The following is a 54,443-nucleotide window of genomic DNA, read 5'->3' on the forward strand; positions in this document are numbered from 1 at the left end:
CAACCTCCTCGTCGAGGAGGACCCGGCCGCGGTCTGAGCCTCACCGCTCACCTCGTAGTCGGCAGGGCCCCACACCTCCTGGTGTGGGGCCCTTCCCCTTTTCCCGGGTGGCTGGGTTACCGTGCGGTCACGGGGAGAACGCACAGGGGCGGTGGGGCGGATGAAGCGGGCGGGGATCTGGGCGGCGGCGGTGGCGGTACTGCTGGGCACGGTCGCCTGCACGTCGTCCGCCGACGGCTCCGGCGACGGCACCGGCGACGGCACCCGGACCCGGGCGGCGGCGGCCCGGCCCCTGGCGGCGCTGCGCAGCGCCGAACGCGCCACCCGGGAGGCGCACTCCGCGCGGGTCGAGTCGAGCACCGTGATGGGCAAGCTGATGTCCCTCACCGCCGAGGGAGCCGTCTCCTGGGCCGGCGGCCTGACCGGCACGCTGGTCCTCACCTACACCGGCGGCAGCGTCGCGGAGACGATGCGCGCGGCCGGCACCCCCGCCACCGAGGCCCGCTACCTCCCGGACGCCTACTACGCCCGCCTGGGCGCCGCCCTCGCCGAACAGGCCGGAGGACGGCACTGGGTGCGGTACGGGTACGACGACCTGGAGCGGCTCGCGGGCGGCACGGGCGCCTACATCCAGGACCAGCTCCGGCACACGGCCCCGAGCCGCCCGGTCGAGCTGCTGCTCGCCTCGGGGGACGTGCGCGAGGTCGGCCGGGAGACGGTGCGGGGGCGCCGTACGACGCACTACTCGGGGAGTGTGGACTCGGACGCGTCGAACGTGACGACCGAGCGGGTGGACGTGTGGGTGGACGAGCGGAACCTGCTGGTGAAGAAGGTGGAGAAGGGCGTCACCGCGGACGGGGCGTACAGCCAGACCGCGTACTACGGCGAGTACGGCACGGAGGTGGCCGCGCGGCGGCCGGCGGCGGCGGACACCGCGGACTTCTCGGAGCTGGTGCGGGAACTGTCGGGCAGCTGAAAACGTCAGGGACAGTAAAGGGAGCCTCGGGCTAAGGTTCGGCACAGGTAAATCACATGTGGGGGGAGCCTGGGGAGGCTCCTGGGATCTGGGGGGACTCATGAACGTCCGGAAGAAGACCGCCACCGCCGTCGTGACCGCCGCGCTGCTGACCGGCGCCGTGGGCTGCGGGACCGCCTCGGACACCGTGGAGCGGACGGCCGCCCAGGTGCTGACGGCGTCGTTCAAGAAGACGGCGGAGGCGAAGTCCGCCAAGGTCAGCATGACGATGACCGCGCCGAAGAGCGCCGGAGCAGGCGGCGACATGACGATGACCGGCGTCATGGGCTGGGACCCGACCGTGATGGACATGACGATGAAGGGTTCCGGGCTCGCTCTCCAGGAGGGCGCTCCGGAGAGCGTCCGCATGATCATGCGCGACAACATCATGTACATGGACATGGGCGCGTCGGCCGCCGCCGAGATGGACGGCAAGCGGTGGATGAAGCTCGACATGAAGGCCGCCGCCGCGGCCTCCGGCGACAAGGCGCTGGAGAAGGAGGTCACCTCCGGTCTGGACGAGATGGACCAGGACCCCCGCCAGCAGCTCGCCCTGCTCCTCGACTCGCCGAACCTGAAGCACATCGGCAGCGAGAAGATCGACGGCACCGAGGCGGACCACTACAAGGGCACGCTGACGGTCAAGGAGGCCCTGGCGGCCGACAACTCGCTCGACGTCATGGACTCCGCCGAGCGCAAGGAGATGCTGGACGCCATCGAGAAGTCCGGCATCAAGGGCTACGACATCGACGTCTGGGTCAACAAGGACGACCTGCCGGTCCGCATGGACATGGTCATGGATTCCCCCGAGGGCGCCGTCAAGATCGGCATGAAGTACTCGGACTACGGCGCGAAGGCCGAGGTCACGGCGCCGCCCGCGGCCGAGACCTTCGACCTGGCGGAGATGTTCAAGGGGCTCGGTGACAGCCTGGAGGGCCTCGACAAGGAGCTGGAGGGCCTCGACGCCGGCGACCTCGACCTCCAGGGCCTGGAGGACCTCCCGGCCGCCTGAGCCAGGGCGCCGCCGACCGTCGTACGACCGGATTTGCCCCGCGCCGATCCGGTCGCGTACTCTCCTTGAGAAGCCAAAGACCGCTGGTCGTTGCCGTGTGTCCGTCAGGATGTACGGCAGCCGAAGGATTCGCTGATTGCGGACGACCCGCGCAGGTGACTGTGGAAGTGCTCCTGGATTCGGTCCGCCCACGGATCTGGTCCGGTAGAGCTACGCCCCGTGCGCCTGCGCCGGGGCGTTTCGTTTTCCCGAGCCCCTTCCGAGCGGTCCTCATCACCCGGAAGGAGGCCACGCTTATGGCAAGGCCCGACAAGGCTGCCGCGGTAGCCGAGCTCGCGGACCAGTTCCGCAGCTCGAACGCCGCCGTGCTGACCGAGTACCGGGGTCTCACCGTGGCGCAGCTCAAGACGCTGCGCCGTTCGCTCGGTGAAGACGCCCAGTACGCCGTGGTGAAGAACACGCTGACCAAGATCGCGGCCAACGAGGCCGGGATCTCGACGCTCGACGACCTGTTCAACGGTCCGACGGCGGTCGCCTTCATCACCGGTGACCCGGTGACGTCGGCGAAGGGTCTTCGTGACTTCGCCAAGGACAACCCGAACCTCGTCATCAAGGGCGGTGTCCTTGACGGCAAGGCGCTGTCCGCCGACGAGATCAAGAAGCTTGCGGACCTCGAGTCCCGCGAGGTTCTGCTCTCCAAGCTGGCCGGTGCCATGAAGGGCAAGCAGACGCAGGCTGCGCAGCTCTTCCAGGCGCTGCCGACGAAGCTCGTCCGCACCGTGGACGCGCTGCGCGCCAAGCAGGACGAGCAGGGCGGTGCCGAGTAACTCGGCTCGCATCATGACCGCCGCGTGAGGCTTCCCGCCGCAGCGCATCGGTCGTAGCGGGCCGAACGCCCGCCAGACACATACATCCGGCACCTGCCGATCTAGAAGTGGAAGGAGCAGCCATCATGGCGCTCACCAAGGACGAACTGCTCGCCGAGTTCGAGAACATGACCCTCATCCAGCTCGCCGAGTTCGTCTCCGCGTTCGAGGAGAAGTTCGACGTCACCGCCGCCGCGGCCGCCCCGGTCGTCGTCGCCGGTGGTGCGGCCGGCGGTGCCGCCGAGGCCGTCGAGGAGAAGGACGAGTTCGACGTCATCCTCACCGGCGCCGGCGACAAGAAGATCCAGGTCATCAAGGTCGTGCGTGAGCTGACCTCCCTGGGCCTCAAGGAGGCCAAGGACCTGGTCGACGGTGCGCCGAAGGCCGTCGTCGAGAAGGTCGCCAAGGACGCCGCCGAGAAGGCCGCCGAGGCCCTCAAGGGCGCCGGCGCCTCGGTCGAGGTCAAGTAAGACCTTCCGAGTCTCGGAAACAGTCTCGAAAACAGCCCCGTAGGGCTGTAACGCGAGCACCGCGAAGAGCGATCATCCATCCGGGTGGTCGCTCTTCGGCGTTCCTGGGAGCGCGGCCACGGTTGCCTTGAACCCCTGTTCACGGGGGGTATGGTGATCTTCGTCGTGTCTGCGGACACCCTCTGTTCGGGCGGGGGGCTCTTGACGAACAGCACGCAGCGCGCAATTCTCAGGACGCGTCGTCACAACGATCCGAATCCGAGGCATGGATCGACGGCGAAGAGGGCAGGATGACCGTGCGTTGAAGGCAAGCGCGCCGAGGACTGTGAGTGACGACGAGGGCTGTTGAAAATCGGGGCTGGACATCAGTGTGCCGGATGGCTACACTGTCCCTTTGCGCTGCCTGTTAGCTATCCCCTGCCCGTCACCAGGGGCATGCCCTCACTTGAGCATCAGCGACTGAAACGGCCCTGAGCTGGGACTTTCGTCGTTTGGTGCGCCGGGGAGGGGCCGGGAAGCGCGTAGTGAGTCCGAGCCCTCGGAAGGACCCCCTCTTGGCCGCCTCGCGCACCGCCTCGACCGCGAATACGAACAACGCCGCCAGCACTGCCCCGCTGCGCATCTCCTTTGCAAAGATCAAGGAGCCTCTCGAGGTTCCGAACCTGCTCGCGCTCCAGACCGAGAGCTTCGACTGGCTGCTCGGCAACACCGCCTGGCAGAGCCGCGTCGAGGCGGCTCTGGAGTCGGGTCAGGACGTCCCCACCAAGTCCGGTCTGGAGGAGATCTTCGAGGAGATCTCCCCGATCGAGGACTTCTCCGGGTCGATGTCGCTGACCTTCCGCGACCACCGCTTCGAGCCGCCGAAGAACAGCATCGACGAGTGCAAGGAGCGCGACTTCACGTTCGCCGCGCCGCTCTTCGTCACCGCCGAGTTCACCAACAACGAGACCGGCGAGATCAAGTCCCAGACGGTCTTCATGGGCGACTTCCCGCTCATGACCAACAAGGGCACCTTCGTCATCAACGGCACCGAGCGTGTCGTCGTGTCGCAGCTCGTGCGCTCGCCCGGTGTCTACTTCGACTCCTCCATCGACAAGACGTCCGACAAGGACATCTTCTCCGCCAAGATCATCCCGTCCCGGGGTGCCTGGCTGGAGATGGAGATCGACAAGCGCGACATGGTCGGTGTCCGCATCGACCGCAAGCGCAAGCAGTCCGTGACCGTCCTCCTCAAGGCCCTCGGCTACACCACCGAGCAGATCCTGGAGGAGTTCGGCGAGTACGAGTCCATGCGCGCCACCCTGGAGAAGGACCACACCCAGGGCCAGGACGACGCGCTGCTCGACATCTACCGCAAGCTGCGTCCGGGCGAGCCGCCGACCCGTGAGGCCGCGCAGACGCTGCTGGAGAACCTCTACTTCAACCCGAAGCGCTACGACCTCGCGAAGGTCGGCCGCTACAAGGTGAACAAGAAGCTCGCCGCGGACGCGCCGCTCGACGCCGGTGTGCTGACCGTCGAGGACGTCATCGCGACGATCAAGTACCTCGTCAAGCTGCACGCGGGCGAGACCGAGACGGTCGGCGACAGCGGTCAGACGATCGTCGTCGAGACCGACGACATCGACCACTTCGGCAACCGCCGTCTGCGATCGGTCGGCGAGCTGATCCAGAACCAGGTCCGTACGGGTCTCGCCCGTATGGAGCGCGTCGTGCGCGAGCGCATGACCACCCAGGACGTCGAGGCGATCACGCCGCAGACCCTGATCAACATCCGGCCGGTCGTCGCCTCCATCAAGGAGTTCTTCGGCACCAGCCAGCTGTCGCAGTTCATGGACCAGAACAACCCGCTGTCGGGTCTCACCCACAAGCGCCGCCTCTCGGCGCTCGGTCCGGGTGGTCTCTCCCGTGAGCGGGCCGGCTTCGAGGTCCGTGACGTGCACCCCTCGCACTACGGCCGCATGTGCCCGATCGAGACCCCCGAAGGCCCGAACATCGGTCTGATCGGCTCGCTCGCCTCCTACGGCCGTGTCAACGCGTTCGGTTTCGTCGAGACCCCGTACCGCAAGGTCGTCGAGGGTGTCGTCACCGACGAGGTCGACTACCTGACCGCCGACGAGGAGGACCGCTTCGTCATCGCGCAGGCCAACGCCACGCTCGACGAAGACCTGCGCTTCACCGAGAACCGCGTGCTGGTCCGCCGCCGCGGCGGCGAGGTCGACTACGTCCCCGGTGACGAGGTCGACTACATGGACGTCTCGCCGCGCCAGATGGTGTCGGTCGCGACCGCCATGATCCCGTTCCTTGAGCACGACGACGCCAACCGTGCCCTCATGGGCGCGAACATGATGCGTCAGGCCGTTCCGCTCATCAAGAGCGAGGCCCCGCTCGTCGGCACCGGCATGGAGTACCGCTCCGCCGTCGACGCCGGTGACGTCGTCAAGGCCGAGAAGCCCGGTGTGGTCCAGGAGGTCTCCGCGGACTACATCACCACCGCGAACGACGACGGCACGTACATCACGTACCGCCTGCACAAGTTCTCGCGCTCCAACCAGGGCACCTCGGTCAACCAGAAGGTCATCGTCGACGAGGGCGACCGGATCATCACCGGCCAGGTCCTGGCCGACGGTCCGGCCACCGAGAACGGCGAGATGGCGCTCGGCAAGAACCTGCTCGTCGCGTTCATGCCGTGGGAGGGCCACAACTACGAGGACGCGATCATCCTGTCGCAGCGCCTCGTCCAGGACGACGTCCTCTCCTCGATCCACATCGAGGAGCACGAGGTCGACGCCCGTGACACCAAGCTGGGCCCCGAGGAGATCACCCGGGACATCCCGAACGTCTCCGAGGAGGTCCTCGCCGACCTCGACGAGCGCGGCATCATCCGCATCGGTGCCGAGGTCGTCGCCGGTGACATCCTGGTCGGCAAGGTCACGCCCAAGGGTGAGACCGAGCTGACGCCGGAGGAGCGGCTGCTGCGCGCGATCTTCGGTGAGAAGGCGCGCGAGGTCCGTGACACCTCGCTGAAGGTGCCGCACGGCGAGATCGGCAAGATCATCGGCGTCCGCGTCTTCGACCGCGAGGAGGGGGACGAGCTTCCCCCCGGTGTGAACCAGCTGGTGCGCGTGTACGTCGCGCAGAAGCGGAAGATCACCGACGGTGACAAGCTCGCCGGCCGGCACGGCAACAAGGGTGTCATCTCCAAGATCCTGCCGATCGAGGACATGCCGTTCCTGGAGGACGGCACCCCGGTCGACATCATCCTCAACCCGCTGGGTGTGCCGTCCCGAATGAACCCGGGACAGGTCCTGGAGATCCACCTCGGCTGGCTCGCCAGCCGCGGCTGGGACGTCTCCGGGCTCGGCGAGGACTGGGCGAAGCGGCTCCAGGTGATCGGCGCCGACCAGGTCGCCCCCGGCACCAACGTCGCCACCCCGGTGTTCGACGGTGCCCGTGAGGACGAGCTCGCGGGTCTGCTGAACCACACCATCCCGAACCGCGACGGCGACCGCATGGTGCAGCCGACCGGCAAGGCGCGGCTGTTCGACGGCCGCAGCGGTGAGCCGTTCCCGGACCCGGTGTCCATCGGCTACATGTACATCCTCAAGCTCCACCACCTGGTCGACGACAAGCTGCACGCCCGCTCGACCGGTCCGTACTCGATGATCACCCAGCAGCCGCTGGGTGGTAAGGCCCAGTTCGGTGGCCAGCGATTCGGCGAGATGGAGGTGTGGGCGCTGGAGGCTTACGGCGCCGCGTACGCCCTCCAGGAGCTGCTGACCATCAAGTCCGACGACGTCACCGGCCGCGTGAAGGTCTACGAGGCCATCGTCAAGGGCGAGAACATCCCCGAGCCCGGCATCCCCGAGTCCTTCAAGGTGCTCATCAAGGAGATGCAGTCCCTGTGCCTCAACGTGGAGGTGCTGTCCTCGGACGGCATGTCCATCGAGATGCGCGACACCGACGAGGACGTCTTCCGCGCTGCGGAAGAGCTCGGCATCGACCTGTCCCGGCGCGAGCCGAGCAGCGTCGAAGAGGTCTGACGGGAGTCCGGCCGGACTCAGCCCGAGTCCGGCCGGCCCCAGGACCCCCGTATCAGACCCCATGACTTACAACCCTGAGAGGGATTGACGCATAGTGCTCGACGTCAACTTCTTCGACGAGCTTCGGATCGGCCTGGCCACCGCGGACGACATCCGTCAGTGGAGCCACGGCGAGGTCAAGAAGCCCGAGACGATCAACTACCGCACCCTGAAGCCGGAAAAGGACGGGCTCTTCTGCGAGAAGATCTTCGGCCCCACCCGGGACTGGGAGTGCTACTGCGGCAAGTACAAGCGTGTCCGCTTCAAGGGCATCATCTGTGAGCGCTGTGGCGTCGAGGTCACCCGCGCCAAGGTGCGCCGTGAGCGGATGGGCCACATCGAGCTGGCCGCTCCCGTCACCCACATCTGGTACTTCAAGGGCGTTCCGTCGCGCCTCGGCTACCTGCTCGACCTCGCCCCGAAGGACCTGGAGAAGGTCATCTACTTCGCGGCGTACATGATCACGTACGTCGACGACGAGCGCCGTACCCGTGACCTGCCCTCCCTGGAGGCGCACGTCTCGGTCGAGCGCCAGCAGATCGAGAACCGCCGCGACTCCGACCTGGAGGCCCGCGCCAAGAAGCTGGAAGGCGACCTGGCCGAGCTGGAGGCCGAGGGCGCCAAGTCCGACGTGCGCCGCAAGGTGCGCGAAGGCGCCGAGCGCGAGATGAAGCAGCTGCGCGACCGCTCGCAGCGCGAGATCGACCGCCTCGACGAGGTCTGGACCCGGTTCAAGAACCTCAAGGTCCAGGACCTCGAAGGCGACGAGCTGCTCTACCGCGAGCTGCGCGACCGCTTCGGCACCTACTTCGACGGCTCGATGGGCGCCGCCGCGCTCCAGAAGCGCCTGGAGTCCTTCGACCTCGAAGAGGAGGCCGAGCGCCTCCGCGAGATCATCCGCACCGGCAAGGGCCAGAAGAAGACCCGCGCGCTCAAGCGCCTCAAGGTCGTCTCCGCGTTCCTCCAGACCAGCAACAGCCCCAAGGGCATGGTGCTGGACTGTGTGCCGGTCATCCCGCCGGACCTGCGTCCGATGGTGCAGCTGGACGGTGGCCGCTTCGCGACCTCCGACCTGAACGACCTGTACCGCCGCGTCATCAACCGCAACAACCGCCTGAAGCGGCTTCTCGACCTCGGCGCGCCCGAGATCATCGTGAACAACGAGAAGCGCATGCTCCAGGAGGCCGTGGACGCCCTCTTCGACAACGGTCGTCGTGGTCGCCCGGTCACGGGCCCCGGCAACCGCCCGCTGAAGTCCCTGAGCGACATGCTCAAGGGCAAGCAGGGCCGTTTCCGTCAGAACCTCCTCGGCAAGCGTGTGGACTACTCCGCGCGTTCCGTGATCGTCGTCGGTCCGCAGCTCAAGCTGCACCAGTGCGGTCTGCCGAAGGCGATGGCCCTGGAGCTCTTCAAGCCGTTCGTCATGAAGCGGCTCGTGGACCTCAACCACGCGCAGAACATCAAGTCCGCGAAGCGGATGGTCGAGCGTGGCCGCACCGTCGTGTACGACGTCCTCGAAGAGGTCATCGCCGAGCACCCGGTGCTGCTGAACCGTGCGCCCACCCTGCACCGCCTCGGTATCCAGGCGTTCGAGCCGCAGCTCGTCGAGGGCAAGGCCATCCAGATCCACCCGCTCGTCTGCACCGCGTTCAACGCGGACTTCGACGGTGACCAGATGGCCGTCCACCTGCCGCTCTCCGCGGAGGCGCAGGCCGAGGCGCGCATCCTGATGCTGTCCTCGAACAACATCCTCAAGCCCGCCGACGGCCGGCCGGTGACGATGCCGACCCAGGACATGGTCCTCGGTCTGTTCTTCCTCACCACCGACGGCGAGCTGCGCGACACCAAGGGCGAGGAGCGTTCCTTCTCCTCGGTCGCCGAGGCGATCATGGCGTTCGACGCCGGGGAGCTCGCTCTCCAGTCGCCGGTCGACATCCGCTTCCCGGTGGGCACCATCCCGCCGCGCGGCTGGACCCCGCCGGTGCGCGAGGAGGACGAGCCGGAGTGGCAGCAGGGTGACAGCTTCCGGCTGCGCACCACGCTGGGCCGCGCGCTCTTCAACGAGCTGCTGCCCGAGGACTACCCGTTCGTCGACTACTCGGTGGGCAAGAAGCAGCTCTCCGAGATCGTCAACGACCTCGCCGAGCGCTACCCCAAGGTGATCGTCGCCGCGACGCTGGACAACCTGAAGGCGGCCGGCTTCCACTGGGCGACCCGTTCCGGTGTCACCGTCGCCATCTCCGACGTCGTCGTCCCCGAGGCGAAGAAGGAGATCGTCGCCGGGTACGAGGCCAAGGACGAGAAGGTCCAGAAGCAGTACGAGCGCGGTCTGATCACCAAGGAAGAGCGCACGCAGGAGCTCATCCAGATCTGGACCCAGGCGACCAACGAGGTCGCCGAGGCGATGAACGAGAACTTCCCCAAGACGAACCCCATCTTCATGATGGTTGACTCGGGTGCCCGAGGAAACATGATGCAGATGCGGCAGATCGCCGGTATGCGTGGTCTGGTGTCGAACGCGAAGAACGAGACCATCCCGCGGCCCATCAAGGCGTCGTTCCGTGAGGGTCTCTCCGTGCTGGAGTACTTCATCTCCACCCACGGTGCCCGTAAGGGTCTCGCGGACACCGCCCTGCGTACCGCCGACTCGGGTTACCTGACCCGTCGTCTGGTGGACGTCTCGCAGGACGTCATCATCCGCGAGGAGGACTGCGGCACCGACCGCGGCCTCAAGCTCGCCATCGCCGAGCGCGGCGAGGACGGCGTGCTGCGCAAGACGGAGAACGTCGAGACGTCCGTCTACGCCCGGATGCTCGCCGAGGACATCACGGTCGACGGCCGTGTGCTGGCCCCGGCCAACACCGACCTCGGTGACGTCCTGATCGACGAGCTCGTCCGGCACGGCATCGAGGAGGTCAAGACCCGCTCGATCCTGACCTGCGAGTCGCACGTCGGCACCTGTGCCATGTGCTACGGCCGCTCCCTGGCCACCGGCAAGCTGGTCGACATCGGTGAGGCGGTCGGCATCATCGCCGCCCAGTCCATCGGTGAGCCCGGTACCCAGCTGACGATGCGTACCTTCCACACCGGTGGTGTGGCCGGTGACGACATCACCCAGGGTCTGCCCCGTGTCGTCGAGCTCTTCGAAGCCCGTACGCCGAAGGGTGTCGCCCCGATCTCCGAGGCCCAGGGCCGCGTGCGGATCGAGGAGACCGAGAAGACCAAGAAGATCGTCATCACGCCGGACGACGGCAGCGACGAGACGGCGTTCCCGATCTCGAAGCGTGCCCGTCTGCTGGTCAGTGAGGGTGAGCACGTCGAGGTGGGCCAGAAGCTCACGGTCGGCGCGACGAACCCGCACGACGTGCTGCGCATCCTCGGTCAGCGCGCGGTCCAGGTCCACCTGGTCGGCGAGGTCCAGAAGGTGTACAACTCGCAGGGCGTGTCGATCCACGACAAGCACATCGAGATCATCATCCGGCAGATGCTGCGCCGCGTGACGATCATCGAGTCCGGCGACGCGGAACTCCTGCCGGGCGAGCTGGTCGAGCGGTCCAAGTTCGAGACCGAGAACCGTCGGGTCGTGCAGGAGGGCGGTCACCCCGCCTCCGGTCGTCCGCAGCTCATGGGTATCACCAAGGCCTCGCTGGCCACGGAGTCCTGGCTGTCGGCCGCCTCCTTCCAGGAGACGACGAGGGTCCTGACGGACGCGGCGATCAACGCCAAGTCCGACAGCCTCATCGGCCTCAAGGAGAACGTCATCATCGGTAAGCTCATCCCGGCCGGTACGGGGCTCTCCCGCTACCGCAACATCCGGGTCGAGCCGACCGAGGAGGCCAAGGCCGCGATGTACTCGGCGGTCGGGTACGACGACATCGACTACTCGCCGTTCGGCACGGGGTCGGGTCAGGCTGTTCCGCTGGAGGACTACGACTACGGGCCGTACAACCAGTAGGGCCTAGTTGCTGGAAGGGCGGTCACCTCTTCGGGGGTGGCCGCCCTTCGGCGTGTGCGGGGTCGGTCAGCGCGGCGGTCGCAGGTAGGGCCGCAGATGGTGCAGCCGGGTGTGGTAGTCCGGGTGGGACGAGAGCAGCCTGCTGAGCATGCCGCCCTCCAGCCGTACACTCCCGTTCGCCGCGGCGAGCGCCGCCCGCTCCTGCTCCTCGTGCAGTTTCTCCAGGACGGCGGCCAGCATCGGGGCGAAGCCCAGTCCGGCGGCGTGTCTGTCGGCCTGGAGTTCGGAACGCCGGCTGACAGCCGCGAGCGCGTACGGCACGGCCAGTACGAGCAGAGGCAGTCCGTACAGACTGCGGATCGTCGCCAGGGCGATGCTGCCGACGACCAGCAGGGTGATGAGGAAACCGACGCCGCCGAAGGCGCGCGACGCCTTGAACACGAGGCCGGAGACCGCTTTCAGGGCACGCCAGGCGAGCCGTCCCGGCAGCGCGTACCAGTAGCCGAGCAGTCCGGACCAGGCGTGGCCGCCGACATGGTGGCCCAGTTCGTGCGCCAGGACGGCCGCGAGTTCGCCGTTGGGCAGTTCGTCCATGGCGAAGCGGGTGACGCCGACTATGTGACCGGCCGCGGCGACCGCGTTCAGGCTGTCGCTGTCCTCCACCCACAACTCGTAGGCGCGGCCCTCCACACCCGCGCGGGCCGTGACCTCGTGCCAGACCGGTTCGAGTCTGGCGAGCTCCTGCGGAGTGGGACGGCGCAGGTGGAGCAGATAGCGGGCGAGGGCGCTTTCGGTGGGCCGGTGGAACACGAGCGCGCCGCCGGCGAGCCAGGCCAGCACCAGGACGATGGCGGCATCGCCGAAGAGCATCGAGACGAGGAGGACGACGAACAGGCTGGCCAGGAAGTTCGGCAGATGAAGCAGCAGACTGCCGATGGCGGTGGCATCGGTGCGGCGCTGCTTTCTGCGGATGTGAACGCGACCGTGATCGGTGCCGATGTGGTGGGGGTGGACGGAGGGCGAGGGCGGCGGGGGCGGGGGTGTCTGTGCGTACTGGGGGGCCTGTGGGTACTGCGGTGGCTGTGGGTACTCCGGTGGTTGCTGGGGCATGAGGGTGTTCCTGTCGGTTGCTTCGGGCGGGGACGGTGTGCGGTGGGTCAGCCGATCAGCAGCGACGCGGGCAACAGGACCGTGCCGAGGCAGAAAGAGGTCAGGCCGATGCGAATCCACTGGTGCTTGCGGGCCGCGATGCGGCTCGACTCGGCGAGGGCCGCGGTCAGGGCGGCGACCGGGTCGCGCTCCGTATCGGCCAGCGCGGGCTCCAGCCGGTCGTGACGGACGGCCTGCCGTATGTCGCCGAAGTACGTCAGGGGCAGACCCGGCGCCCACGACCTGGTGCGGTAGCGCGGGAGTACGGCGAGCAGCAGGGCGAAGAGAGAGCCGACGAGGAACCCGGTCCCCGACCACCACAGCGTGGTACCCGGGGCGGACAGCGCGGCCGGGGTCCAGTTCCGTCCGGCGAGCAGCCCGGTGCACAGGCCGGCCGTCACACCGAGCGCGGCTACCAGCACGGCGGCCTTGTTGTCGGCGCGCGCGATCTCGGTGTGGAGATCGGCCAGGAGGCGTTCACACAGGCGTATGCGCTCGCGGGAGCCGGTGTGGGCGGGAGGACGGAACGGCGCCGGGTCGGTGGCTGTCATGTGCCGTCTGCCTGCCGGGAGCCGTCCGGGTCCGACCGCGTTGCGCGGTCCGCCGGACCGCTGGTTCCGGTCGGCGTCTGTGCGGGCAGCGTGGGGATGTCGCCGTAACCGGGCGGGGGCTGCCAGGACGGAGCCTGTGGTGGCACGGGCGGCGGGGCGGGAACGCTGGAGTCCGGAACCCGCTGTTTCTCCGGAGGCGGAGCCTGCTCACCCGGCATGCCCTGGAGTCCGGGCGGTGGGATCAGAGGAGGTGACTGGGGGACGCCCGGAAGCCGTTGGTTCAGGATGTCGCTCACCGTGCGCAGCGCGAGCTTCTTCGGGCCCTCCAGTTCGTAGCTCTCTGGCGTACCGTCGTTCAGCAGCTGCTTCACGAGATCCATCTGGGCCTGGATCATGCGGAGTTGGTCCTCGCGCATGCTGGACATGACCAGGTGGGAGTCCTCGGGGTGCTGGGCGAGGTGCAGCGCCCATGCCTGGACGCCGCCCTGGGACAGGTGCCACTGATAGAAGTTGATCTTCTCGGTCTCGAAACGCTGGAGTTCCAGCATGTGCTGCCCCTGCTGCATCGCCAGTTCGTGCTGCTGGGCGCCGTGGGCCAGGCTCCGTTCGAGCTGGAGCCGGTCCTGCTGCCGGTTCCGGCGGTCCGTCTCGACGTCGACCCGCATTCCGAGCTCCGCCGCGTGGATCTGCTCCGAGGAGGAGTGGTCGATGGCCTGGAGACGACGCTGGTGGTCGAGGTTCTCCTGGTCGCGGCGGAGCCGCAGCATCCAGTCGACCCGCAGGCCCGCGGCCGAGCCGAGCGGACCGAGCGCGGTGACCGTCCGCAGCAGTTCACGTTCGGCTTCGGCGCTGTCGGCGATCGTGAACCGCCGGGTCACCGACCGGACCGCGTGGTGCAGTTCGCCCAGGACCAGGCTCGGTACGTCCCGGTGCCCGCAGGCCACGAACCGGGCCGGGTCGAGGACCTGCCAGGACAGATCGACGGCCGCCGTGAACTCGAACGCGTCGTTGTCGCTGGGCAACGGCAGTTCGGCCGTGAACGGGTGCACGCCCATGTCCACCTCGTACACGGCCGTGTACCGCTTTGCCGCGATCTCACCGCGGGTGGGGCGCCGGGGCGGCAGAAAAGGTTCGTAGCCGCCCTTCGGCGTGGTGAAGACCAGGGCGTGGTCGATGCGGACCAAGAACTTGAGACCGAGTTCGAACCGGCCCAGCTGGCGCACGGTGAGCACAGGATCGACGAGTCGGGTGTGCCGGTCCGCCGACTGCTGCCACTCGGGCGGGCGTGGGAAAGCGGGCATCGTGGATGTCTCCTCGGTACAGGTCGCAGAGGCAGCGGGTCAGTGCGGTGGAAGGACGGCCAGCAGGCGGGCTGCCACCTTGGGCGGCGGGCTGCCGTCCCTGCCGGGCATGGTCCGCAGCAGGTGGCTCAGCCGCTGGTGCTCGGAGCGAGTGGTGATGAGCCGGGGCAGCAGAGCGGCGAGCGCCCACTCGGTGGCTGCGGACCGGTCGGCGATCAGCACCCAGCGCCGCAGGGCGGCCAGCGAGTCGTCGGTGGTCAGCTGATCGGCGAGCGCGGCCCGCCACAGCGCGGGGACGCCGTCGGCCACGTCGGCGTCGGCCGCGGAACGGGCGTACCAGGTGAGGACCAGCGGATCGCCGTACCGCTCGTCGGCCTCCGTATGCCCGCAGGCGCTCAGGAAGCCGCGGAGCGTCAGCTCGCGCACCGGCCGGTCGTCGTTCACGTGGGCACGCAACTCGGCGAGAGCACGATGACCGGTGGGCGAGAGCAGCAGCAGGTCCACGGCGTCGGCGAGTTCGCGGAGCATCGCGCTGTCGATGTCGTCGGGATCGCCCTCGTACAGCCGGTGTACGGCTCCCCGCAGCGCGGCGAGCGCTTGCTCGGGGCGTTCCGGTCCGAGCAGTCCGTACGCCCGTACAGCCACCCAACGCAGCCGGGGATCATCGTTGTCGCACCAGCCGTCGAGGATGCGCGGGACGTGGGGGGTGCCGATGAGGTGGGCGAGCGTGAGCGCGCTCACGGCGACCAGCCGGTGCCGGGACAGGCGGGAGGTTCCCCACGGCTCGATGATCAGCGCCATCGCCGAGGGCAGGTCGGTCAGCGCGAGGACCGCGACGGTGGACGCGGCTCGGGTACGGACCAGAGGGCGGCCGTCGTCGGACAGCCGGCGCAACCACTCGATCAGCGCGGGACGGGCGGAGGGATGGCCCGTCCACGCCTCGCGCAGCAGTACGTAGGAGAACCGCTCGTCGACGAACCTGGCCTTCTGCTGAGGCACCGGCCCCCACTCGGTGTGCTCGTCCTCCTCGAACCTCTCCGCCCTGGCGAGCTGGAGACGCTTGCCGATGTGGGTGCCGAAGACCGGGACCTCGGGGGTGAGGGAGTGGTTCCAGGTCTCCTGGAGGAAGCGGTAGAGCAGATCGCTGACCTCAGCGGTGAGTGCGTACGGTCCGCCGTCGAAGGCGGCCAGGGCGACCAGGAACGCCTTGTCCCTCAAGTGGATCGATGCCTCGTCCTCCTCGAACCACTCCTGGACCTGGCTCTCCAGCGAAACGAGCGAGAACTGCGCGATCGCCTCCGCGCCGACCTCTTGTGCCGAGTACCGGGCGAGTTGCTGAGCGAAGGCCGCGACCTCACGCAACTGATGGTTGCGGCCCAGGAATTCGGTGACCTCCGCGAGCCCGAGGAGTTCCGCCGAGGCTGCGGCGTCGGTGCGGGACGCCAGATGTGAGGCGAGGACCTCGGCGGCGGCGGGCGGGCTCCAGGTCTCTACGAACGGCACACTCTCCAGTACGGCGGTGAGGTCGACGGTGATGATCAGATAGCCGTGTTCCCCGAGCCGGTCGCGGGCGGCGAGCAGGTGAGGTTCGCGCAGCGGGCGGTCGCGGCGGGTGGACACGTCGCACATGACGTACCCGCGTGAGGGGTTCGCCTCGCCGTCCGGGACGCCGACCTGGTCAGCCAGGGAACTCGGCTCGACCGTGCGGTCCAGAGCACGGACGCTCGTGAGACCGAGTCGGTGCAACAGCATCAGGGCGGCCGTGCGCCGACCGGTGAAGCGGGCGCCGGACAGGACGAGGACGTGGTCACGGCGCAGCCGGGCGAGCAGGCCGGTCACGACGGTCTCGTCGGCGACGAAGTCCTCGCTGAGCCGCTCCAGGACGGTCACCGGGATCTCACCGGACGCGGAGCCGCGAGACGAGAAGCCCGGCATGGAGAACTGGTAGACCGTCTTGGTCCCGATGATCACATCGCCGTCCACCTGGTTGCCGGTGATGTTGTTCTGGTCGCGGCTGACCGTGCCGCCACCGAAGCGGGCCTGAGCACCGATCCGCATGCTGCGCGGACTGTGATCGACCAGGTCACGCCTGGCCGACCAGGCGTCCTGCGGCTGGTCGCGTTCCTCGGACTCCTCGTCCGCCTCTTCTCTGGCCACCTCGTCCGCCGGAGCGGAGTCGCCTTGGGGCTGGACGGCCGCGGGGGACTGCTGGTCGGTCGTGCTCACGACCCCTCACCCCGCCTGCCCGCCGAGCCGCCGATGGTGAAGTCGCCCCCGATGTGGTTGCCGGTGATGTTGTTCTGGTCGCCGTTGACCGTGCCGCCACCGATGACGGGGGCGTTCCCGAACACAGAGGGTGCCCCTTTCTCCTCCCGTGCGTTCCCACCGTGGCGCCGCTCCGCCGCTCCGGTCGGCACGGGGCCGTGCAGCCATGCCGTCAGCGGTCCGTTCTTGCTGTCCACGGTCACTTCGTGGAACTGCTCCTTGGGAATGCTCACGTGGTCGTGCCGGACGACCCCCGCGTACACGGAGTCCGAGACGCACAGCGCGAAATCGCCGGTGCGCTCTCGCAGGGCGTCCCGCAGCACATCGGCGTCGAGGAGCCGACAGGCGTGGTTCAGGTCGGAGCCGACCCAGCCGTCGTGCTTGTCCACGGCGACCCAGCCGGTGGAGACGACGCCCCGCAGCCGGATCTGGGCGGAACGCGACGCCATCCGGTTCACCGAGCGCAACTGGTCCGGCACGCTGGTGAGCAGGGTGCGGAGCAGTGCTGTGACCGGGGCACTCGCATCGATGAGTTCCATGACGGAGTCTCCGCGGTCGGCACGCAGCCGCAGTGTCTCGTCGATGCCGGCGCTTTCGAGCGCACGGTCGGCGATGTCGTAGAGCATGCGTCGCAGGTACGCCTGTTCCACGTCGTCCCGGGCGCTGTACTTCTCGATGTCCAGCAGCAGGATGGTGCGGCTCACGGGGTCGGTCATGGTCGCCTCTCCGAAGGGGGCCGGTGCGAGGCAACAGCGTGGCGTCCCCGTGAGGCGAGCAGTGAGGGCGTATGACTCACTCGTTCTGTGACCGTGTGCACAGAACGACGGCTGGGGAGGGAGAGGTCATTCCTCCTGCGGGCCCTGAGGCAGGGGAACGCCGGGCAGGTGCGCCGCCGCGATCCTCCGCAGTACGTCCGGCCGCCTGATCAGCAGCGTCCGACGGCCCGTGAGCACCGCTTCCTTGTCGCGCAGTTCCCGCAACAGACGCTGCACCATCTCCCGGGACGCACCGACCGACCCCGCCAACTCCTGTTTGCTCAGCGGTACGGCGAGTTCGATGCCGCCCTCCGCGCGGCGGCCGTGCGTGCGGGCCAGGTCCAGCAGGAGGACGGCGAATCGCTGGCGCACGCTCATCGAGGCGAACTCCAGCCGGCGGCGGTCGGCCGCGCGCGTGCGGTCCGCGGTCAGGCCGAGGAGGGCGAAGGACACGGCCGGGAAACGGCCGAGGAAGTCCTTGAAGCGTTCGTGTTCCACGGCAACCGCCGTGACGGGTTCCAGCGCGGTCACCGTCGCCGAGCGGGGCCGCCCGGTGAGGGCCGCCGACTCGCCGACGATGTCGCCCGGCCCGCGCAGTGCGAGCAGGGCCTCGTACCCGTTGGCGGCCGAGGCGGTGACCTTGGTCCAGCCGCGCACCAGGAAGAGGACGTGGGCGGAAGGCTCGTGCTGGTGGATGAGGATCATGCGAGCCGTGAAGTCCAGCCGACGGCCGAGAGTCAGCAGGGCCGAGCGGTCCTTGGTCTCCAGCCGGGCCAGGAAAGGCACCCGGTCGTCCAGCCCTCCGTCGTCCGTTGAGTGCATCGCTGTGCTCGTCACGCCTACCCCCGACTTCCTCGCAACGACCGGTCAACGTACTGAAAACGCGAGAACGCCGGACTGGGAAGAGCGCGAATCGGCCAACTGGGGCGGATATGTGCGGGGGAGCGGGCGGGGTGGCGTTGTTGGCTCTGGGGTGCTGACCGTTTCGCGTGTTTCCTTCCCGTCCGGTGTCTTCTTGGTGCGGCGTGGTGGAACTGTGGGCCCGTGTCGGGCGTTGGGGGATGATAGGGGTAAGAAGAGAAGTGGTGCCGTCCGGGGGAGGTCCCGTGTCGTATCCGACGCCGTGGCAGCCGTGGCAGCCGGCGCAGGGGCCGGGTGGGCAGCAGCCTGCTGTGCAGCAGGGGGCGGGGATGCTGGCGTCCACCGCCGATCGGGAGCGGGCCGTGGATGTGTTGCGGGCCGGGTTCAGTGAGGGGCGGTTGCAGGCGGACGAGCTGGAGAAGCGGGTGGCCCGGGCGTATCAGGCGCGGACCGTGGGGGAGCTGACGCTGATCGTCGCGGATCTGCCGCAGGGGCCCGCGCCTGTGCAGCAGTTCGGGCCGCCGCCGCAGGGGTATGTGCCGCGGACGTTCCGGCCCATGCCGGCGCCGCCGACCAATGGGAAGGCCGTGGGGGCGTTGGTGTGCGGGGTCCTCACGACCATGACGATGGGGTTGACCGGGATTCCCGCGGTGATCCTCGGGCACACGGCTCGGACGGAGATCCAGCGGACCGGGGAGGGCGGGGAGGGGTTCGCCATGGCCGGGATCATCCTCGGGTGGCTGTCCATCGCCGGGTGGGCCGCGTTCATGTTGCTGATGGTGTTGCTGGCGGCGTAGGGGGTGGGCCGGGGAGGGGGCTGGGGTGCGTCGGCCGGTGCGGGTGCGTTGTGGCTTGTCGCGCAGTTCCCCGCGCCCCTAAAGGACGTGGTGCTGTTCGTCGTCCAGGTGCGGGTGTCCGCGGTTCCCCCTCCCTCCCCCTACTCCCCCCTTACGGAATCCCCAACTCGAACATCAAGTAGTGCGCATACCACCCCGAAGCCACCGCGAACGGTACGAACAGGGCTGCCAGGGTTGGCCACTTGAGGCGGGACAGGGCCAGGGCGGGGGCGAGGAGGAGGGGGAAGACGGGGAGGAGGTAGCGGGGGGTGTTGGCGAACATTTGTTGGGTGCCCAGGACCGTGATGATCGAGGCGAGGGTGTAGGCGATCAGGACCAGCGGGGGGCGGGTTCGCAGGAGTAGGGCGATCAGGAGGGGGAGCGTGAGGACCAGGAGGACCGCGATCAGGTCCGGCACCGGGAACGCGAAGAGGTAGTCCGCCTTGCCGACCGCCGTGTTGCGCAGGACGTCCAGGGTGTAGGCCCCGAAGTCGAAGTAGTGGGCCCAGCCTTCACGCTGGAGGGTGAAGTACGCGGTCAGGTCACCCATGCTGAGCCCGACCCAGGTGATGTACGTGAGAAGGCCCATCGGCGCCGCCACGATCGCGTACACCGGCCCGGCGATCCCGTGCTCGCGCCGCGACTCCCGCCGCGCCAGCGTCACCAGCGCCGCCAGCCCCACCGCGCCGATCAGCGCCGCGGACGTGGGCCGGTTCAGGCCCGCGAGGAACGCCAGCAGCCCCGCCGCCACCCACTGCCGCTTCATCACGCACCAGCAGGTCCAGGCGGCGATGGCGACGAAGAGGGACTCGGAGTAGACGGCCCACTCGACACCGGCGCCCGGCACGATCGCCCACAGGCCCGCGGCGATCGTGCCCGCGCGCGGCCCCGCGAGGAGCGAGACGACCGCGTAGATGCCGGCCGCCGCGACGAAGGAGCTGACCACCGAGACGAGGATCGCGGAACCGTACAGACCGAGACCGGTCAGTTCCGAGACACCTCTGATCAGGCCGGGATAGAGGGGGAAGTAGGCGACCGAGTCCTGCTGGACGGTGAAGACGCTGCCCGGCGCGAGATGCTGGAGCGGCTTCGGGTCGTACCCCTTCTCGGCGACCTGGAGGTACCACCAGCCGTCCCAGGTCGCGAGGACGTCCCACCAGTGCGCGCCGCCGCCGAAGCGGGGGTCCTTCTTCTGGTAGTCGCCGGCCCACTCCAGGAGGTACGCGAAGACCCCGAGCCCGACGAGCTTGCAGGCGCCGTACAGCGCGAGAGCGGGGAGGTACGGTCGTACCCCGTCGGGCACCGCGAAGCGGCGCGGTGGCCTCGGCGCCGTCACCACGGGATCGGTCGCGGTGGTACTCATTCGGCGGGTTCCCCCTCGGCAGCGGAGCCAGGCACGACACGGAGCCGGGCATAAGATCGCATCAGAGTCGCACATCCGCTCCACAGGTTCGGGAGGGGCGCGTGGACAACCAGGACGATGGCATACCGGGGGAGTCGGTTGCGCTGTCGGTCGTCATTCCCATGTTCGATGAGGAGGAGGCGCTGCCCGCTCTGGTGAGCCGGCTGCGCCCCGTCCTCGACGGGCTGGGGGAGTCGTACGAGGTCGTGGCCGTGGACGACGGCAGCACGGACCGTACGGGCGTCCTCCTGGACGCCTTCCGGCTGGGCTGGCCGCAGCTGAGGATCATCGGCCTGCGCCGCAACTCCGGGCACCAGGCCGCGCTCACCGCCGGCCTCGACCGGGCCGCCGGAGAATTCGTCGCGAGCATCGACGCCGACCTCCAGGACCCGCCCGAGAAGCTCCCCGAGATGCTGGAGCTGGCCCGCGAGCAGGGCCTGGACATCGTGTACGGCATCCGCGCGGACCGCGCCAGCGACACCGGCTTCAAGCGGTGGACGGCGTCGCTCTACTACCGCCTCGTACGGCGTCTGGCGGGCCCCTCCGTGCCCGCGCAGGCAGGTGACTTCCGTCTCCTCAGCCGGGCCGCCGTGGAGGCCCTGAAGGCGCTCCCGGACCAGCAGCGGGTGTACCGGCTCCTGGTGCCCTGGCTGGGCTTCCCGAGCGGCGAGGTGACGTACGAGCGGGCGCCCAGGGCGGCGGGGAGCAGCAAGTACCCGCTGGGCCGGATGATCCGGCTGGCCGTGGACAGCGTGACCGGGTTCTCGGCGGCCCCGCTGCGGATCGCGACCTGGCTCGGGGGGTGCGCGTTCGTCGTCTGCCTGGGGCTCATCGGGTACACGCTCTGGGCGCACGCCTACGAGGAGACCGTGCCGGGGTGGACGTCGCTGTTCATCGGGGTGCTGTTCGTCGGGGCCGTCCAGCTCGTCTGCGTAGGACTGCTCGGCGAATACGTGGGCAGGATCTACACGGCCGTGCAGAACCGGCCCACCTATTTCGTCGCGCGCGACAGCGGGCGGGTAACACGGGTCACCGATCAGCGGCACTGAACAAGACCCGGCGTGTCGTGCCGTGACCCTTTTATTTTGACCGAGGCCCGGCCTCTGGGTACTCTCGGGACTTGTGCCTGGGGTGTGCCCTGGCTCCTGTGCGTGTCCTCAACCGCACCTGAGCCAAGTACGGCCACCGCGATCCGAGCCTCTTTCCGCCTCACGGCGGGGGTCTGCCGGGTCCGACACACCCGACCGCGTGGGTCGGCGATGTTCCAGGTTAGCTACACCATCGGCACACAGAAACCGGAGAAGTAGTGCCTACGATCCAGCAGCTGGTCCGGAAGGGCCGGCAGGACAAGGTCGAGAAGAACAAGACGCCCGCACTGGAGGGTTCCCCCCAGCGCCGTGGCGTCTGCACGCGTGTGTTCACGACCACCCCGAAGAAGCCGAACTCGGCCCTGCGTAAGGTCGCGCGTGTGCGTCTGACCAGCGGGATCGAGGTCACCGCTTACATTCCGGGTGAGGGACACAACTTGCAGGAGCACTCCATCGTGCTCGTGCGTGGTGGCCGTGTGAAGGACCTGCCCGGTGTTCGCTACAAGATCATCCGCGGCTCGCTTGACACCCAGGGTGTCAAGAACCGCAAGCAGGCCCGCAGCCGCTACGGCGCCAAGAAGGAGAAGTAAGAATGCCTCGTAAGGGCCCCGCCCCGAAGCGCCCGGTCATCATCGACCCGGTCTACGCCTCTCCTCTGGTGACCTCCCTCATCAACAAGGTGCTGCTGAACGGCAAGCGCTCCACCGCCGAGCGCATCGTCTACGGCGCCATGGAGGGTCTGCGTGAGAAGACGGGCAACGACCCGGTCATCACGCTGAAGCGCGCGCTGGAGAACATCAAGCCGACGCTCGAAGTCAAGTCCCGCCGTGTCGGTGGTGCGACGTACCAGGTCCCGATCGAGGTCAAGCCCGGTCGCGCCAACACGCTCGCGCTGCGCTGGCTCGTCGGTTACTCCCGCGCCCGCCGCGAGAAGACCATGACCGAGCGCCTGCTCAACGAGCTTCTCGACGCTTCGAACGGCCTCGGTGCGGCCGTCAAGAAGCGCGAGGACACCCACAAGATGGCCGAGTCCAACAAGGCCTTCGCGCACTACCGCTGGTAGTCGCAGACCCCATCGAGACCGAGAGAAGACCGAAGCCTCATGGCTACCACTTCACTTGACCTGGCCAAGGTCCGCAACATCGGGATCATGGCCCACATCGACGCGGGCAAGACGACCACCACCGAGCGGATTCTCTTCTACACCGGCGTCAGCTACAAGATCGGTGAGGTCCACGACGGCGCCGCCACGATGGACTGGATGGAGCAGGAGCAGGAGCGTGGCATCACGATCACCTCTGCTGCCACCACCTGTCACTGGCCGCTTGAGGACGACGACTACACGATCAACATCATCGACACCCCCGGGCACGTCGACTTCACGGTCGAGGTGGAGCGTTCGCTCCGCGTGCTCGACGGCGCTGTCACGGTGTTCGACGGTGTCGCCGGTGTGGAGCCGCAGTCCGAGACCGTGTGGCGTCAGGCCGACCGCTACGGCGTGCCGCGCATCTGCTTCGTGAACAAGCTGGACCGTACCGGCGCCGAGTTCCACCGCTGCGTGGACATGATCTCGGACCGCCTGGGCGCCGTCCCGCTCGTCATGCAGCTCCCGATCGGCGCCGAGATGGACTTCCAGGGCGTTGTGGACCTCGTCCGCATGAAGGCGCTCGTGTGGTCGGCCGAGGCCGCCAAGGGCGAGATGTACGACGTCGTCGACATCCCCGCCTCGCACACCGAGGCCGCGGACGAGTACCGCAACAAGCTGATCGAGGCCGTCGCCGACTACGACGACGAGATCATGGAGCTCTTCCTGGAGGGCGAGGAGCCCTCCGAGGAGCAGCTCTACGCCGCGATCCGCAAGATCACCATCGCCTCCGGCAAGTCCGACGGCGTGACGGTCACCCCCGTGTTCTGCGGCACCGCGTTCAAGAACAAGGGCGTCCAGCCCCTGCTCGACGCGGTCGTGCGCTACCTGCCGACCCCGCTCGACGTCGAGGCCATCGAGGGCCACGCCGTCAACAACGCGGACGAGGTCGTCAAGCGCAAGCCGTCCGACGCCGAGCCGCTGTCCGCGCTGGCGTTCAAGATCATGAGCGACCCGCACCTCGGCAAGCTCACCTTCGTCCGGGTCTACTCGGGCCGCCTGGAGTCCGGCACCGCCGTGCTGAACTCCGTCAAGGGCAAGAAGGAGCGCATCGGCAAGATCTACCGCATGCACGCGAACAAGCGTGAGGAGATCGAGGCGGTCGGCGCCGGCGACATCGTCGCCGTGATGGGCCTGAAGCAGACCACCACCGGTGAGACGCTGTGCGACGACAAGCAGCCGGTGATCCTGGAGTCCATGGACTTCCCGGCGCCGGTCATCCAGGTCGCCATCGAGCCCAAGTCCAAGGGCGACCAGGAGAAGCTGGGCATCGCGATCCAGCGTCTCGCGGAGGAGGACCCCTCCTTCCAGGTCCACTCGGACGAGGAGACCGGCCAGACCATCATCGGCGGTATGGGCGAGCTGCACCTCGAGGTGCTGGTCGACCGCATGCGCCGTGAGTTCAAGGTCGAGGCCAACGTCGGCAAGCCGCAGGTCGCCTACCGTGAGACGATCCGCAAGGTCGTCGAGCGCGTGGACTACACCCACAAGAAGCAGACCGGTGGTACCGGTCAGTTCGCCAAGGTGCAGATCGCGATCGAGCCCATCGAGGGCGGCGACACGTCGTACGAGTTCGTGAACAAGGTCACCGGTGGCCGTATCCCGAAGGAGTACATCCCTTCGGTGGACGCCGGTGCTCAGGAGGCCATGCAGTTCGGCATCCTCGCGGGCTACGAGATGACGGGTGTCCGCGTCATCCTGCTCGACGGTGGCTACCACGAGGTCGACTCCTCCGAACTGGCGTTCAAGATCGCCGGTTCCCAGGCGTTCAAGGAGGCCGCCCGCAAGGCCGGTCCCGTCCTCCTGGAGCCGATGATGTCGGTGGAGGTGACCACTCCTGAGGACTACATGGGTGAGGTCATCGGCGACATCAACTCCCGCCGTGGCCAGATCCAGGCCATGGAGGAGCGGGCCGGTGCCCGCGTCGTGAGGGGTCTCGTGCCTCTCTCGGAGATGTTCGGTTACGTCGGCGACCTGCGCAGCAAGACGTCCGGCCGGGCCAGCTACTCCATGCAGTTCGACTCCTACGCCGAGGTTCCGCGGAACGTCGCCGAGGAGATCATCGCGAAGGCCAAGGGCGAGTAACGCACCGCGTTCGCACGCCGTAGGCTTGACCCCGGTGACTCACGGGTCTTTCCTCCGCATTCGCGGTGGTAAGGCCCGGGGCCCGGGACCCAACAGCAAAGATCACCTGGCGCCGATGAATCCAAGGCGTACAGAACCACTTCAGGAGGACCCCAGTGGCGAAGGCGAAGTTCGAGCGGACTAAGCCGCACGTCAACATCGGCACCATCGGTCACATCGACCACGGTAAGACGACCCTCACGGCCGCCATTACCAAGGTGCTGCACGACGCGTACCCGGACCTGAACGAGGCCACCGCGTTCGACAACATCGACAAGGCGCCGGAAGAGCGCCAGCGTGGTATCACCATCTCCATCGCGCACGTCGAGTACCAGACCGAGGCGCGTCACTACGCCCACGTCGACTGCCCCGGTCACGCGGACTACATCAAGAACATGATCACGGGTGCCGCGCAGATGGACGGCGCGATCCTGGTCGTGGCCGCCACCGACGGCCCGATGCCGCAGACGAAGGAGCACGTCCTCCTGGCCCGCCAGGTCGGCGTCCCCTACATCGTCGTCGCGCTGAACAAGGCCGACATGGTGGACGACGAGGAGATCCTGGAGCTCGTCGAGCTCGAGGTCCGTGAGCTCCTCTCCGAGTACGAGTTCCCGGGCGACGACCTTCCGGTCGTCCAGGTCTCCGCGCTCAAGGCCCTTGAGGGCGACGAGAAGTGGGCCGGCACCGTCCTCGACCTGATGAAGGCCGTCGACGAGAACATCCCGCAGCCCGAGCGTGACGTCGACAAGCCGTTCCTGATGCCGATCGAGGACGTCTTCACGATCACCGGTCGTGGCACCGTCGTCACCGGTCGTATCGAGCGTGGTGTCCTCAAGGTCAACGAGACCGTCGACATCATCGGCATCAAGACCGAGAAGACCACCACCACGGTCACCGGTATCGAGATGTTCCGCAAGCTGCTCGACGAGGGCCAGGCCGGTGAGAACGTCGGTCTGCTCCTCCGTGGCATCAAGCGCGAGGACGTCGAGCGCGGCCAGGTCATCATCAAGCCGGGTTCGGTCACGCCGCACACCGACTTCGAGGCCACGGCGTACATCCTGTCCAAGGACGAGGGTGGCCGTCACACGCCGTTCTTCAACAACTACCGTCCCCAGTTCTACTTCCGTACGACGGACGTGACTGGCGTTGTGACCCTCCCCGAGGGCACCGAGATGGTCATGCCGGGCGACAACACCGACATGACGGTGGCGCTGATCCAGCCCATCGCCATGGAGGAGGGCCTCAAGTTCGCCATCCGTGAGGGTGGTCGTACCGTGGGCGCCGGCCAGGTCACCAAGATCACGAAGTGATCTTGAGCTGCCTGTAGCTCTCTGAGGGGACCCGTACGACTTCGGTCGTACGGGTCTTCTTCTTTTGTTCACCCGGGGTTATGTGTGCTCCGTAGGGTGAGCGCCGATGACTGGCCTGACCTTCACTCAGCGTTCACGGGTGCCGTTGAGCGGTCCGCTCGATCCGGACCGTCCCCGCCCCCGGCTCTACGTTCTCGACGGGCTGCGGCTTCTCGCCGCGCTGTTCGTCGCGCTGCACCACTTCGCGGGGACCGCGCGCGCGGACCGGCCCGGCAATCTGATCTGGGGGCGGCCCGTCTCCGAGATCATGCCGGACGTGTTCCGGGTGGCCTCGTACGGCTGGATCGGCGTCGAGATCTTCTTCGTCATCAGCGGGTTCGTGATCTGTATGTCCTGCTGGGGGCGGACGCCCCGGCAGTTCTTCGTCTCCCGGGTGATCCGGCTGTACCCCGCGTACTGGTTCGCCGTCCTCTTCACGACCGGGGTCCTCGCGGCGTTCCCCGGGGTGTGGGAGCGGCTCGAACCCCGGGACGTCATGCTGAACCTGACGATGCTTCAGTCCGGGGCCGGGGTCGCGAATGTCGACGGGGTGTACTGGACGCTCTGGGCCGAACTCCGGTTCTATCTCCTCTTCCTGGTCGTGGTCGCGTTCGGGCTGACGTACCGCCGTGTCGTGCTGTTCTGCTGCGTCTGGGGGGCCGCGGCGATGCTGGCGCCTTCCGCCGGGTCGCCCTTGTTCATGCTCGTCGCGAACCCCTCCGGAGCCTGGTACTTCATCGCCGGGCTCGCGCTCTACCTCATGTACCGCTTCGGCCAGGACCTCCTCCTGTGGGGCATCCTCGGGATGGCCTGGCTCATGGGGCAGAAGGAGATCGGGACGCGGATCGACACGGTCGAGGGGGTGTCCGGGTGGCGGGGCGCGGTCCTCATCTTCACCGTGTTCCTGTTGGTGATGGTCGCGATCGCGCGGGGGAAGCTGGACTGGGTACGGGGGCGGTGGCTCGTCACCGCCGGGGCCATGACGTATCCCCTCTACCTGCTGCACTACGCCGCCGGTACGACGCTGATCAGCCGGCTCCGCGACGACATGGACGCGCGCCTCGTGATCGTCGTGGTGCTGGCCGGGTTCCTGACGGTCAGCTGGGGCGTCCACCGAGCGGTGGAACGGCCGTTGGCCGGGGTGATCAAGCGGGGGTTGGAGGGGGCGTTCTTGCGGGTCAAGGGGGTTGGGGGCTGAGGGGCACGGGGGTGAGTTGAGGGGGCGCCGGGCTGAGGGGAGCGCCGAGCTGTGGGGGTTGAGGGGCTTCGGGGTCGAGAGAGCGCCGGGCCGAAGGGCTTCGGTGTCGAGCCGGGGGCGGTGACGTTTCGATCGTCTTTGAAATGCGTGACCCTCGTCCCTGGGTACGGGAGGCTGGGGGGCACCGGTACGCGCACCGGGGGTGGGGCGGCGGCGCCGGTGGGGACGGGGGTTCCACCGGCGCGGTCGCCCCTTTGTGCGCGGGGGTCACTGGTCGTACAGGGGGAGGTCCTCCGTGGAGATCGTCCAGTCGACGATCGTGACGTCGTCGGGGTTTCCCGTGTGGGCGACGGTGTCTTCCGGGAGTCGTGCGTCGAGGCGTCTGCGGAGGCGGGTGAGGGTGAGTTCGTGGCGGCCGGAGGGGTCTCGGAGGTCGTGGACGATGCCCTCGCGGGTGATTTCGAAGGTACCGGGGATGGTGTCGTCGATGGAGTCGACGGTGTTGCGCAGCGCCCGGTAGCGGTGGGGGGTCAGGCGGCCTCCGCGTGTTCGGTGGGGCGGCAGTCGCGGCAGTGGGAGCCCTGGGGGGCTCTGATGGCGCGGTCGCAGGATTCGCACGGGGTGAGGGGGTGTCGGCGGGGCGGGGCCGGGGGGAGTGGGGGAGGGAGGTGTTCGGTGAGGCGGTGGGCCAGGAGGGCTGGGGCGTGGTGGAGGGGGGTGGGGAGGGTCGTCGTCAGGGCGGTGTGGATTCTCTGGAGGGGGACGCCCCGTTCGAGCCAGGTGGCGACCGCAGGGGTGAGGGCGGCGACGTCCTTGCGGCGGAGCAGGAGGCGGGCGTCGGTGAGGTGGAGGGTGGTGAGGAGGATCTCGGCGGACTCGTTGTGCTCGGGGTCGTCCGTGGTGGGGGTGGGGAGCGGGGGGCTTGGTTTGGGGGGTGTGGGGGGTGTGGGAGGTTCCGACGCGCTGTGGGGCTCAGGCGTGTTCGGGGGTTGCGGTGCCGGGGGACGGGGCTTGCGCGGGGGGTCCGGGGTGGGGGGTACGGGCGGACGCGTGCCCGGGTTGTTGTACGACACCGTCCTGGTCACGACGTGGCCCGACGCGAGGCGTTGGTGTACGCGGCGCAGGTACCCGTGAGTCTCCAGCTCCCGCAGGGCGCGCGCGATGCGGACCTCTCCCTCGTCGAACTTCCCGTTGAGGGTCTTGATGTCGACGCGGGTGCCGGTGGGGAGCGACTGGATGTGGGCCGCGAGGCCGATCGCCGTGAGGCTCAAGTCCGTGTGCTGCGCGAGGTGGTTGCCGATCACCGTGAAGTGGGAACGGTGGGGGGTGTTGGCGTGGGTGACACCTTGCGGGGCGAATTCGGTGGGGAGGGGGAGAGCGTGGGCGTGCGGGGGCACGCTAAGGTCTTCATCAGCCATCGGGAAGGTCTTGCTTCCTAGGTGGTCAGGCCCTCGTCCGGGATTCCGAGTCCCGGCGGGGGCCGACTTGTCGTGTGGTGCGTTCGAGTTGCCGCGAGCATACGACCGACCGCTTTTGCGATGTCAAGCTTTGCGGAGAGCTTCGCCTTCGGGCCGTGGGGGACGGAGGGGGTTTGGAGAGGTACTTTCCCCCGGTACTTACTGGTGGTTGACCTCGCGTCGGACCGAACTCCTGCCCACCGCCCCGTCGTTCACCGGTACGGCGTTCCCCGCGAGCCGGTCGCCGCGGAGGCCGATCTCCGCCCACACGGTCTTCCGGGGGGTCGGCCCGAACGCCACTCCCCACCGCTCCGTCATCGCCTCGACCAACGCCAGCCCCCGCCCCGACTCGCCGTCCTCGATGGGGGGTTGGTGACGGGGGACGCGGTCGTCGCGGGTGTCGGTGACCTCCAGGCGGAGGGTGTCGCCGGTGACGTACATGGCGACCCGAAAGTCTCTGCCGGGGACCCGGCCGTGCGTGGCCGCGTTGTTCGCCAGCTCGGCGATGACCTGTTGCGCCGGGTACAACGGGAGTCCCCAGCAGCGGAGTTGTTCCGTGACGAGCAGTCGGGCGAGGCGGGCGCCCCTGCGGGTGGGGGAGAGTTGGACGGCGAAGGTGCGGGCGGGGATGGGGGTTTGGGGAGATCCATCGTTCATGTCACCCAGGGTGGCGGTGGGTGGCTACCGTTATCGGCTACTTCCCGACTGCGTACGGTGACTGTCTTGGCGCTGTCTAGTGGCGTCTAGGGGGTCTAGGGCGTTGCTTGGGTACCTGGCGTCGCGAGGAGGGCGCTGCGCGGAGTGGAAGGGCGGGCCATGACGGAGAACGTTCAGCAGGTCAACGAGGGCGAGGAGGAGCCGGGTTGGGCTCCTGACCCCGACGACGAGTGGGGGCTCGCGGTACTGGAGACCGCCGGCCGTCAGATCAAGAAGTGGCGCGAGCTGCGGAAGATGCGGGCGGTGCAGTTCGGGAGGCTGGTCAACTACAGCGAGGACATGATCTACAAGATCGAACGGGGCGAGCGGATTCCGGCGCGGCTGGACTTCTATGACCGGGCGGACGAGGCGCTGGACGCCGGGGGGATGATCGCGGAGCTGAAGGAGAACGTGCAGAAGGTTCGGTACCCGAAGAAGGTGCGGGACTTGGGGAAGATGGAGGGGGCGGCCGTCGAGATCGGGGTGTACGAGAACAACATCGTTCCTGGGCTGTTGCAGACGCCTGTGCACGCGGAAGCCCTTCTGCGGGCCTTCAAGCCGACCTACTCGGAGAAGGACGTGGAGCGGCTGCTGGCGGCGCGTATGGCTCGCAAGTCGGTCTTCGAACGGAAACCTGCGCCTTCCATGCACTTCGTGGTGGAAGAGGCGCCGCTGCGCCGTCGGGTTGGGGGCACAATGGCCTGGAAGCGGCAGCTCGAACACCTGCTGGAGGTGGCGTGCTTGGACTTCGTCACCCTTCAGGTCATGCCGACCAACAGCGACCCTCATCCGGGCCTGGACGGCAGGATGGAGCTGTTGAAGTTCACCGATGGCGCAGTGGCGGCTCGTGCCGACGGCCTCTTTTACGGGCGACCCACCAAGGAAGCGAAACAACTCCGCATCATCGAACTGCAATATGGCACGATCCGAGCGTTGGCCCTCTCGCCTCGGGAGTCGTTGGCCTTCATCGAACAACTGCTGGGAGAAACATGATCCGCAAGGCCCTCGCCGGTGACCTCCCCGAACTGGCGTGGTTCAAAAGCAGCTACAGCGGCGGCACCAACGGAGAGTCCTGTGTCGAGGTCGCCCTGAACTGGTTCAAGAGCACCTACAGCGACGGCCCCAACGGCGAGAACTGCATCGAAATCGCCACCACCCCCACCTGCGTCCACATCCGCGACTCCAAACTGCCGGCCACCAGTCCCGTCTTCCAGGTCACCCCCACCACCTGGACCACCTTCATCACCCACACCACCTCCCACTGAACGGCCCGTTCAGATCTTGAGGATCTCGACGGCGGGTCCGCGGAGCGGGCCGAGGTCCTCCGGGTCGGACGTGAGCAGCGCGGCGGCGCGTACGCCGTCCTCCGAGGCGGCCTGGACGAGGGCCATGACGGTGCGGTCCTTGAGGTACAGCTTCGAGAGGCCCTCGACTCCGCCGGGCCCGACTGCTCGATCCACCAGTTCCGAACCCCTGACGGCGGCGAAGTCGGACGGCCTGATCGAACGACCCGCATTGGACATGACTGATGCCGCAAAAGCCGTCGACGTACGTCGAGTTGGGTTACTCCGATGACTTCGGTCTCACCGGCCTGACCGAGCGATTGTGTTCCCCGGGGCGGCTTGCCGTCGGCCTTCTGGCCGCTCGGCCGGTGGGCCACGGCATGAGTGTCCGCAAGGGTGACGGAGGAGCGGTACGAGCGGTATCAGGTGATCGGTGAGCGGTTCGGGTACGGGGAGTATCACGTCGACGAGGTTGAAGATCTTGTCCGGTAGACCGTGTCGTGGGAAGTGGGCTGTATGACCTATGAAGAGCCGCGGCACATGCTCGTCCAGGACCGGGGTGGGGAGTCTCCGCTGTATGCGGCACGTGAAGGCGGGTGGTGGGCTGAGCGTGTGGAGGCGTTCGGGGTCGGTGTTCGGCTGGACGACAGAGGGCTTGCGCTGCCCGCGGATCTGGTCGGTGCGTTGCGGGACCGGTCGTTGGTTCGCTCGGTGGAGGGCTTGGGGGTCTCTCAGCGTCTCGCTCGGCATCTTGGCCCGTCCTGGGCGGTCCGGTACTAGGACGAAAGGCACCGTCAGATCAAGTGGCTGTGCTGGAGTTGCGACCGTCTGCACTGGATGCGCGATCCGCACGACAGCCCACCACTGCCCCTCGACATCACTGTCGAGGGGGAGTTCCAGTACGGTCCGCTGCGGGCCGACGGGTTCGGGGACTTCTTCCCGGACGATCCCGCTGCCGGGCTGTACCTGCCGGACGACCTCGTCGCCGGTCTCTACGCGTGGGCGGGGAGCGTCGACGCCACGGTCAACCTGGACCTGCGTGACCGGGTGGAGGGCAAGTACGCCTCGGTGTGGGACCGGCTGTTCCGGGAAGGGGCGGAACTGGCGCGGCGGGTGGCGCGTGAAGTCGGTCCCGGGCGGATCGTGACCTATAAGGGCACGGTCAACGGCGGTCTGGCCGGGCTCACATCAGTCGCGTGGCAGGGCGACCGGCAGTTGTGGTGAGGTTCCGTTTTGGTGGTTGTGTCCAAAGACTCCCCCTGCCCATGGACCCGGTGCCATCATGAGGCGTATGGCTGACGGGGAAGCAGGGGCCGGATCGGGTGTGCGGGTTCGGTTGGACGGGAGTCGGGGCGACGTCGGGGCGTTGAAGGCGTGGCTGGAGCGGGAGGAGCCGTTGGGGAGGCTGGTGCGGGAGGGGAAGTTGAGGATCGAGGAGCGCGCCCGTGGGGGTGAGGGGCGCGAACATATGGGGTTCGAGCTGGAGTTGGTGTTGCAGTTGGTGGAGGGGGCGGTGGCCACCGGGACGTTGTTGGGGTGGACCAAACGGTCCGTCGACTCGTGGAAGGAGAATCGGCGGCACGTGGAGCGGGGCACCGCGCTCCCTGATCCGCGCGTCGAGCCGTTGGAACCCGACCAGGAATAGCCCGTGAGCGGCTTCGACCCGCGCGGCAAGGTCAACCGGGCGCTGATCGTCGGCGTGTCCGAGTACGACCACACCCGGGCGGACGGCGACGAGGACGGCGTGGCCGGGCACCTGGCGGCCGTACGGCACAACCGCAAGGGGCTCGGCGATGTCCTGCGCCACGGCGGGGTGTTCGGGCCCGACGAGGTGAGCGTGTACGCCTCACCCTCCCAGGACGACTTCTCCGACGCGCTCCACCGAGCCACCCGGGACGCCCGAGGGCTGCTGCTCTTCTACTTCGCCGGACACGGCATCGTCTCGACGTCCGGCGACGAACTCTTCCTCCAGGCCCGCAACGCCCGCATGGTCCGCGGCAAGGGCGACGCCTTCTCCGGCGCCGTCCGCTTCAGCGACGTCCTCGCCGAACTCGCCGCGAGCCGCGCCGAACGCGTGATGGTGATCCTGGACTGCTGCTACGCGGGCAACGCGGCCGGCATCTGGCACCGCCTCGACGACCACCGGCGCCGCCGCGAGATCCTGCTGCTGATGAGCGTCCAGTCCAACCGCCTCATCGACCCGGGCGACCACAGCGGACCCACCCCGTTCACCCATGAACTGATCCAAGTCATGGGCGGGGGAGGGGCGTTGTGGCTGTCGGCGGTGTACGAAGGGCTGAAGGAACGGATGCGGGCGGCGGCCGTCCCCACGCTCTCCAAGGACGTCCAGGCACCGCAGGCCGAGTGGGAGCAGGGCGAGGACGTCCTGCTGGGCGCGACCGGCCGCCCCGAACCGGCAGGTCCCCCGCGAGCGGCCCCGCGCCGAGGCCCCCTCGGACACGGCCGGCGCCTCGCCCTCCGCGGCACCCCCGCCGTCCGCCTCGCCCTCACCCTCCTCCTCGCCCTCGCCGCCACCGCGACCGGCGCCCTCGCCGTACTCGCCGACGACGACGAGACCTGCGCCCCGCCCCTGCACCTGCGCCTCCTCACCGACCCCGACCTCGAACCCGCCCTCACCGCCGCCGCGAACACCTACACCGCCTCCGACGCCAACTCCCCCGACGGGTGCAGGAGAAGCGGCATCGGCGTGTACAGCGCCCGCTCCGCCGACGTCGTCACCGCCCTGCGCGACCGCACCGACTACTGGCAGCGCCCGCTCCCCAACGACGACCCGCAGCGGGACGTCGGCCCCCAGCCGGACATCTGGATTCCCGCCACCCGCGCCGACCTCGACCGCGTCCAGCCCGAACGCGACGACCGCACGTTCGCCCATCTCACCCCGGTCGGCGGCCCGTTGGCCTATTCGCCGCTCGTCCTCGCCGTCCCCGGCACGAACGTCGGCGCCCGCACCGGCCGCTCCCTCGCCCGCACGGTCGCCGACTTCGAGGCCGCCGACGACACCGACGGCGCCGAAGTCCGGCGCCCCGACCCGGACTTCACGGACGCCGCGCTCCTCGCGACCGCGGGACTGTACGCCGAGTCGGCCGACGCCCGCAGCGCCGAGCACAAGGTCGCCTACCCCGGCCAACCCGCCCGTACCGCCGCCGAATTGCTGTGCGGCGACGACAAGAACGCCGTCCTCGTACCGGAGTTCGCCCTCGGCGGTGACTGTCCCGGCGGCGGCTGGACCTCCCGTACCGCCCTCTACCCCGACGACGTCCCCGGCCTCGCCCCCGCGTTCGTCCGCGTCACCTGGGAGGACGGCGACCGGGACGCCGAGGCGCGCGCAGGCGAGGTGGAGCGGTTCCGGCGCTGGCTGACCGGGCCGGACGGGCAGGGCGTGCTCGGCGCGCACGGCTTCCGCGCGCCGACGGAACTCGGCCGGCTGCTCGGCGCGACCCCGCCCGGCGTGCTGCCCGACCCCGGGGTGCCCGCGCGGTTCGCCGAGGCGTCCGCGATGAACTCCACACTGGACCGCTACCGCAACTCCCGTGGTCCCGGGCAGGTGTTGTTCCTGCTCGACAGCTCCGGGTCCATGGACAACCTCTGGCAGGGGCCGAGCGGCGGGCCCAGCCTGCTCCAGCAGTCGCTGGTCGGGCTCGACGAGAAGAAGGACCAGTACGGGGTGTGGGCGGTCGCCGGGACCGCGCCCGGCCGCACCCACACCGAGCTGCTGCCGTTCGCCTCGCACAGACGGGCCGACGCCGAACGGGCCCTGACCGCCGCCCAGAAGGCGGGGGTCAAGGACGCCGAGGCCGATCCCTTCCGGGCGCTGCGGGACGCGCTGGAGTTCATGAGGCAGCAGGGCACCGACAGCCAACGGCCCCGGCTGATCGTCTACTTGACCGACGACGAGGACAACAACCGGCTGGCGGGACGGGACTTGGACGAACTGCTCGGGCTGGCCCGGGGGACGGGCGTCCCGGTGACCATGGTGTCGCTGGTGACCGGCGGGTGCGAGGCGGGACGGGCCGACGCGGTCGTCTCCGTCGCCTCGGAGGGGCGCTGTCTGGACCCCGGGGACGATCTGGGGGCGGCCCTGCGGGACGAGGTCGCGCGGACCGGGACGGGGGAGAAATGACGACAGGCAGCGGCGGAGTGCCGCACCCGGCGCGGGCGCGCTCGTCAACTCGCCTGCGCCTCACCGCCGTTCTCCTCACCCTCACCACCCTCGCCGCCCTCTCCGGCTGCACCACCGCCGCCCCCGACGCCGGCCCGCCCGATCGGGAACCCCGGCGGATCGTCGTCGCGAGCGGGCGGGACGTCACCGACGGTATCCGGCAGCGGCTGATCGACGCGTGGAACGCCCGGCAGGGGGCGGACGGCTACCAGGCGAGGCTGGTCGAGCTGCCCGGCTCGGCGGACCAGCAACGCAGCCAGCTGCTGGGCGCGTTGCAGTCGGGAAGCGCCTCGTACGACGTCGTCAACCTCGATGTGACGTGGGTACCGGAGTTCGCCGCGGCCAAGCTCGTCCAGCCGCTCCCGGAGAACGCCGTCACCGACGTGCGGGATCTCGTCGGGGCCGTGGACGAGACGTCGTTCTGGGCGGGGAAGCGGTACGCGGTGCCGTTCAACAGCGACGTCGGGCTGCTGTACTACCGGCGCGACCAGGTGGGGGAGCTGCGCGCCGGGGCCGGCTGGGACGACGTACTGGGGGCGATCGACAAGCTGAGCCGGCAGCGGCCACGCGGCTGGGAGGCGGGGTGGACCACCCAACTCGCCCCGTACGAAGGGCGGACCGTCAACGCGGTCGAGGCGTTCGCCAGCGCCGTCGAAGGGCTGCGCATCACCGACGAGCACGGCGTGTACCGGGCCACCGAGGGCCAACTGGAGAAGGGCGTCGCGGAGTTGCGCCGGCGGACGTCGTCCGCGTACGTCCTCGGGCACGCCTACACCTCCTACGAGGGCGACTCCCTCAGCGACTTCACCCAGGGGAAGACCTCGTTCCTGCGCAACTGGCCCTACGCCTACCCGGCGTTGTACGAGACCTTCAAGGGGAACCTCGGGGTGGCGCCGCTCCCCGGCAAGGCCGTCCTCGGCGGCCAGAACCTCGCGATGACCCGCCCCGGCTCCAGCGAGAAGGCCGCCAAGACCGTCGACCTGATCCGCTTCCTGACCGACGCCGACAGCGAACGCTGCCTCCTCCAGGCCGGGTTCGCGGCGACCCGGGCCTCCGCCTACGACGAGGCGTCCCGCTGCACGCACGTCGACATGACCGGCGGCGAGGCAGGCGCGGGCACCGCCTCCCAACAGCCCCCGCACCAGATCCACTTCACCCGCGACATCCTCCTCCCCGCCCTGCGCACCGCCGTCCAACGCCCCCGCACCCCCCTCTACGGCGCCGTCACCCAGACCATCACCGACAAACTCGCCCCCCTCTTCGACCCCCGAGCCGACACCTCCGACGTCGCCAGGGCCCTGCACGAGGCACTACGCCGCGAACTGCCCTGAGGGACAGGAGAGTTCGGCGGTGTCGGTGCGGGTCGTGCCGAAGGCTAGGCTTCGACCGTCTTGTTCGAATTCGGCGGAGGGAATCGGGTGGGGGCAGGCAGATGGGGTGCCGTGACGGCGGCGCTGGTGGGGGTGTCGGTGGTGAACGTGCCGGCCGCGCACGCGGCGGACACCGGGGTCGCGGTCACGGGGCTCGTGATCAACGGAGGGAAGCCGATCGTGGTCGGCACGCGGGGGGAGCTGGAGGTCCCCGCCAGGTTCGCCGCGAACCTGCCCGCCAAGTACGACCTCGCCAAGACGAAGATGTCGGTGTACCCCTTTCTGTATCGGGGTGACCTGAAGAAGGCGGCCGACACCCGCAAGAACTTCATGGGCGGACGCGGCTCCCTGTACTGGCAGTACGAGAACGGGCCCAGGAAGTGGCGGTACGAGGGGACCTTCCTGGTCGAGCCGAACCGGAAGTGGGGCGAGATCGACTCCAACGCCGACGCCACCACCTGGAAGGTCGGTGTGCACATCCTGCTGATCAAGAAGGGAGGCGGCTACATCGAGGAGTACGAGACACGGCGGGCGACCGTCGCCGTCAAGCGTGCCTCGAAGGTCACCGGCGCCGCCGCTCCCGGCACGGTCGACAAGGGGAAGAAGATCTCCGTCACCGGCGATCTGACCCGGGTGAACTGGGACACGATGAAGACCGGCGCATACGGCGCCCGCGACGTCAGTCTCCAGTTCCGGGCCGTCGACGCGACCTCGTTCAAGACCGTCAAGGCCGTGCGGACCACCTCGGCCGGGGCGTTGAAGACGACCGTCAACGCGTCCGTCGACGGGTTCTACCGCTGGGTGTACGCCGGTGACGCGGCCACCGCCGCGGCCACGAGCGCCGCCCTGTACGTCGACGTCCGCTGACATCCCCAGTTTGAGGTCCGTCACTCCCGGGGTATGCTCCCCGACCCGATTGGCGGACCAGACCCCCCGTATGGCAGACTAGCGGGGTTGCTCGGTCGAGTGTTGATGCTGTGCGCCTCCCGCCGGGAGGACCGGAAGCGAGTCCCACAGTACTCGTCGCCTTAACTGCCCAGAAGGGCAGCGCTGGGGCGGACGTACGGGAATCTTTCGGGAAGCGCGGTGCGGCACCGGCCAGGAGCTCGGTGGAAATCCTCGTTGAGTGGATGGTTCCCGTATGGGGACTTTTTGTCGGCGAGGGCGCGACACGCCCGACCGCGTGGGTCGGAGCGGGGAGCAGGAACACCGGGTTCCGGAGCGAAGAGACAGGACTACTGAGTAGCCATGGCGGGACAGAAGATCCGCATCCGGCTCAAGGCCTACGACCACGAGGTCATCGACTCCTCGGCGAAGAAGATCGTCGAGACGGTGACCCGCACTGGTGCGTCGGTCGCGGGCCCGGTGCCGCTGCCCACTGAGAAGAACGTGTACTGCGTCATCAAGTCGCCGCACAAGTACAAGGACTCGCGCGAGCACTTCGAGATGCGCACGCACAAGCGCCTGATCGACATTCTCGACCCGACGCCGAAGACCGTTGACTCTCTGATGCGACTCGACCTCCCGGCCGGTGTCGACATCGAGATCAAGCTCTGAAGGCCGGTGATCTGAGTAATGGCTAAGCAGATCAAGGGCATCCTGGGCGAGAAGCTCGGCATGACGCAGGTGTGGGACGAGAACAACCGTGTTGTTCCGGTCACCGTCGTCAAGGCCGGCCCCAACGTCGTCACCCAGGTCCGTACGAACGACGTCGACGGCTACGAGTCGGTCCAGATCGCCTTCGGCGAGATCGACCCGCGCAAGGTGAACAAGCCCCTCAAGGGCCACTTCGCCAAGGCCGACGTCACCCCCCGTCGCCACCTCGTCGAGATCCGCACCGCGGACGCCTCCGAGTACACGCTGGGCCAGGAGATCTCCGCCGAGGTCTTCGAGGCGGGCGTGAAGGTCGACGTCACCGGCAAGAGCAAGGGCAAGGGCTTCGCCGGTGTCATGAAGCGTCACAACTTCAAGGGCCTCGGCGCCGGTCACGGCACCCAGCGCAAGCACCGCTCGCCCGGTTCCATCGGTGGCTGCGCCACCCCGGGCCGCGTGTTCAAGGGCCTCCGCATGGCGGGTCGCATGGGCAACGAGCGCGTCACCACCCAGAACCTGACCGTCCACGCCGTTGACGCGGAGAAGGGTCTGCTGCTCATCAAGGGCGCTGTCCCCGGTCCGAACGGCGGCCTCGTCCTGGTCCGCACCGCGGCCAAGGGGGCCTGAGGTACCGATGAGCACTGTTGACATCCTTTCGCCTGCCGGCGAGAAGACCGGAAGCGTCGAACTCCCCGCGGAGATCTTCGGCGTGGAGAAGGTCAGCATCCCGCTGATCCACCAGGTCGTCGTCGCGCAGAACGCGGCTGCCCGCCAGGGCACGCACAAGACCAAGACCCGTGGCGAAGTCCGTGGTGGTGGCAAGAAGCCTTACCGCCAGAAGGGCACCGGCCGCGCCCGTCAGGGCTCGACCCGCGCGCCGCAGTTCGCCGGCGGTGGCGTCGTGCACGGCCCCCAGCCGCGCGACTACTCGCAGCGGACGCCCAAGAAGATGAAGGCCGCGGCCCTGCGCCACGCCCTCACCGACCGGGCCCGCCACAACCGCATCCACGTCGTCACCGGCGTGATCGAGGGCGAGACCCCGTCCACGAAGGCCGCCAAGACGCTGTTCGGCAAGATCTCGGAGCGCAAGAACCTGCTCCTGGTCGTCGACCGCGCCGACGAGGCCGCGTGGCTGTCCGCCCGCAACCTGCCCCAGGTGCACATCCTGGAGCCGGGCCAGCTGAACACGTACGACGTGATCGTTTCGGACGACGTGGTCTTCACCCAGGCCGCGCTTGAGTCCTTCGTGTCCGGCCCGAAGGCCAATGACATCGAAGGGACTGAGGTCTGATGGCCATCCGTCACCCCTCCATCGCGCCCAAGGCCGCCAAGGCCGCGAAGGCCGCGCGCGTCGCCAAGGCGAAGCGCCACGAGGCCGAGGGCAAGAACACCGTCGTCACCCCGGTCAGCAAGTCGTTCACGGACCCCCGTGACGTGCTGCTGAAGCCGGTCGTGTCGGAGAAGAGCTACGCGCTCCTCGACGAGGGCAAGTACACGTTCATCGTCGCGCCGGGCTCCAACAAGACCCAGATCAAGCAGGCCGTCCAGGCGGTCTTCTCGGTCAAGGTCACCGGGGTCAACACGATCAACCGCCAGGGCAAGCGCAAGCGCACCAAGACCGGTTTCGGTAAGCGTGCCGACAGCAAGCGCGCGATCGTGACCCTGGCCGAGGGCGACCGTATCGACATCTTCGGCGGTCCGACCGCTTAAGCGGGTCGGATCGTCCGATATCGGACGAGGACTGAGAAATGGGAATCCGCAAGTACAAGCCGACTACGCCGGGCCGTCGTGGCTCCAGCGTCGCCGACTTCGTCGAGGTCACGCGGTCCACGCCGGAGAAGTCGCTGGTCCGCCCGCTGCACAGCAAGGGCGGTCGTAACAACTCCGGTCGTGTGACCGTTCGCCACCAGGGTGGCGGACACAAGCGCGCCTACCGCGTGATCGACTTCCGTCGTCACGACAAGGACGGCGTGCCGGCGAAGGTCGCGCACATCGAGTACGACCCCAACCGCACCGCGCGCATCGCGCTGCTGCACTACGCGGACGGCGAGAAGCGCTACATCCTCGCCCCGCGCAACCTCCAGCAGGGCGACCGCGTCGAGAACGGTGCCGGGGCCGACATCAAGCCCGGCAACAACCTGGCGCTCCGCAACATCCCGGTCGGTACCACGATCCACGCGATCGAGCTCCGTCCCGGTGGCGGCGCCAAGTTCGCCCGCTCCGCCGGCACCTCCGTGCAGCTGCTCGCGAAGGAGGGCTCGATGGCCCACCTCCGCATGCCGTCCGGGGAGATCCGCCTGGTCGACCAGCGCTGCCGCGCCACGGTCGGCGAGGTCGGCAACGCCGAGCAGTCGAACATCAACTGGGGCAAGGCCGGCCGTAAGCGCTGGTTGGGCGTCCGCCCGACCGTGCGTGGTGTGGCGATGAACCCGGTCGACCACCCGCACGGTGGTGGTGAGGGCAAGACCTCCGGTGGTCGCCACCCGGTCAGCCCGTGGGGTCAGAAGGAAGGTCGTACTCGTTCGCCCAAGAAGGCGTCGAACAAGTACATCGTCCGCCGCCGCAAGACGAACAAGAAGCGCTAGGAGCGGGTTTAGATGCCGCGCAGTCTCAAGAAGGGGCCCTTCGTCGACGACCACCTGATCAAGAAGGTGGACGCCCAGAACGAAGCCGGTTCCAAGAACGTCATCAAGACCTGGTCCCGTCGCTCCATGATCATCCCGGCGATGCTCGGGCACACGATCGCGGTGCACAACGGCAAGACCCACATCCCGGTGTTCGTCACCGAGTCGATGGTCGGCCACAAGCTCGGCGAGTTCTCGCCGACGCGCACCTTCCGGGGTCACGTCAAGGACGACCGGAAGTCGAAGCGCCGCTAAGCGCGGATCGCATCAGACACGTAAGTAACTGAGAGGGACAACCATGGAAGCCAGGGCCCAGGCGCGGTACATCCGCGTCACGCCCATGAAGGCCCGCCGCGTGGTGGACCTTATCCGTGGCATGGACGCCACGGAGGCTCAGGCGGTCCTGCGATTCGCCCCGCAGGCCGCTTCCGAGCCCGTCGGCAAGGTGCTGGACAGCGCCATCGCCAACGCCGCTCACAACTACGACCACACGGACGCCACGTCGCTGTTCATCAGCGAGGCGTACGTCGACGAGGGCCCGACCCTGAAGCGGTTCCGGCCGCGCGCCCAGGGCCGTGCCTACCGGATTCGCAAGCGGACCAGCCACATCACCGTGGTCGTCAGCAGCAAGGAAGGAACCCGGTAATGGGCCAGAAGGTCAACCCGCATGGGTTCCGGCTCGGCATCACCACGGACTTCAAGTCCCGGTGGTACGCCGACAAGCTGTACAAGGACTACGTCAAGGAAGACGTCGCCATCCGTCGGATGATGACGTCCGGCATGGAGCGCGCCGGCATCTCGAAGGTGGAGATCGAGCGCACCCGTGACCGTGTCCGTGTGGACATCCACACCGCTCGCCCCGGCATCGTCATCGGCCGCCGCGGCGCCGAGGCCGACCGTATCCGCGGTGACCTGGAGAAGCTGACCGGCAAGCAGGTCCAGCTGAACATCCTCGAGGTCAAGAACCCGGAGACGGACGCTCAGCTGGTGGCCCAGGCCGTCGCCGAGCAGCTCTCCTCCCGCGTCTCCTTCCGTCGGGCCATGCGCAAGAGCATGCAGTCCGCCATGAAGGCCGGCGCCAAGGGCATCAAGATCCAGTGCGGTGGCCGTCTCGGCGGCGCCGAGATGTCCCGCTCGGAGTTCTACCGCGAGGGCCGTGTGCCCCTGCACACGCTCCGCGCGAACGTGGACTACGGCTTCTTCGAGGCCAAGACGACCTTCGGCCGCATCGGTGTGAAGGTCTGGATCTACAAGGGCGACGTCAAGAACATCGCCGAGGTCCGTGCCGAGAACGCCGCCGCCCGCGCGGGCAACCGCCCGGCGCGCGGTGGCGCGAACGACCGCCCGGCCCGTGGTGGCCGCGGTGGCGAGCGGCGCGGCCGTAAGCCGCAGTCGGCTGCCGGCGCCGAGGCCCCCGTGGCCGAGGCTCCCGCCGCCGCTCCGGCTGCCGAGAGCACCGGAACGGAGAGCTGACCGACATGCTGATCCCCCGTAGGGTCAAGCACCGCAAGCAGCACCACCCCAAGCGGGACGGCGCTGCCAAGGGCGGCACCCAGGTGTCGTTCGGCGAGTACGGCATCCAGGCCCTCACCCCGGCGTACGTGACGAACCGGCAGATCGAGTCCGCTCGTATCGCCATGACCCGTCACATCAAGCGTGGCGGCAAGGTCTGGATCAACATCTACCCGGACCGTCCCCTCACCAAGAAGCCCGCCGAGACCCGCATGGGTTCCGGTAAGGGTTCCCCGGAGTGGTGGATCGCCAACGTCAAGCCCGGACGCGTGATGTTCGAGCTGTCGTACCCCAACGAGAAGATCGCCCGTGAGGCGCTGACGCGTGCGGCCCACAAGCTGCCGATGAAGTGCCGGATCGTCAAGCGCGAGGCAGGTGAAGCGTGATGTCGGCCGGTACCAAGGCGTCCGAGCTGCGCGAGCTGGGCAACGAGGAGCTTCTCGCGAAGCTCCGCGAGGCCAAGGAAGAGCTGTTCAACCTCCGCTTCCAGGCGGCGACGGGTCAGCTCGAGAACCACGGTCGGCTCAAGGCCGTCCGTAAGGACATCGCGCGGATCTACACCCTGATGCGTGAGCGCGAGCTGGGCATCGAGACGGTGGAGAGCGCCTGATGAGCGAGAACAACGTGACCGAGCAGACCGCAGAGGCCCGCGGCTTCCGCAAGACCCGTGAGGGTCTCGTCGTCAGCGACAAGATGGACAAGACCGTCGTCGTCGCCGTCGAGGACCGCGTCAAGCACGCGCTGTACGGCAAGGTCATCCGCCGTACGAACAAGCTCAAGGCCCACGACGAGCAGAACGCCGCCGGCGTCGGCGACCGCGTCCTCCTGATGGAGACCCGGCCGCTGTCCGCCACGAAGCGGTGGCGCGTCGTCGAGATTCTCGAAAAGGCCAAGTAATCACTCCTGCGGGGCATTCCTCGCAGGACGGTTCCGCCAGGCTCCGCAGGGGCCTCATCTGAGGCCCCTGCGGGGAACCGGCAGACACACAGGAGATAGACGTGATCCAGCAGGAGTCGCGACTGCGCGTCGCCGACAACACGGGAGCGAAGGAAATTCTTTGCATCCGTGTGCTCGGTGGCTCCGGTCGCCGCTACGCGGGCATCGGTGACGTCATCGTTGCCACCGTCAAGGACGCGATCCCCGGCGGCAACGTGAAGAAGGGCGACGTCGTCAAGGCGGTCGTCGTGCGCACCGTCAAGGAGCGTCGTCGTCCGGACGGCTCGTACATCCGCTTCGACGAGAACGCCGCCGTCATTCTGAAGAACGACGGCGACCCTCGCGGCACCCGTATCTTCGGCCCGGTCGGCCGTGAGCTGCGCGAGAAGAAGTTCATGAAGATCATCTCGCTCGCGCCGGAGGTGCTGTAAGCATGAAGATCAAGAAGGGCGACCTGGTCCAGGTCATCACCGGTAAGGACAAGGGCAAGCAGGGCAAGGTCATCGCGGCCTTCCCCCGCGAGGACCGCGTCCTGGTCGAGGGTGTCAACCGGGTCAAGAAGCACACCAAGGCCGGTCCGACGGCCAAGGGTTCGCAGGCCGGCGGCATCGTCACGACCGAGGCTCCGATCCACGTCTCCAACGTCCAGCTGGTCGTGGAGAAGGACGGCAAGAAGGTCGTCACGCGGGTCGGTTTCCGCTTCGACGACGAGGGCAACAAGGTTCGCGTTGCCAAGCGGACGGGTGAGGACATCTGATGGCTACCACCACGACCCCGCGTCTCAAGACGAAGTACCGCGAGGAGATCGCGGGCAAGCTGCGTGACGAGTTCAAGTACGAGAACGTCATGCAGATCCCCGGCCTCGTCAAGATCGTGGTCAACATGGGTGTGGGCGACGCCGCCCGCGACTCCAAGCTGATCGAGGGCGCCATCCGCGACCTCTCCACGATCACCGGCCAGAAGCCGCAGGTCACCAAGGCCCGTAAGTCCATCGCGCAGTTCAAGCTGCGTGAGGGCCAGCCGATCGGTGCCCACGTCACGCTCCGTGGCGACCGCATGTGGGAGTTCCTGGACCGCACCCTGTCGCTCGCGCTCCCGCGCATCCGCGACTTCCGCGGCCTGTCCCCCAAGCAGTTCGACGGCCGTGGCAACTACACCTTCGGTCTCACGGAGCAGGTCATGTTCCACGAGATCGACCAGGACAAGATCGACCGTGTCCGGGGTATGGACATCACCGTGGTCACCACGGCGACCAACGACGCTGAGGGCCGCGCGCTCCTTCGTCACCTCGGCTTCCCCTTCAAGGAGGCGTGAGCGAGATGGCGAAGAAGGCTCTGATCGCTAAGGCTGCCCGCAAGCCCAAGTTCGGTGTGCGCGCGTACACCCGCTGCCAGCGCTGCGGTCGTCCGCACTCCGTGTACCGCAAGTTCGGCCTGTGCCGTGTGTGCCTTCGTGAGATGGCTCACCGCGGCGAGCTGCCGGGCGTGACCAAGAGCTCCTGGTAGTCCCGTACTTCGGGATTCCAGAGGCTCTCGGTAAGCACTGGGCGTGTCAGGCGCCCACCTCTCCATGGCTTAGGCTTGGGGGGTTGGGCGCCTGACAGTCGCCCGATACGACTTACTACGCCGTAGGTCCCCGCACCGCACCCGTCCCGCCATCGAGCGGGGAGAGGGATGGCGCATACAGGAAACCCCGGCGAGAGAGGCCGAAGGCCAATTCATGACCATGACTGACCCGATCGCAGACATGCTGACCCGTCTGCGGAACGCGAACTCGGCGTATCACGATTCCGTGACCATGCCGGCTTCGAAGATCAAGTCGCACATCGCGGAGATCCTCCAGCAGGAGGGCTTCATCACGGGCTGGAAGGTCGAGGACGCCGAGGTCGGCAAGAACCTCACCCTCGAGCTCAAGTTCGGCCCGAACCGTGAGCGCTCCATCGCGGGCATCAAGCGGATCTCCAAGCCCGGTCTCCGGGTGTACGCGAAGTCCACCTCCCTGCCGAAGGTGCTGGGCGGCCTCGGCGTGGCGATCATCTCCACGTCGCACGGGCTCCTCACCGACAAGCAGGCCGGCAAGAAGGGCGTGGGTGGGGAAGTCCTCGCCTACGTCTGGTAGCAGAAGGGAACGGAGGAAACAGCTATGTCGCGTATCGGCAAGCTCCCCATCGCGGTTCCCGCCGGCGTGGACGTCACCATCGACGGCCGCACGGTGCAGGTCAAGGGCCCCAAGGGCGAGCTGACCCACACCGTCGCAGCTCCGATCGACATCGCCAAGGGTGAGGACGGCGTGCTGAACGTCACCCGCCCCAACGACGAGCGTCAGAGCAAGGCCCTGCACGGCCTGTCCCGCACGCTGGTGGCGAACATGATCACCGGCGTGACCCAGGGTTACGTGAAGAAGCTCGAAATCAGCGGTGTCGGTTACCGTGTGGCCGCCAAGGGCACGAGCCTCGAGTTCGCGCTCGGCTACAGCCACCCGATCGTCGTCGAAGCGCCCGAGGGCATCACCTTCAAGGTGGAGAACCCGACCCGCTTCCAGGTCGAGGGCATCGACAAGCAGAAGGTCGGCGAGGTTGCGGCCAACATCCGCAAGCTGCGCAAGCCCGACCCGTACAAGGCCAAGGGCGTCAAGTACGAGGGCGAAGTCATCCGCCGCAAGGTCGGAAAGGCGGGTAAGTAAGCCATGGCATACGGACAGAAGATCCTGAAGGGCGACGCCTACAAGCGCGCCGCGATCAAGCGCCGTCACCTGCGCATCCGCAAGCGGATCAACGGTACGGAAGAGCGTCCCCGTCTGGTCGTTACCCGCTCGAACCGCCACATCGTGGCCCAGGTGATCGACGACCTCAAGGGTCACACCCTTGCGTCGGCGTCCACCCTGGACACCTCGATCCGCGGTGGCGAGGGCGACAAGTCGGCACAGGCCAAGCAGGTCGGCGCCCTGGTCGCCGAGCGTGCCAAGGCCGCCGGTGTCGAGGCCGTGGTCTTCGACCGTGGCGGCAACCAGTACGCCGGGCGCATCGCCGCCCTGGCGGACGCCGCCCGCGAAGCCGGGCTCAAGTTCTGAGCCGCTCGTAGCTAGCGGAAAGAGAGAGGTAATCCAATGGCTGGACCCCAGCGCCGTGGAAGCGGTGCCGGTGGCGGCGAGCGGCGGGAACGCAAGGGCCGTGACGGCGGCGCTGCTGCCGCCGAGAAGACCGCGTACGTAGAGCGCGTCGTCGCGATCAACCGTGTCGCCAAGGTTGTCAAGGGTGGTCGTCGCTTCAGCTTCACCGCGCTGGTCGTGGTGGGCGACGGTGACGGCACCGTGGGTGTCGGTTACGGCAAGGCCAAGGAGGTGCCGGCCGCCATCGCCAAGGGTGTTGAGGAGGCCAAGAAGCACTTCTTCAAGGTCCCCCGTATCCAGGGCACCATCCCTCACCCCATCCAGGGTGAGAAGGCGGCCGGCGTCGTTCTCCTGAAGCCGGCTTCCCCCGGTACCGGCGTTATCGCCGGTGGCCCGGTGCGTGCCGTCCTGGAGTGCGCCGGTATCCACGACGTGCTGTCGAAGTCGCTCGGCTCCGACAACGCGATCAACATCGTCCACGCGACGGTGGAGGCCCTCAAGGGTCTTCAGCGTCCGGAGGAGATCGCGGCTCGCCGTGGCCTCCCCCTGGAGGACGTCGCCCCCGCGGCTCTGCTGCGGGCGCGTGCGGGAGCGGGTGTCTGATGGCCCGCCTCAAGATCACGCAGACGAAGTCCTACATCGGCAGCAAGCAGAACCACCGTGACACCCTGCGTTCGCTCGGGCTCAAGCGCCTGAACGACGTGGTCGTCAAGGAGGATCGTCCCGAGTTCCGCGGCATGGTGCACACCGTCCGCCACCTCGTGACGGTCGAGGAGGTCGACTGATCATGGCGGAGAACAGCCCGCTCAAGATCCACAACCTCCGTCCGGCCCCCGGCGCCAAGACCGCGAAGACCCGTGTCGGTCGTGGTGAGGCGTCGAAGGGTAAGACGGCCGGTCGTGGCACCAAGGGCACCAAGGCCCGTTACCAGGTTCCGGAGCGCTTCGAGGGTGGCCAGATGCCCCTCCACATGCGTCTCCCGAAGCTCAAGGGCTTCAAGAACCCGTTCAAGACCGAGTTCCAGGTCGTGAACCTCGACAAGCTGGCCGCGCTCTACCCCGAGGGTGGCGAGGTCACCGTCGAGGGTCTGGTGGCCAAGGGTGCCGTTCGCAAGAACAGCCTCGTCAAGGTCCTCGGCCAGGGTGAGATCTCGGTGGCGCTCCAGGTGACGGTCGACGCCGTCTCCGGGTCCGCCAAGGAGAAGATCACCGCCGCCGGCGGCACGGTCACCGAGCTCGTCTGAGTATTCGGCTCAACGGCATCAGCCCTACCCCACTTCTGTGGGGTAGGGCTGATGCCGCTTTCGCTCTGGTACTAACCCGTCAGGCAGCGCTTGTCGCTGAGAACCCTCGTGCCTTCAGGCACGCCTGAAGGCGGCTCCCGACGTCGAGCTTGGCCAGCACTTGGGTCACGTACATTTTCACCGTGGCTTCCTTGATTCCGAGTTCTTTGGCAATTCGCCGATTGCTCAGGCCATCGGAGAGAAGGTCCAGTACTTCCTGTTCCCGAGTGGTCAGCTGCGGGAACTGGACTCGGTAATTGACGAGTTCTTCTGTGACGTCGTGAGGGAAGTAGGTGAACCCCGCGAGAGCGGCGGAAAAGGCCCTGTCGAAGTCTTCGGAGGTTGCTCTGGAGGGAAGGAACCCGCAGAGACCTGCTGAGACATTCGGCGGGTTGATACGGCTGTTGGTCGAGTTGCCGAACGTGATGATGCGACACCCTCCGGTCAGCTGCTGAAGCCGGACCAAGGTCAGCTGCTCTCCGTCGGGCAGACTGGCTGGACCGAGCAGGACGACATCGGGTGTGCTGTGAGCGGCCGCGATGTAGAGGCCAGTGGTTGTACTGGTGTTGACAGTCGCTACGTACCTCAGTTGTTCCACGACGTGGACAACCCCGAGTGTGCGTATGGGATGGTCGTCGACTACGAGGATAGTGGCGCTTTTAGTGTGGTTCATTTTCCCCCCCATGACCCCGTGCGGTGGGTAGGGGCGGAAATGGTTCGGTCGGCCCGCCCCTCCTACGGTCAGGAGTTTAACGGAACCCTAAAGTTTCCGGCATGACGATTTAGCGGAATGGAATGTTCCGATCCTCTGCTATCACGAAGGTGAGCCGACTCTTGTCGTGGGTCGACATGTCCGCCACTCCGCACGCCACTCGGGGAAGGCTGCGGAGTCGCTCATCCCAGTGTTCCGGATTGTGGTTCCGATCTCGCCGCCGGGACCCTTGATCTCGATGGTACGGTCCGGATAGGAACCACCGTTGTCCGTATATGCCACGGTCATCAGCCCGGTGGTGGTTTCCCAGGTCGCTCCCCCCGCCGACTGCTTCTCGGCAGTCGGGGGAACAGTGGAAGGGCCGAACAGTTCGGAGGTGATGACGTCGAGACTGTCCGGGATGGGGGGAGGGGTGGGTTCCTCGCTCGCCCGACAGTGAGCCCAGTCCCGCACCGCGATCTTCTCCGGGTGGCTCGTGACCCAGAGACGTTCCTCCGCGACGACGCCGTCGACCGTGATGACGAACCGGAGGGCCCTGACCGCGTCGGCCCGGTGCTCGGCGAAGATGTCCACTTGCCGGGTGGTCGGCTCAGGTTCATCGAGCAACGTCGTCTCACTGAATTCAATGAGAGTGACAGAGACGGCATCAGGGGAACCCTGGTCGTCGTCAGAAACGGCCATGACAAGGCCGCCGACTGTCATCAACGCCGCGACGACCGCCGCAAGCGCTGGCAGACTCTTCTTGGTCATGCTCCCTTGTCTCCGGATAGGTCTGGGGCAGAGACGGCAAGGGGGTCGCCCGTACCGTGACAGGCGACCCCGTGCTCGCTTCGGGAAGCGTCAGCAGTTGAAGCGGCGCTCCGGTCCGTGACCGATGCCGACTCGCGGCTCATCGCCCGTCGAGCCACCCCGGACGGTGCCTTCCACCCGGTAGGTGAAGGTGCCCTCTCCCTGGCACTTCCACTGAAGGATGCGCTCAGAGGGGCGGTTGCCCGCCCAGGTGTCCTTCTTCAGCCCCGACCAGCCGTGCCAGCGGTGGTACTGGAGCGTGGCACCCAGGGAGTAGCCGTTGCAGTTGTTCACGGTGTTGTACTTGCCGCGCGCGTGATCACTGCGACCGGTGGCCGCGATGTTCTCCTTCCACGGCTTGCCCAGCTTGAGGGTGCAGAGCGCGGCTTGGGGCACGACGACCCCGTCGCTGGCCGCGGGTGTTACGCGCAGCAAGGAGTTCGCGCCGTCCTCCGGTGCGAAGTCGCCCTCATCCACCACGGCAGTGGTGGTTTCCTCCGGCACGATCTCTGCCGCCGTGGCACCAGACATCGCGAGAAGCAGAGCGGCTCCTGCCGTCGTCGCGACTGTCAGAGACCTCATCATGGTCAATCCCCCAAGTGGTCGACTCTGCGGAGTGGTTCCCAGCGATTGAGCCGGTTCCGCCCGAACAGTTTTACGGGGGTGATCTTCTGTGTCATCACGGCACTTCGTCGGGCGGTGCGCCCGACGAAAGTCGTACGACCGCAGTGGCGGCCGCCTCCTCTGCCGACGGGGCCGAGCGATGTTTCCTGCTGGTACCGGGGGCCGGTAAGGTAGCCGTTGCTACTATCCCGGCAGTCTGTGCTCGTGGCGTGAGGCTGCCGTGTCCCGTGCTCGCTCATATACCTAAACCGTCACCTCACGCGCGTAACGCGGGGGTCGCAGGAGGCACCGTGCTCACCGCGTTCGCCCGGGCGTTCAAAACGCCCGACCTGCGCAAGAAGCTGCTCTTCACGCTCGGCATCGTCGTGGCCTACCGGGTCGGTACCCACGTTCCGATCCCGGGCGTCGACTACAAGTCCGTCCAGCAGTGCGTGGACGAGGCGTCCGGCAATCAGAGCCTCTTCGGGCTGATCAACATGTTCAGCGGCGGCGCGCTGCTCCAGATCACGATCTTCGCGCTGGGGATCATGCCGTACATCACGGCGAGCATCATCCTCCAGCTGCTGACCGTCGTGATCCCGCGCCTGGAAGCCCTCAAGAAGGAGGGTCAGGCGGGTACCGCGAAGATCACGCAGTACACCCGCTACCTGACCGTGGCGCTCGCCATCCTTCAGGGCACCGGTCTCGTCGCCACCGCCCGCAGCGGCTCGCTCTTCTCCGGCTGTTCGGTCGCGAGCAGCATCGTGCCGAACCGCGACATCTTCACCACCATCGTGATGGTCATCTGCATGACCGCCGGTACCGCCCTCGTCATGTGGCTCGGTGAGCTCATCACCGACCGCGGCATCGGCAACGGCATGTCCATCCTGATGTTCATCTCGATCGCCGCGACGTTCCCCTCCGCGCTGTGGTCCATCAAGAAGCAGGGCGACCTGGCCAACGGCTGGATCGAGTTCGGCACCGTCATCGCCATCGGCCTCGTCATGGTCGGTCTCGTCGTCTTCGTCGAGCAGGCGCAGCGGCGCATCCCGGTCCAGTACGCGAAGCGGATGATCGGCCGCCGGTCCTACGGCGGTACTTCGACCTACATCCCCCTCAAGGTGAACCAGGCGGGTGTCATCCCCGTCATCTTCGCCTCGTCGCTGCTCTACATCCCGGCACTCATCGTCCAGTTCTCCAACTCCACGGCGGGCTGGGCGAACTGGGTCAAGCAAAACCTCGCCGACACGGCGGCACCCGTGCACATCGCGCTGTACTTCCTGCTGATCGTCTTCTTCGCCTTCTTCTACGTCGCGATTTCCTTCAACCCCGAGGAAGTTGCCGACAACATGAAGAAGTATGGTGGATTCATCCCGGGCATCCGGGCTGGCCGACCGACCGCTGAGTACCTCTCCTACGTGCTCAACCGGATCACCTGGCCGGGTTCGCTGTACTTGGGCCTGATCGCTCTCGTCCCGACGATGGCGTTGGCTGGTTTCGGGGCAAACCAGAACTTCCCGTTCGGCGGTACCAGCATCCTGATCATCGTGGGTGTCGGTCTGGAGACCGTGAAGCAGATCGAGAGCCAGCTCCAGCAGCGCAATTACGAAGGGTTCCTCCGCTGATGCGAATCGTCCTCGTCGGGCCGCCGGGTGCCGGGAAGGGTACGCAGGCCACTCGACTCTCCGAGACACTGCGCATCCCCCACATCTCCACGGGCGACCTGTTCCGCGCCAACATCAGCCAGAAGACCGAACTCGGGAAACTCGCGAAGTCCTACATGGACAAGGGCGAACTGGTGCCGGACGAGGTCACCATCGCCATGGCCAAGGACCGGATGCGGCAGGCGGACGCCGAGGGCGGCTTCCTGCTCGACGGGTTCCCGCGGAACGTCTCGCAGGCCGAGGCGCTGGACGAGCTGCTGACGAGCGAGAGCATCAAGCTGGACGCGGTGCTGGACCTGGAGGCGCCCGAGGAGGAGGTCGTCAAGCGGATCGCCGGCCGGCGGGTCTGCCGTACCGACTCCGCGCACGTCTTCCACGTGTCGTACAAGAAGCCCGCCGTCGACGGTGTCTGCGACATCTGCGGCGGTGAGCTGTACCAGCGCGAGGACGACTCCGAGGACACGGTCCGTACGCGGCTGGAGATCTACCACACGCAGACCGAGCCGATCATCGACTACTACAAGGCCCAGGGCCTGGTGGTGACCATCGAGGCGATGGGTCCGGTGGACGAGGTGACGACGCGGGCGCTGGCCGCGTTGAAGCGTGAGGGCGACGGACCGGCCGGCGAGTAGGCCGTCCGTCTCCTGATGAACCCCCGCTGTCCCTGAGGGACGGCGGGGGTTCTTTTGTACGCGCTTTGCCGGATCGTTGATTGTCTGTGGACACGCAAGATCCCCATGGCTAGGGTCATGCCTGACCAACGGGGGAAACGGTGGTCGGTGGCGTTCTGTGGCGCCAACTTCCGTATGCCCCCGTGCAGTTGAGCCGTTTCTCGGCTCTTCAACGGGGAGACCACATGAAGACTCTGATCAACAGGGACCTGCTCAAGCGCGGTGGCATCGTCGCCGCCTCCGCCGCCGTGCTCGTCGGCATCGGGTCCGCGCCGGCCATGGCGTCCAACGTCAGCATCAGCCTGCCGAACGGCCGCGGGACGATGACCTTCATCGACGACGGTGACAAGTTCCGCGTCTGTGACACCAAGGTCGACGACCACGGGGTCACCGGGTACGTGCGGCAGCTGCGGGCCGACGGGCGGATCGTCACGATCCTGACCATCGACGACGGTGGCGACAACGGCTGTGACACGAAGAGCGTCGACCTGCTCGGGCGCACGCCGCACGACATGGTGCTGTGCTGGAACGGTGGCGGGGCCTGTGTCGTCTCGCCGGTGATCCGCGAGAGCTGAGTCTCCGCTTCGCCTTGCTCCTGAAGCCCCGGTCGAGTGCACCGACCGGGGCTTCGGCGTACGTGTGTGCGTGGGCGTATCCTGAGGTGCCGAAAACGATCGTGGCCCAGGAGGCGCAACCCAGCATGGTGCAGATCAAGAGTCCCGAGCAGATCGCCAAGATGCGCGCGGCGGGGCTGGTCGTCGCGGCGATCCACGCGGCGACGCGGGAGGCGGCGGTGCCGGGGGCGTCGACGAAGGATCTCGACGAGGTCGCGCGCAAGGTGATCGCGGAGCACGGGGCGAAGTCGAACTTCCTCGGGTACGGGGGGTTTCCCGCGACGATCTGTACGTCCGTGAACGATGTCGTGGTGCACGGGATTCCGTCGGACGAGGTCGTGCTGAAGTCCGGGGACATCATCTCCATCGACTGTGGGGCGATCGTCGACGGGTGGCACGGGGACGCGGCGTACACGGCGTTCGTGGGGTCGGGGCACGCGCCTGAGCTGGTCGAGCTGTCGCGGGTGACCGAGGAGTCGATGTGGGCCGGGATCGCGGCGATGAAGCTGGGGAACCGGCTGGTCGATGTGTCGCGGGCGATCGAGACGTACATCCGGCGGCAGCCGAAGGCCGGGGGCGGGCGGTACGGGATCATCGAGGACTACGGCGGGCACGGGATCGGTACGGAGATGCACATGGACCCGCATCTCCTCAACTACGTCGACCGTAAGCGGGGGAAGGGGCCGAAGCTGGTGCCCGGGTTCTGCCTCGCGATCGAGCCGATGGTGTCGCTCGGGACCGCCAAGACCGAGGTCCTCGCGGACGACTGGACCGTCATCACGACGGACGGGACGTGGTCGTCGCACTGGGAGCACTCGGTCGCCCTGACCGAGGCCGGGCCCCTCGTCCTGACGGCTCCCGACGGGGGCAAGGCGAAGCTGGCGGAACACGGGGTGACGGCAGCGCCGGACCCGCTGGGCTGAGGGGAGGGCTCCGCCGGTGGGGCCGGGTGAGGTGTGGTGGGGCCGGATGAGGTGGGGGTGGGTTGGGGTTGTGGGGTGAGTGCGGGTTGGCTGTGGCTGGTCGCGCAGTTCCCCGCGCCCCTAGGGTCCGCTGGGGTGACCGAAGTCTGTCGGGTGCCGCCGCGCTGAGCTTCCCCGAGTGACTACGCTCGCCCGCCGCCCGCCGCCCGCCGCCCGCCGCCCGCCGCCCGCCGCCCGCCGCCCGCCGCCCGCCGCCCGCCGCCCCCCCCCCCCCGCCCGCCGCCCGCCGCCCGCCGCCCGCCGCCCGCCGCCCGCCGCCCGCCGCCCGCCGCCCGCCGCCCGTCCGCCCGCCGCCCGCCGCCCGTCGGTCGTCCGGCTGTTTGGGGGGTGGGGGGCTTAAGGATCTCGTTCTTGGGGCATCCTCCTCGATTCGTCTTTCTGGGTGGGGTGACGTAGACTGACGCGTCGGCTTTCGTGCATTCGTGTGTCTGGATGCAGTAAGGGAGTCGATCTAGGTAGTCGATTCGAAGGGCGAAGCGTGGCCAAGAAGCAAGGTGCCATCGAGATCGAGGGCACTGTCGTCGAGTCTCTTCCGAACGCGATGTTCAAGGTCGAGCTCCAGAACGGCCACCAGGTCCTGGCCCACATCAGCGGAAAGATGCGGATGCACTACATCCGTATCCTCCCTGACGACCGGGTCGTGGTGGAGCTTTCTCCGTACGACCTCACGCGTGGCCGGATCGTCTACCGCTACAAGTAGATCTTGCCCGCATCCCGCCTCGGCGGGGTGGTGGCACTGACCCGGAGAACCTCAATCCCATGAAGGTCAAGCCGAGCGTCAAGAAGATCTGCGACAAGTGCAGGGTGATCCGCCGTCACGGCCGGGTCATGATCATTTGCGAGAACCCGCGCCACAAGCAGCGCCAGGGCTGATCGCAACCCGATCCACACCCTCTGCATCCGCAGAATCTTCGCGCGACGCGAGCTGAATTGTTCATATGCAGAG

The 54,443-nt window shown here is 67.8% G+C and carries 62 protein-coding genes (1 of these 62 cut by a window edge); 48 read left to right on the forward strand and 14 right to left on the reverse strand.

The genetic code is table 11. From position 1 onward, the window contains the following. From rplA to ABZX85_RS18650, 7 genes are all read left to right on the forward strand, one after another. On the forward strand, positions 1 to 37 hold the final stretch of the coding sequence (gene rplA, locus ABZX85_RS18620; RefSeq protein ID WP_355869244.1) for a 50S ribosomal protein L1. It extends 689 nt beyond the left edge of the window; 37 of the gene's 726 nt are visible here — the last part of the coding sequence; its start codon lies off the left edge, out of view; it ends in the stop codon at positions 35 to 37. 123 nt (positions 38 to 160) lie between these two features. Then, entirely contained in the window at positions 161 to 976 is an 816-nt protein-coding gene (locus ABZX85_RS18625) for a hypothetical protein (RefSeq protein ID WP_355869247.1), read from the forward strand. A 100-nt stretch (positions 977 to 1,076) separates the two neighbouring features. Further along, positions 1,077 to 2,027 (forward strand): hypothetical protein, encoded by a 951-nt coding sequence (locus tag ABZX85_RS18630; RefSeq protein WP_355869249.1) that lies wholly within the window; start codon positions 1,077 to 1,079, stop codon positions 2,025 to 2,027. A gap of 296 nt (positions 2,028 to 2,323) precedes the next feature. After that, complete coding sequence (gene rplJ / locus ABZX85_RS18635) at positions 2,324 to 2,854, forward strand: 50S ribosomal protein L10 (protein WP_355869252.1); 531 nt, start codon at positions 2,324 to 2,326, stop codon at positions 2,852 to 2,854. Positions 2,855 to 2,976: 122 nt separating this feature from the next. Further along, complete coding sequence (gene rplL, locus ABZX85_RS18640; RefSeq protein WP_355869956.1) at positions 2,977 to 3,363, forward strand: 50S ribosomal protein L7/L12; 387 nt, start codon at positions 2,977 to 2,979, stop codon at positions 3,361 to 3,363. A gap of 554 nt (positions 3,364 to 3,917) precedes the next feature. After that, positions 3,918 to 7,403, forward strand: a complete 3,486-nt coding sequence (gene rpoB, locus ABZX85_RS18645; RefSeq protein WP_355869255.1) for a DNA-directed RNA polymerase subunit beta — start codon at positions 3,918 to 3,920, stop codon at positions 7,401 to 7,403. A 94-nt stretch (positions 7,404 to 7,497) separates the two neighbouring features. Beyond that, positions 7,498 to 11,397 (forward strand): DNA-directed RNA polymerase subunit beta', encoded by a 3,900-nt coding sequence (locus ABZX85_RS18650; protein ID WP_355869258.1) that lies wholly within the window; start codon positions 7,498 to 7,500, stop codon positions 11,395 to 11,397. A 66-nt stretch (positions 11,398 to 11,463) separates the two neighbouring features. Here the strand turns inward: ABZX85_RS18650 and ABZX85_RS18655 are convergent, their stop codons facing one another. From ABZX85_RS18655 to ABZX85_RS18680, 6 genes are all read right to left on the reverse strand, one after another. Continuing rightward, positions 11,464 to 12,507, reverse strand: coding sequence for a M48 family metalloprotease (locus ABZX85_RS18655; RefSeq protein ID WP_355869261.1), 1,044 nt, complete (start codon positions 12,505 to 12,507; stop codon positions 11,464 to 11,466). 47 nt (positions 12,508 to 12,554) lie between these two features. Further along, positions 12,555 to 13,097, reverse strand: a complete 543-nt coding sequence (locus ABZX85_RS18660) for a Pycsar system effector family protein (RefSeq protein ID WP_355869264.1) — start codon at positions 13,095 to 13,097, stop codon at positions 12,555 to 12,557. Next, positions 13,094 to 14,398 carry a hypothetical protein gene (locus tag ABZX85_RS18665; protein WP_355869267.1) on the reverse strand — a complete coding sequence of 435 codons (1,305 nt, stop codon included), beginning with the start codon at positions 14,396 to 14,398 and terminating at the stop codon, positions 13,094 to 13,096. Before ABZX85_RS18665 ends, ABZX85_RS18660 begins: the two co-directional genes overlap by 4 nt. Positions 14,399 to 14,437: 39 nt before the next feature. Further along, entirely contained in the window at positions 14,438 to 16,624 is a 2,187-nt protein-coding gene (locus ABZX85_RS18670) for a hypothetical protein (protein ID WP_355869270.1), read from the reverse strand. Next, positions 16,621 to 17,379: a hypothetical protein gene (locus ABZX85_RS18675; protein WP_355869273.1), complete on the reverse strand. Its 759-nt coding sequence runs from the start codon at positions 17,377 to 17,379 to the stop codon at positions 16,621 to 16,623. The genes ABZX85_RS18670 and ABZX85_RS18675 overlap by 4 nt, the downstream gene beginning before the upstream one ends. Before the next feature lie 126 nt (positions 17,380 to 17,505). Continuing rightward, positions 17,506 to 18,240, reverse strand: a complete 735-nt coding sequence (locus tag ABZX85_RS18680) for a Crp/Fnr family transcriptional regulator (RefSeq protein WP_355869959.1) — start codon at positions 18,238 to 18,240, stop codon at positions 17,506 to 17,508. A gap of 368 nt (positions 18,241 to 18,608) precedes the next feature. Here ABZX85_RS18680 and ABZX85_RS18685 point away from each other — a divergent pair, with 368 nt between their 5' ends. Next, positions 18,609 to 19,076, forward strand: coding sequence for a DUF1707 and DUF4190 domain-containing protein (locus ABZX85_RS18685; protein WP_355869962.1), 468 nt, complete (start codon positions 18,609 to 18,611; stop codon positions 19,074 to 19,076). A 151-nt stretch (positions 19,077 to 19,227) separates the two neighbouring features. Here ABZX85_RS18685 and ABZX85_RS18690 read toward each other — a convergent pair whose 3' ends face one another. Beyond that, on the reverse strand, positions 19,228 to 20,478 hold the full coding sequence (locus ABZX85_RS18690) for a glycosyltransferase family 39 protein (protein ID WP_355869276.1): 1,251 nt from the start codon (positions 20,476 to 20,478) through the stop codon (positions 19,228 to 19,230). Positions 20,479 to 20,579: 101 nt separating this feature from the next. On the opposite strand from ABZX85_RS18690, the gene ABZX85_RS18695 reads away from it, so the two are divergent. The 6 genes from ABZX85_RS18695 (at position 20,580) to ABZX85_RS18720 (ending at position 27,420) form a co-directional block, all read left to right on the forward strand. Next, the gene (locus ABZX85_RS18695) at positions 20,580 to 21,566 is read left to right on the forward strand and encodes a glycosyltransferase family 2 protein (protein WP_355869279.1); all 987 of its coding nucleotides are present in this window, start codon (positions 20,580 to 20,582) and stop codon (positions 21,564 to 21,566) included. 257 nt (positions 21,567 to 21,823) lie between these two features. After that, entirely contained in the window at positions 21,824 to 22,195 is a 372-nt protein-coding gene (gene rpsL, locus ABZX85_RS18700) for a 30S ribosomal protein S12 (RefSeq protein WP_003948652.1), read from the forward strand. A 2-nt stretch (positions 22,196 to 22,197) separates the two neighbouring features. Beyond that, positions 22,198 to 22,668 carry a 30S ribosomal protein S7 gene (rpsG, locus tag ABZX85_RS18705; protein WP_355869282.1) on the forward strand — a complete coding sequence of 157 codons (471 nt, stop codon included), beginning with the start codon at positions 22,198 to 22,200 and terminating at the stop codon, positions 22,666 to 22,668. Positions 22,669 to 22,707: 39 nt separating this feature from the next. Continuing rightward, positions 22,708 to 24,834 (forward strand): elongation factor G, encoded by a 2,127-nt coding sequence (fusA, locus tag ABZX85_RS18710; RefSeq protein ID WP_355869285.1) that lies wholly within the window; start codon positions 22,708 to 22,710, stop codon positions 24,832 to 24,834. A gap of 155 nt (positions 24,835 to 24,989) precedes the next feature. Next, a complete protein-coding gene (gene tuf, locus ABZX85_RS18715) occupies positions 24,990 to 26,183 on the forward strand; it encodes an elongation factor Tu (protein ID WP_355869288.1) in 1,194 nt (397 codons plus the stop codon). A gap of 106 nt (positions 26,184 to 26,289) precedes the next feature. Next, the gene (locus tag ABZX85_RS18720) at positions 26,290 to 27,420 is read left to right on the forward strand and encodes an acyltransferase (RefSeq protein WP_355869291.1); all 1,131 of its coding nucleotides are present in this window, start codon (positions 26,290 to 26,292) and stop codon (positions 27,418 to 27,420) included. A 267-nt stretch (positions 27,421 to 27,687) separates the two neighbouring features. Here ABZX85_RS18720 and ABZX85_RS18725 read toward each other — a convergent pair whose 3' ends face one another. From ABZX85_RS18725 to ABZX85_RS18735, 3 genes are all read right to left on the reverse strand, one after another. Continuing rightward, a complete protein-coding gene (locus ABZX85_RS18725) occupies positions 27,688 to 28,038 on the reverse strand; it encodes a hypothetical protein (RefSeq protein ID WP_355869294.1) in 351 nt (116 codons plus the stop codon). Next, on the reverse strand, positions 27,951 to 28,817 hold the full coding sequence (locus tag ABZX85_RS18730; RefSeq protein ID WP_355869297.1) for a helix-turn-helix domain-containing protein: 867 nt from the start codon (positions 28,815 to 28,817) through the stop codon (positions 27,951 to 27,953). Before ABZX85_RS18730 ends, ABZX85_RS18725 begins: the two co-directional genes overlap by 88 nt. A 219-nt stretch (positions 28,818 to 29,036) precedes the next feature. Further along, positions 29,037 to 29,534, reverse strand: a complete 498-nt coding sequence (locus ABZX85_RS18735; RefSeq protein ID WP_355869299.1) for an ATP-binding protein — start codon at positions 29,532 to 29,534, stop codon at positions 29,037 to 29,039. Between the two features lie 159 nt (positions 29,535 to 29,693). Between ABZX85_RS18735 and ABZX85_RS18740 the strand changes: the two genes are divergently transcribed. Together ABZX85_RS18740 and ABZX85_RS18745 are read left to right on the forward strand one after the other, a co-directional pair. Then, positions 29,694 to 30,566, forward strand: a complete 873-nt coding sequence (locus tag ABZX85_RS18740; protein WP_355869301.1) for a helix-turn-helix transcriptional regulator — start codon at positions 29,694 to 29,696, stop codon at positions 30,564 to 30,566. Then, positions 30,563 to 30,838 carry a DUF397 domain-containing protein gene (locus ABZX85_RS18745; RefSeq protein WP_355869304.1) on the forward strand — a complete coding sequence of 92 codons (276 nt, stop codon included), beginning with the start codon at positions 30,563 to 30,565 and terminating at the stop codon, positions 30,836 to 30,838. Before ABZX85_RS18740 ends, ABZX85_RS18745 begins: the two co-directional genes overlap by 4 nt. Positions 30,839 to 30,847: 9 nt before the next feature. On the opposite strand, the gene ABZX85_RS18750 is transcribed toward ABZX85_RS18745, so the two are convergent. Continuing rightward, complete coding sequence (locus tag ABZX85_RS18750) at positions 30,848 to 31,033, reverse strand: hypothetical protein (protein WP_355869307.1); 186 nt, start codon at positions 31,031 to 31,033, stop codon at positions 30,848 to 30,850. 660 nt (positions 31,034 to 31,693) lie between these two features. On the opposite strand from ABZX85_RS18750, the gene ABZX85_RS18755 reads away from it, so the two are divergent. The 26 genes from ABZX85_RS18755 to rplO all read left to right on the forward strand — a co-directional run bounded on the left by ABZX85_RS18755 (position 31,694) and on the right by rplO (position 47,422). Then, complete coding sequence (locus tag ABZX85_RS18755; RefSeq protein WP_355869310.1) at positions 31,694 to 32,080, forward strand: hypothetical protein; 387 nt, start codon at positions 31,694 to 31,696, stop codon at positions 32,078 to 32,080. A 67-nt stretch (positions 32,081 to 32,147) separates the two neighbouring features. Further along, entirely contained in the window at positions 32,148 to 32,501 is a 354-nt protein-coding gene (locus ABZX85_RS18760; RefSeq protein ID WP_355869313.1) for a hypothetical protein, read from the forward strand. Between the two features lie 3 nt (positions 32,502 to 32,504). Further along, positions 32,505 to 34,997: a caspase family protein gene (locus ABZX85_RS18765; protein WP_355869316.1), complete on the forward strand. Its 2,493-nt coding sequence runs from the start codon at positions 32,505 to 32,507 to the stop codon at positions 34,995 to 34,997. Beyond that, positions 34,994 to 36,367, forward strand: a complete 1,374-nt coding sequence (locus ABZX85_RS18770; protein ID WP_355869319.1) for an extracellular solute-binding protein — start codon at positions 34,994 to 34,996, stop codon at positions 36,365 to 36,367. Before ABZX85_RS18765 ends, ABZX85_RS18770 begins: the two co-directional genes overlap by 4 nt. Positions 36,368 to 36,454: 87 nt before the next feature. Next, positions 36,455 to 37,273 (forward strand): hypothetical protein, encoded by an 819-nt coding sequence (locus ABZX85_RS18775; RefSeq protein ID WP_355869322.1) that lies wholly within the window; start codon positions 36,455 to 36,457, stop codon positions 37,271 to 37,273. A 381-nt stretch (positions 37,274 to 37,654) separates the two neighbouring features. Then, positions 37,655 to 37,963 carry a 30S ribosomal protein S10 gene (gene rpsJ, locus ABZX85_RS18780; protein ID WP_003948644.1) on the forward strand — a complete coding sequence of 103 codons (309 nt, stop codon included), beginning with the start codon at positions 37,655 to 37,657 and terminating at the stop codon, positions 37,961 to 37,963. Between the two features lie 18 nt (positions 37,964 to 37,981). Beyond that, entirely contained in the window at positions 37,982 to 38,626 is a 645-nt protein-coding gene (gene rplC, locus ABZX85_RS18785) for a 50S ribosomal protein L3 (protein ID WP_005481233.1), read from the forward strand. 7 nt (positions 38,627 to 38,633) lie between these two features. Beyond that, complete coding sequence (gene rplD / locus ABZX85_RS18790) at positions 38,634 to 39,290, forward strand: 50S ribosomal protein L4 (RefSeq protein WP_355869324.1); 657 nt, start codon at positions 38,634 to 38,636, stop codon at positions 39,288 to 39,290. Further along, positions 39,290 to 39,709 (forward strand): 50S ribosomal protein L23, encoded by a 420-nt coding sequence (gene rplW / locus ABZX85_RS18795; RefSeq protein ID WP_355869326.1) that lies wholly within the window; start codon positions 39,290 to 39,292, stop codon positions 39,707 to 39,709. Before rplD ends, rplW begins: the two co-directional genes overlap by 1 nt. 38 nt (positions 39,710 to 39,747) lie before the next feature. Further along, a complete protein-coding gene (rplB, locus tag ABZX85_RS18800; RefSeq protein ID WP_355869329.1) occupies positions 39,748 to 40,584 on the forward strand; it encodes a 50S ribosomal protein L2 in 837 nt (278 codons plus the stop codon). Positions 40,585 to 40,596: 12 nt separating this feature from the next. Continuing rightward, on the forward strand, positions 40,597 to 40,878 hold the full coding sequence (gene rpsS, locus ABZX85_RS18805) for a 30S ribosomal protein S19 (RefSeq protein WP_010986346.1): 282 nt from the start codon (positions 40,597 to 40,599) through the stop codon (positions 40,876 to 40,878). A 43-nt stretch (positions 40,879 to 40,921) separates the two neighbouring features. Beyond that, positions 40,922 to 41,269 (forward strand): 50S ribosomal protein L22, encoded by a 348-nt coding sequence (rplV, locus tag ABZX85_RS18810; RefSeq protein WP_055718839.1) that lies wholly within the window; start codon positions 40,922 to 40,924, stop codon positions 41,267 to 41,269. After that, a complete protein-coding gene (gene rpsC / locus ABZX85_RS18815; RefSeq protein WP_355869333.1) occupies positions 41,269 to 42,096 on the forward strand; it encodes a 30S ribosomal protein S3 in 828 nt (275 codons plus the stop codon). Before rplV ends, rpsC begins: the two co-directional genes overlap by 1 nt. Before the next feature lie 5 nt (positions 42,097 to 42,101). Continuing rightward, positions 42,102 to 42,521: a 50S ribosomal protein L16 gene (gene rplP, locus ABZX85_RS18820; protein ID WP_355869336.1), complete on the forward strand. Its 420-nt coding sequence runs from the start codon at positions 42,102 to 42,104 to the stop codon at positions 42,519 to 42,521. Beyond that, positions 42,521 to 42,745: a 50S ribosomal protein L29 gene (rpmC, locus tag ABZX85_RS18825; protein ID WP_003974259.1), complete on the forward strand. Its 225-nt coding sequence runs from the start codon at positions 42,521 to 42,523 to the stop codon at positions 42,743 to 42,745. The genes rplP and rpmC overlap by 1 nt, the downstream gene beginning before the upstream one ends. Then, complete coding sequence (gene rpsQ, locus ABZX85_RS18830; protein ID WP_009327090.1) at positions 42,745 to 43,032, forward strand: 30S ribosomal protein S17; 288 nt, start codon at positions 42,745 to 42,747, stop codon at positions 43,030 to 43,032. The genes rpmC and rpsQ overlap by 1 nt, the downstream gene beginning before the upstream one ends. Before the next feature lie 101 nt (positions 43,033 to 43,133). Continuing rightward, positions 43,134 to 43,502 carry a 50S ribosomal protein L14 gene (gene rplN / locus ABZX85_RS18835; RefSeq protein WP_055718836.1) on the forward strand — a complete coding sequence of 123 codons (369 nt, stop codon included), beginning with the start codon at positions 43,134 to 43,136 and terminating at the stop codon, positions 43,500 to 43,502. A 2-nt stretch (positions 43,503 to 43,504) separates the two neighbouring features. Then, the gene (gene rplX / locus ABZX85_RS18840) at positions 43,505 to 43,828 is read left to right on the forward strand and encodes a 50S ribosomal protein L24 (RefSeq protein ID WP_355869341.1); all 324 of its coding nucleotides are present in this window, start codon (positions 43,505 to 43,507) and stop codon (positions 43,826 to 43,828) included. Continuing rightward, on the forward strand, positions 43,828 to 44,385 hold the full coding sequence (rplE, locus tag ABZX85_RS18845) for a 50S ribosomal protein L5 (RefSeq protein WP_355869344.1): 558 nt from the start codon (positions 43,828 to 43,830) through the stop codon (positions 44,383 to 44,385). Before rplX ends, rplE begins: the two co-directional genes overlap by 1 nt. Positions 44,386 to 44,390: 5 nt before the next feature. Beyond that, a complete protein-coding gene (locus ABZX85_RS18850) occupies positions 44,391 to 44,576 on the forward strand; it encodes a type Z 30S ribosomal protein S14 (RefSeq protein ID WP_003956452.1) in 186 nt (61 codons plus the stop codon). A gap of 214 nt (positions 44,577 to 44,790) precedes the next feature. Next, a complete protein-coding gene (rpsH, locus tag ABZX85_RS18855) occupies positions 44,791 to 45,189 on the forward strand; it encodes a 30S ribosomal protein S8 (RefSeq protein ID WP_030788259.1) in 399 nt (132 codons plus the stop codon). 24 nt (positions 45,190 to 45,213) lie between these two features. Then, positions 45,214 to 45,753, forward strand: a complete 540-nt coding sequence (gene rplF / locus ABZX85_RS18860; RefSeq protein ID WP_355869347.1) for a 50S ribosomal protein L6 — start codon at positions 45,214 to 45,216, stop codon at positions 45,751 to 45,753. Positions 45,754 to 45,756: 3 nt separating this feature from the next. Continuing rightward, positions 45,757 to 46,140 carry a 50S ribosomal protein L18 gene (rplR, locus tag ABZX85_RS18865; protein ID WP_010354226.1) on the forward strand — a complete coding sequence of 128 codons (384 nt, stop codon included), beginning with the start codon at positions 45,757 to 45,759 and terminating at the stop codon, positions 46,138 to 46,140. 36 nt (positions 46,141 to 46,176) lie between these two features. Beyond that, positions 46,177 to 46,782, forward strand: coding sequence for a 30S ribosomal protein S5 (rpsE, locus tag ABZX85_RS18870; protein WP_355869350.1), 606 nt, complete (start codon positions 46,177 to 46,179; stop codon positions 46,780 to 46,782). Next, positions 46,782 to 46,964 (forward strand): 50S ribosomal protein L30, encoded by a 183-nt coding sequence (gene rpmD, locus ABZX85_RS18875; protein WP_005313525.1) that lies wholly within the window; start codon positions 46,782 to 46,784, stop codon positions 46,962 to 46,964. The genes rpsE and rpmD overlap by 1 nt, the downstream gene beginning before the upstream one ends. Before the next feature lie 2 nt (positions 46,965 to 46,966). Beyond that, positions 46,967 to 47,422: a 50S ribosomal protein L15 gene (gene rplO / locus ABZX85_RS18880; RefSeq protein WP_055718833.1), complete on the forward strand. Its 456-nt coding sequence runs from the start codon at positions 46,967 to 46,969 to the stop codon at positions 47,420 to 47,422. Positions 47,423 to 47,501: 79 nt separating this feature from the next. Here rplO and ABZX85_RS18885 read toward each other — a convergent pair whose 3' ends face one another. The 3 genes from ABZX85_RS18885 to ABZX85_RS18895 form a co-directional block, all read right to left on the reverse strand. After that, positions 47,502 to 48,134: a response regulator transcription factor gene (locus ABZX85_RS18885; RefSeq protein ID WP_355869355.1), complete on the reverse strand. Its 633-nt coding sequence runs from the start codon at positions 48,132 to 48,134 to the stop codon at positions 47,502 to 47,504. A gap of 141 nt (positions 48,135 to 48,275) precedes the next feature. Continuing rightward, entirely contained in the window at positions 48,276 to 48,923 is a 648-nt protein-coding gene (locus ABZX85_RS18890) for a hypothetical protein (RefSeq protein ID WP_355869358.1), read from the reverse strand. 90 nt (positions 48,924 to 49,013) lie between these two features. Further along, positions 49,014 to 49,493, reverse strand: a complete 480-nt coding sequence (locus ABZX85_RS18895) for a hypothetical protein (protein ID WP_355869361.1) — start codon at positions 49,491 to 49,493, stop codon at positions 49,014 to 49,016. 383 nt (positions 49,494 to 49,876) lie between these two features. Between ABZX85_RS18895 and secY the strand changes: the two genes are divergently transcribed. From secY to rpmJ, 6 genes are all read left to right on the forward strand, one after another. Then, positions 49,877 to 51,190 carry a preprotein translocase subunit SecY gene (gene secY, locus ABZX85_RS18900; RefSeq protein ID WP_355869364.1) on the forward strand — a complete coding sequence of 438 codons (1,314 nt, stop codon included), beginning with the start codon at positions 49,877 to 49,879 and terminating at the stop codon, positions 51,188 to 51,190. Continuing rightward, the gene (locus ABZX85_RS18905) at positions 51,190 to 51,861 is read left to right on the forward strand and encodes an adenylate kinase (RefSeq protein WP_355869367.1); all 672 of its coding nucleotides are present in this window, start codon (positions 51,190 to 51,192) and stop codon (positions 51,859 to 51,861) included. Before secY ends, ABZX85_RS18905 begins: the two co-directional genes overlap by 1 nt. Before the next feature lie 224 nt (positions 51,862 to 52,085). After that, on the forward strand, positions 52,086 to 52,475 hold the full coding sequence (locus ABZX85_RS18910; protein WP_355869370.1) for a hypothetical protein: 390 nt from the start codon (positions 52,086 to 52,088) through the stop codon (positions 52,473 to 52,475). 125 nt (positions 52,476 to 52,600) lie between these two features. Further along, positions 52,601 to 53,437, forward strand: coding sequence for a type I methionyl aminopeptidase (gene map / locus ABZX85_RS18915; protein ID WP_355869372.1), 837 nt, complete (start codon positions 52,601 to 52,603; stop codon positions 53,435 to 53,437). A 538-nt stretch (positions 53,438 to 53,975) separates the two neighbouring features. Further along, entirely contained in the window at positions 53,976 to 54,197 is a 222-nt protein-coding gene (infA, locus tag ABZX85_RS18920) for a translation initiation factor IF-1 (protein WP_003948620.1), read from the forward strand. Positions 54,198 to 54,256: 59 nt separating this feature from the next. After that, on the forward strand, positions 54,257 to 54,370 hold the full coding sequence (gene rpmJ / locus ABZX85_RS18925) for a 50S ribosomal protein L36 (protein WP_004984509.1): 114 nt from the start codon (positions 54,257 to 54,259) through the stop codon (positions 54,368 to 54,370). Positions 54,371 to 54,443: the final 73 nt, after the last annotated feature.

The organism is Streptomyces sp. NPDC004539, assembly GCF_040610055.1.
Lineage (GTDB): Bacteria > Actinomycetota > Actinomycetes > Streptomycetales > Streptomycetaceae > Streptomyces.

What these genes read in the sequence shown, in the direction of transcription:
- rplJ (WP_355869252.1), top strand. Translation starts at nt 2,324, where the DNA reads ATGGCAAGGCCCGACAAGGCTGCCGCGGTAGCCGAGCTCGCGGACCAG.
- ABZX85_RS18745 (WP_355869304.1), top strand. Translation starts at nt 30,563, where the DNA reads ATGATCCGCAAGGCCCTCGCCGGTGACCTCCCCGAACTGGCGTGGTTC.
- map (WP_355869372.1), top strand. Translation starts at nt 52,601, where the DNA reads ATGGTGCAGATCAAGAGTCCCGAGCAGATCGCCAAGATGCGCGCGGCG.
- fusA (WP_355869285.1), top strand. Translation starts at nt 22,708, where the DNA reads ATGGCTACCACTTCACTTGACCTGGCCAAGGTCCGCAACATCGGGATC.
- rplF (WP_355869347.1), top strand. Translation starts at nt 45,214, where the DNA reads ATGTCGCGTATCGGCAAGCTCCCCATCGCGGTTCCCGCCGGCGTGGAC.
- ABZX85_RS18665 (WP_355869267.1), bottom strand. Translation starts at nt 14,398, where the DNA reads ATGCCCGCTTTCCCACGCCCGCCCGAGTGGCAGCAGTCGGCGGACCGG.
- ABZX85_RS18720 (WP_355869291.1), top strand. Translation starts at nt 26,290, where the DNA reads ATGACTGGCCTGACCTTCACTCAGCGTTCACGGGTGCCGTTGAGCGGT.
- rpmD (WP_005313525.1), top strand. Translation starts at nt 46,782, where the DNA reads ATGGCCCGCCTCAAGATCACGCAGACGAAGTCCTACATCGGCAGCAAG.
- rplX (WP_355869341.1), top strand. Translation starts at nt 43,505, where the DNA reads ATGAAGATCAAGAAGGGCGACCTGGTCCAGGTCATCACCGGTAAGGAC.
- rplO (WP_055718833.1), top strand. Translation starts at nt 46,967, where the DNA reads ATGGCGGAGAACAGCCCGCTCAAGATCCACAACCTCCGTCCGGCCCCC.
- rpsQ (WP_009327090.1), top strand. Translation starts at nt 42,745, where the DNA reads ATGAGCGAGAACAACGTGACCGAGCAGACCGCAGAGGCCCGCGGCTTC.
- rpmJ (WP_004984509.1), top strand. Translation starts at nt 54,257, where the DNA reads ATGAAGGTCAAGCCGAGCGTCAAGAAGATCTGCGACAAGTGCAGGGTG.
- rpmC (WP_003974259.1), top strand. Translation starts at nt 42,521, where the DNA reads ATGTCGGCCGGTACCAAGGCGTCCGAGCTGCGCGAGCTGGGCAACGAG.
- ABZX85_RS18690 (WP_355869276.1), bottom strand. Translation starts at nt 20,478, where the DNA reads ATGAGTACCACCGCGACCGATCCCGTGGTGACGGCGCCGAGGCCACCG.
- rplE (WP_355869344.1), top strand. Translation starts at nt 43,828, where the DNA reads ATGGCTACCACCACGACCCCGCGTCTCAAGACGAAGTACCGCGAGGAG.
- ABZX85_RS18885 (WP_355869355.1), bottom strand. Translation starts at nt 48,134, where the DNA reads ATGAACCACACTAAAAGCGCCACTATCCTCGTAGTCGACGACCATCCC.
- rplP (WP_355869336.1), top strand. Translation starts at nt 42,102, where the DNA reads ATGCTGATCCCCCGTAGGGTCAAGCACCGCAAGCAGCACCACCCCAAG.
- ABZX85_RS18910 (WP_355869370.1), top strand. Translation starts at nt 52,086, where the DNA reads ATGAAGACTCTGATCAACAGGGACCTGCTCAAGCGCGGTGGCATCGTC.
- ABZX85_RS18850 (WP_003956452.1), top strand. Translation starts at nt 44,391, where the DNA reads ATGGCGAAGAAGGCTCTGATCGCTAAGGCTGCCCGCAAGCCCAAGTTC.
- ABZX85_RS18675 (WP_355869273.1), bottom strand. Translation starts at nt 17,379, where the DNA reads ATGACCGACCCCGTGAGCCGCACCATCCTGCTGCTGGACATCGAGAAG.
- ABZX85_RS18770 (WP_355869319.1), top strand. Translation starts at nt 34,994, where the DNA reads ATGACGACAGGCAGCGGCGGAGTGCCGCACCCGGCGCGGGCGCGCTCG.
- ABZX85_RS18905 (WP_355869367.1), top strand. Translation starts at nt 51,190, where the DNA reads ATGCGAATCGTCCTCGTCGGGCCGCCGGGTGCCGGGAAGGGTACGCAG.
- ABZX85_RS18625 (WP_355869247.1), top strand. Translation starts at nt 161, where the DNA reads ATGAAGCGGGCGGGGATCTGGGCGGCGGCGGTGGCGGTACTGCTGGGC.
- ABZX85_RS18735 (WP_355869299.1), bottom strand. Translation starts at nt 29,534, where the DNA reads ATGAACGATGGATCTCCCCAAACCCCCATCCCCGCCCGCACCTTCGCC.
- ABZX85_RS18895 (WP_355869361.1), bottom strand. Translation starts at nt 49,493, where the DNA reads ATGTCTGGTGCCACGGCGGCAGAGATCGTGCCGGAGGAAACCACCACT.
- ABZX85_RS18685 (WP_355869962.1), top strand. Translation starts at nt 18,609, where the DNA reads ATGCTGGCGTCCACCGCCGATCGGGAGCGGGCCGTGGATGTGTTGCGG.
- rpsJ (WP_003948644.1), top strand. Translation starts at nt 37,655, where the DNA reads ATGGCGGGACAGAAGATCCGCATCCGGCTCAAGGCCTACGACCACGAG.
- ABZX85_RS18760 (WP_355869313.1), top strand. Translation starts at nt 32,148, where the DNA reads ATGGCTGACGGGGAAGCAGGGGCCGGATCGGGTGTGCGGGTTCGGTTG.
- rplD (WP_355869324.1), top strand. Translation starts at nt 38,634, where the DNA reads ATGAGCACTGTTGACATCCTTTCGCCTGCCGGCGAGAAGACCGGAAGC.
- rplB (WP_355869329.1), top strand. Translation starts at nt 39,748, where the DNA reads ATGGGAATCCGCAAGTACAAGCCGACTACGCCGGGCCGTCGTGGCTCC.
- ABZX85_RS18660 (WP_355869264.1), bottom strand. Translation starts at nt 13,097, where the DNA reads ATGACAGCCACCGACCCGGCGCCGTTCCGTCCTCCCGCCCACACCGGC.
- ABZX85_RS18655 (WP_355869261.1), bottom strand. Translation starts at nt 12,507, where the DNA reads ATGCCCCAGCAACCACCGGAGTACCCACAGCCACCGCAGTACCCACAG.
- rpsC (WP_355869333.1), top strand. Translation starts at nt 41,269, where the DNA reads ATGGGCCAGAAGGTCAACCCGCATGGGTTCCGGCTCGGCATCACCACG.
- ABZX85_RS18630 (WP_355869249.1), top strand. Translation starts at nt 1,077, where the DNA reads ATGAACGTCCGGAAGAAGACCGCCACCGCCGTCGTGACCGCCGCGCTG.
- rpsH (WP_030788259.1), top strand. Translation starts at nt 44,791, where the DNA reads ATGACCATGACTGACCCGATCGCAGACATGCTGACCCGTCTGCGGAAC.
- ABZX85_RS18755 (WP_355869310.1), top strand. Translation starts at nt 31,694, where the DNA reads ATGCGCGATCCGCACGACAGCCCACCACTGCCCCTCGACATCACTGTC.
- ABZX85_RS18890 (WP_355869358.1), bottom strand. Translation starts at nt 48,923, where the DNA reads ATGACCAAGAAGAGTCTGCCAGCGCTTGCGGCGGTCGTCGCGGCGTTG.
- ABZX85_RS18680 (WP_355869959.1), bottom strand. Translation starts at nt 18,240, where the DNA reads ATGCACTCAACGGACGACGGAGGGCTGGACGACCGGGTGCCTTTCCTG.
- rpsG (WP_355869282.1), top strand. Translation starts at nt 22,198, where the DNA reads ATGCCTCGTAAGGGCCCCGCCCCGAAGCGCCCGGTCATCATCGACCCG.
- rplW (WP_355869326.1), top strand. Translation starts at nt 39,290, where the DNA reads ATGGCCATCCGTCACCCCTCCATCGCGCCCAAGGCCGCCAAGGCCGCG.
- ABZX85_RS18740 (WP_355869301.1), top strand. Translation starts at nt 29,694, where the DNA reads ATGACGGAGAACGTTCAGCAGGTCAACGAGGGCGAGGAGGAGCCGGGT.
- rplR (WP_010354226.1), top strand. Translation starts at nt 45,757, where the DNA reads ATGGCATACGGACAGAAGATCCTGAAGGGCGACGCCTACAAGCGCGCC.
- rpsS (WP_010986346.1), top strand. Translation starts at nt 40,597, where the DNA reads ATGCCGCGCAGTCTCAAGAAGGGGCCCTTCGTCGACGACCACCTGATC.
- rpsE (WP_355869350.1), top strand. Translation starts at nt 46,177, where the DNA reads ATGGCTGGACCCCAGCGCCGTGGAAGCGGTGCCGGTGGCGGCGAGCGG.
- rplC (WP_005481233.1), top strand. Translation starts at nt 37,982, where the DNA reads ATGGCTAAGCAGATCAAGGGCATCCTGGGCGAGAAGCTCGGCATGACG.
- rplV (WP_055718839.1), top strand. Translation starts at nt 40,922, where the DNA reads ATGGAAGCCAGGGCCCAGGCGCGGTACATCCGCGTCACGCCCATGAAG.